Raw genomic sequence first — 45,035 nt, 5'->3', positions numbered from 1 at the left:
CACCGCCCGGTCGCCGTGCGCCGCGTCCGCCAGGCAAAAGACTCTCTTCATTATGTGGAGCTCCACATAAGGCCGATCACCAGCCACTCACCGATGTCGCACACAGCCGAAGGCTCCACGCTCGGCGATCCATGCGCAAATCGGTGGTCAGAGACCTACAAATCCACGCAAACGAAAACGCCCGGACGAGATGCCCGGGCGTTTTCAACTTTATTGCCAAGTTTTCGACTTTATTGCCACGTTTTCGACTTTAATGGCAAGGAACAAAATTGCAGGGAACAACCGCATCCCTACTCGACAGTGACCGACTTCGCCAGATTCCTCGGCTTATCCACATCCGTCCCCTTCACCAGCGCCGCGTGATACGACAGCAGCTGCAGCGGGATCACGTGCAGCACCGGCGACAACATGCCGTAGTGCTCGGGCATGTGCAGGATGTGCACGCCTTCGGACTCGGGGATCTCGCTGCCGGCGTCGGCGAACACGTACAGCTCGCCGCCGCGGGCGCGGACTTCCTGCAGGTTGGACTTGAGCTTTTCCAGCAGCTCGTCGGCGGGCGACACGGCGATCACCGGCATGTCCTTATCCACCAGCGCCAGCGGGCCATGCTTGAGCTCGCCGGCGGCGTAGGCTTCGGCGTGGATGTAGGAGATCTCCTTGAGCTTGAGCGCGCCTTCCATGGCGATCGGCCAGTGGCTGCCGCGGCCGAGGAACAGCGCGTGCTCCTTGCTGGCGAAGCGCTGCGCCCACTTCTCGATCTCGGGCTCGAGCTCGAGCACCTTCTGCACCGCCACCGGCAGGTGACGCAGCGCGGCGAGGCGGCGCTCCTCCTCCTCGGCGGAGAGGCGGCCGTTGAGCTTGGCCAGCGCCAGCGTCAGCAGCGCGAAGGCGGCGAGCTGGGTGGTGAAGGCCTTGGTGGAGGCGACGCCGATCTCGGGGCCGGCGCGGGTGATGAAACGCAGCGCCGTCTCGCGCACGATGGCCGATTCGGGCACGTTGCAGATGGCCAGCGTGCGCGCCATGCCGAGCGACTTGGCGTGCTTGAGCGCGGCCAGGGTGTCGGCGGTTTCACCCGATTGCGAGATGACCACGACCAGGGTGTCAGGGTCGGGCACGGATTCGCGGTAGCGGTATTCGCTGGCGATCTCGACGGTGACCGGCAGCTTGGCGATGGCCTCGATCCAGTAGCGCGCGACCAGGCCGGCGTGGTAGCTGGTGCCGCAGGCCAGGATCAGCACGCGGCGCACGCCGTCGAAGACCTCGGCCGCACGCGCACCGAAGTGCTGCGGGGTGATGCCGGCGCCGCCGCCGATCAGCTCGAGCGTCTGCGCCAGCGCCTGCGGCTGCTCGAAGATCTCCTTCTGCATGTAGTGGCGGAACTTGCCCAGTTCCACCGCATCGGCCGACAGGCTGGAGATATGCACCTCGCGCTCGACCGGTGTGCCGTCGGGGCGGATGATGAGGTAGCTGTCGCGGCGCAGTTCGGCGAGGTCGCCGTCTTCCAGATAGACGATCTTGCGCGTGACCTGCAGCAGCGCAGCGGTGTCGGAGGCGGCATACATGCCGTCCTCGCCAACGCCCAGCAGCAGCGGCGAGCCGCGGCGGGCAACGATGATGCGGAAGGGGTCGGCCTCGGCGACGACGCCGATGGCGTAGGCGCCGACCAGCTCATTGGTGGTCTGGCGCACCGCCTCGAACAGGTCGGGCGTGCCTTGCAGCTTGTGGTGCAGCAGGTGGGCGATGGCCTCGGTGTCGGTCTCGGACTCGAACACGTAGCCCTTGCCCTGCAGCTCGGTCTTGATCGCCTCGAAGTTCTCGATGATGCCGTTGTGCACCACCGCCAGGCCGGCGGAAATGTGCGGGTGGGCGTTGCGCTCGGAGGGCACGCCATGCGTGGCCCAGCGCGTGTGGGCAATGCCGACGTGGGCGGAGAGCTGGCGCGCATCGGCGAGCGCGGCAAGTTCGGCGACACGGCCGGCCGAGCGCAGGCGGGTGAGCTCGCCTGAGAGCACGGCGAGGCCGGCCGAGTCGTAGCCGCGGTATTCGAGCTTGCGCAGGCCCTCGAGCAGCACGGGGACGACGTTCTGGGTTGCGATTGCGGTGACGATGCCACACATGATCGGGGTTTCCTTGCTTGGTTGTCGGGGCCTGCCTGCAGCTCAGCGCGGCTGCTTCACCGGGCGCTTCCAGTGCGCCAGGCTCATCTGCTTGACCCGCGTCACCGTGAGCTGGTCGGGCGGCGCGTCCTTGGTCAGCGTGGTGCCGGCCCCCAGGGTCGCACCGCGGCCGACGCGCACCGGGGCGACGAGCTGGGTGTCGGAGCCGATGAAGACCTCGTCCTCGATGACGGTGCGGTGCTTGTTGGCGCCGTCGTAGTTGCAGGTGATGGTGCCGGCGCCGATGTTGACCTTGCTGCCGACGTCGGCGTCGCCCACGTAGGCCAGGTGGTTGGCCTTGGAGTGGTCGGCGATGACGCTGTTCTTGACCTCGACGAAGTTGCCCAGATGCACGTCGCTGCCAAGCACGGTGCCGGGACGGGTGCGGGCGTAGGGACCGATGACGCAGGCCTGGCCCATGGTGGTGCTGTCGACGTGGCTGAAGGGCTCGAGCCGGGTGCCGGCGCCGATGCGGGCGTTGCGGACGACGCAGTGGGCGCCGATACGCACGCCGTCGCCGAGCTCGACCTCGCCTTCGAACACGCAACTGACGTCGATCTCGACGTCGCGGCCGACGCTGAGCGTGCCGCGCACGTCGATGCGTGCCGGGTCGATCAGGGTGACGCCCTCTTCCATCAGGCGACGGGCGATGCTGCCCTGGTGGATGCGCTCGAGCTCGGCGAGCTGCAGCTTGTTGTTGACGCCCAGCGTCTCGGCGAAGGCGTCGGGCTGCACGCTGGCGACCTCGACGCCGTCGGCCACGGCCAGGCCGATGATGTCGGTCAGGTAGTACTCGCCCTGGGCGTTGTCGTTGCCGATGCGACCGAGCCAGTCGCGCAGCTTCGCCACCGGGGCGACCAGGATGCCGGTGTTGACCTCCTGCACGCGGCGCTCGTCGTCGGTGGCGTCCTTCTCCTCGACGATGCGGGTGACGGCCCCTGCGCCGTTGCGGAGGATGCGGCCGTAGCCGGTCGGGTTGTCCATCTCGACGGTGAGCAGCGCCAGGCGCTCCTTGCCGGCGGCGGCGACCAGGCGACGCAGCGTGGGCACGCCGATCAGCGGCACATCGCCGTACAGCACCAGCGCCATGTCGCCGTCGCTGAGGTGCGGCAGCGATTGCTGCACTGCATGACCGGTACCCAGTTGCGGCTGCTGCCGCGCCCAGGCCAGGTCGGGCGCGTCGAGGCGCTCGCGCACGACCTCACCGCCATGGCCGTAGACCACGCAGATGCGTTTTGCATCGAGGGTGCGGGCGGTGTCGAGCACGTGGGCGAGCATCGGCTTGCCGGCAATGGGCTGCAGGACCTTGGGCAGGACCGAACGCATGCGCTTGCCCTGGCCGGCAGCGAGAACGACGACTTCCATGAGGACTTCCACGGGTGGCAAATTGGCGCGGAGTTTAGCATGCGACCTGCAGTGCAACCTGTGAGCGAATGCATGGTCGTTGCCTCGATGGAACAGCTTCGGGAACAAATCCGCAGTTTGATTGCCGCATTGCACAATTTGATTGCAGTTTGTCTCATTGGCGGCGTAGACAGCGTCTAGAATTCGTTGCTGCATCGCACACGCATACTTACAAGAGACCCGTCATGGAAATTGCCGCTCAGTCGTTCATCCAGAACCGAACCTTCGACGAAATCCAGGTCGGCGATGTCGCCAGCCTCGTGCGCACCCTGCGCCCGGACGACATCCATCTGTTCGCAGCCATGTCGGGCGACGTCAACCCCACACACGTCGATCTCGAATATGCGCGCTCCAGCCAGTTCCGCGAGGTCGTCGGCCACAGCATGTGGGGCAGCACGCTGATCTCCACCATCCTCGGCACGGAGTTCCCCGGCCCGGGCACCGTGTACGTGTCGCAGGGGCTCAACTTCTGGCGCCCGATCACGATCGGCGACACGCTGACGATCACGGTCACCTGCAAGGAGAAGTTCGAGCACAACCACCACATCGTGTTCGACTGCCTGGCGCTGAACCAGGACGGCCTGAAGGTGATCGACGGCGTCGCCGAGGTGATGGCGCCGACCGAGAAGATCAAGCGCGAGCGCGTGGTGCTGCCGGCGGTCACGATCAACGACCGTGAGCTGCGCTACCGCCACCTGCTGTCGGTGTCGGCCGGCCTGTCGCCGATCCCGATCGCGGTGGCGCATCCGTGCGACAAGGAGTCGCTGTCCGGCCCGGTGCAGGCGGCCAAGGCCGGCCTCGTCGATCCGATCCTGGTCGGCCCGGAAGGCAGGATCCGCGCGGTCGCCGAAGAGCACGGCATCGACATCAAGGGTTTCCGCATCGTTGATACCGAGCACAGCCATGCCTCGGCCGAGGTCGCCGTCGCCCTGTGCCGCGACGGCGGTGCCGAGGCGCTGATGAAGGGCTCGCTGCACACCGACGAGATGATGAGCCAGGTGATCAAGCACCTGCGCACCGGCCGCCGAATCAGCCATGTCTTCCTGGCCGACGTGCCGACCTACCCGCACCCGCTGATGATTACCGACGCGGCGATCATCATCGAGCCGACGCTGGAAGATAAGGTCGACATCATCCAGAACGCGATCGAGCTCGCCCACATCCTCGGCCTGGCCGAGCCCAAGGTGGCGATCCTGTCGGCGGTCGAGACCGTGACCTCGAAGATCCGCTCCACCATCGATGCCGCCGCGCTGTGCAAGATGGCCGACCGCGGCCAGATCAAGGGCGGGCTCCTCGACGGCCCGCTCGCCTTCGACAACGCCGTGTCGCTGGTCGCAGCCAAGACCAAGGGCATCAAGTCGGCGGTCGCCGGCAATGCCGACATCCTGGTCGTGCCCGATCTGGAATCCGGCAACATGGTCGCCAAGCAGCTGGAATACCTGGCCAACGCCCTGATGGCGGGCGTGGTGCTGGGCGCGCGCGTGCCGATCGTGCTGACCAGCCGTGCCGACACCGCCGAGACCCGCGCCGCCTCGTGCGCAGTGGTCCAGCTCATGGCGCACAAGAAGCGTGAGGCGTTTGCGCGATGAAGGCCATCCTCGTCCTCAATGCAGGCTCCAGCAGCCTGAAGTTCGCCCTCTACCCCCTCAACGGCGACGTCGCCGCGGCGCCGGCGGTGTCCGGCCAGGTCGAAGGCATCGGTGCCTCGCCCGAGGTCACGCTCAAGACGGCCGAGGGCCAGCGCATCCAGCAACACGTGCCCACCCAGGGCAGCCAGGGCGAGCAGCACCGCGACGCGCTCAACCACGTCTTTGCGCTGCTCAGCGAGCACAGCCCGGCGCTCGACATCGTCGCCGCCGGCCACCGCATCGTGCATGGCGGCGAACGTTACAGCACGCCGGTGGTGCTCAATGCCGAGCTCATCGAGGAGCTCGAGGACTTCGTGCCGCTGGCGCCGCTGCATCAACCGCACAACCTGCGCGCCATTCACGCCGTCACCGCACTGATGCCGCGGATTCCGCAGGTCGGCTGCTTCGACACCGCCTTCCACCGCACCCAGCCGGCGATCGCGCAGGCCTTCGCCCTGCCGCGCCGATTCACCAAGGGCGGCATCAAGCGCTACGGCTTCCACGGCCTGTCCTACGACTACGTCGCGCGCCAGCTGCCCGAGATCATCGGCGAGCGCGCACAGGGGGCGGTGGTGATCGCCCACCTGGGCAATGGCGCCTCGATGTGCGCGTTGCGCGACGGCAAGAGCGTGGCCTCGACCATGGGCTTCACCGCGGTCGAGGGCCTGATGATGGGCACCCGCACCGGCAGCCTCGATCCCGGCGTCCTGCTCTACCTGATGGAAGAGAAGGGCATGGATGCGCGCGCGCTCTCCAGGCTGCTCTACAAGGAGTCGGGCCTGCTCGGCGTATCGGGCATCAGCCAGGACATGCGCACCCTGCTCGCCTCGGACGCGCCAGAGGCGAAGGAAGCCGTCGACCTGTTCTGCTACCGCATCGCGCGCGAGCTCGGCTCGCTGGCCGCGGCCGCGGGCGGGCTGGACGCGCTGGTGTTCACCGGCGGCATCGGCGAGCACGCCGCGCCGGTGCGCGCGCAGGTGGCTGCGCTGTCGGCCTGGCTCGGCGTCGCGATCGACGCGGCCGCCAACGACGCCCATGCGCGCCGCATCGACACGCCGGCGAGCCGCGTCGCGGTTGCCGTGGTGCCGACCAACGAAGAGCGCATGATCGCGCGCTACACGGCCCAGGTCCTCGGCCTGTAAGCCCGGCCGGCCGGGGTGCCACCCGTGGCACACCCGGCCGGCGCGGGTATTCCCGTCTTGGGCTGTTCGCCCGCACGGTGCTAACGTCATGGCCCCTGCATGACGGAGAGCACCATGAGAACACGCACGATTCTCGCCACCGCGGTCATGATGGCCGCCTTTGGCGCCTGGGCGAAGCAGCCGGTCGACACCGGACACGGCGGCGCGGTCGCCACCATCTCGCACGAAGCCAGCCTGGCGGCGATGCAGATCCTGAACGCCGGCGGCAACGCCGTCGACGCTGCGGTCGCCGCCGCGGCCACGCTCGGCGTCACCGATCCGTTCAGCTGCGGCATCGGCGGCGGCGGCTTCATGCTGATCTACTCGGCCAGGGACCGCCGGGTCATCGCCATCGACCACCGCGAGGTCGCCCCCGCCAGCTTCCACCCCGGCGTGTTCCTGAACGCCGACGGCAGCGAGATGGACTGGAAGGCGACCGTGCCCAACGGCCTGTCGGTGGGCGTGCCCGGCACCGTGCGCGGCTGGCACGAGGCGCTGACGCGCTACGGCACGATGGGCTTCGACAAGGTGCTGGCGCCGGCGATCCGCGTCGCCGAGGAAGGCTTCGAGGTCGGGCCCAACTTCCACCGCATCAACACCGCCAACGAAGCCAAGTTCGCGCGCTTCTCGACCGCCGCCGCGCTCTACCTGCAGGACGGCAAGGCGCTGCCGGTGGGCAGCCTGCATCGCAACCCCGAGCTGGCGCAGACCTACCGCGACATCGCCCGCGGGGGCGTGAAGGCCTTCTACGAGGGGCCGATCGCGGCCAGCATGGTGGCGGCGGTGAACCACCCGCCCGCCAATCCGGGCGTCGAGGTCATCCCCGGCAGTCTGACGATGGCCGACCTCAAGGATTACGAGGCGCGGCTACGCCAGCCGATCCGCTCGACCTACCGCGGCTACGAGATCCTCGGCATGCCTACGCCCTCGAGCGGCGGCATCGCCATCGCCCAGGCCCTGAACATCATGGAAAGCTTCGACCTCAGCGGCAAGTCGCGCGCCGAGATCGAGCACCTGTACCTGGAAGCCTCGCGCCTCGCCTTCGCCGACCGCAATGCCTATGTGGCCGACGAGGCCTTCACCGACGTGCCCTTCGAGGGCTTGTTGTCCAAGGACTACGCACGCGAGCGCGCCGGCCTGATCAGCGCCGCGGCCGCGCCCGGCAAGGTGGCGCAAGGGGACCCCTACGCCTTCCAGAACGACCTGTCGGTGCCGCTGCGCCCCACGCCGAGGCCGCTGGCGCAGGAGTCGATGCACACCACCCATCTGGCGGTGTCGGACCGCGAGGGCAACGTCGTCGCCTACACCTTCACCATCGAGGACTGGGGCGGCAGCGGCATCGTCGTGCCCGGGCGCGGCTTCCTGCTCAACAACGAGCTCACCGACTTCGACTTCAGCGGCCCCCACCCCAATCTGCCCGAAGCCTTCAAGCGCCCGCGCTCGAGCATGAGCCCGACCATCGTGTTGAAGGACGGCGCGCCCGCCTTCACCATCGGCTCGCCGGGCGGCTCCACCATCATCACCACCGCGCTGCAGACCATCGTCAACCACATCGACCTCGGCATGAGCCTGGCCGATGCGCTCGCCGCCCCGCGCATGAGCCAGCGCAATGGCGACACCACCCTGGTCGAGACGCTGCTGCAGTTCCCCGGCAGCGAACAGGCGCAGGCGCTCGAGGCGATGGGCCACCAATGGCGTGAAACCGACCAGATCGGCGCCGCCAACGGCATCCGCTTCAATGCCGATGGCACCGTCACCGCGGTCAGCGAACCGCTGCGCCACGGCGGCGGCAGCGCGATCGTGCAGAAGCAGTAGGCCTACAGCAGCGCACTCGCCTCGTCCGCGCCGATCCACAGCGCGGTCGCGGCGAGCAGCGCCGCCATCGTGTAGTTGAAGACCATCAGCGCGGCCGGCTGCTGCAGCCAGGTCCGCAGGCGCGCACCGGCGACGGCCCACACGGTGATGCAGGGCAGGTTGACCGACATGCACAACAGCGCCAGCCCGGCGGCCGTCATCCAGTCGGCGTCGCGCGGCAGGAACAGGATGGCGATGTTGAGCACCATCATCCACGCCTTCGGGTTCACCCACTGGAACAGCGCCGCGGCGACGAAGCCGAGCGGCTCGACCCGCCCGTCACGCCCTGGCTGGCCCGCGCGCGCCTGGCGCAGCGCCAGCCACAGCAGATAAGCGCAACCCACCACCACCAGCGGCAGGCGCAGGGCGTCGAGCCAGGCCATCACCCAGGCCAGGCCACTGGCGACGATCAGCACCTGCACGCTGTTGCCGACACTGACGCCGAGCAGGTGCGGCAGCGTGCGGCGGAAGCCGAAATTGACCCCGGATGCAGCGAGCATGATGTTGTTGGGCCCCGGCGTCACGGACATCGTGGCGACGTAGGTCATCAGCGGCAGGTCGATCATGGCGTTCTCCTCGAGGGGCTTCGGGAGATCACTATACGAAGCGCGGCACGAAGGTTACAGATCCAGATAAACAGGTTTATAGTGGATACAGTCCATTTAACCAAGCAGCTGTAACCCTCCAAGGACGCGCCCACTGTGCCCCCTGTTGCGACCCCGGCCCCCCAAAGCGCCCCGCTCTACCAGGCGCTCACCGAAGAACTGCGCGAAGCGATCCGCGACGGGCGGCTGGTCGCCGGCGCCCGCCTGCCCTCGGTGCGCGAGGCGGCAACCAGCCGCGGCATCAGCATCAACACGGTGCTGGCCGCCTACCGCCAGCTTGAGGCCCAGGGCCTGGTCGACGCGCGCCCGCAGTCCGGCTACTTCGTGCGCTCCCAGCTCGCCGTGCCGCCGGCCCCGCAGGCGGCCGACACCGAGCCGAGCTCGGCGATCGCCGCCGAGAGCACGGTGCTGAGCCGCATCACCAGCGTGCTCGCCGCTCAGTCCCGGCCCGACACCATCGACCTGTCGCTCGCCTGCCCCAAGGGCAGCGACTTCTATCCCGGCGAGAAGCTCGGCCGCATCGTCGCCGACCTCACCCGCCGCCACCCCGAGCTGCTCACCGACTATTCGCTGCCGCCCGGCCCGCTGCTGCTGCGCCGCGAGATCTGCCGCCACGCCACCGAGCTCGGCATGCAGCTGCAGCCCGACGCCATCCTGCTCACCAACGGCTGCATGGAGGCCCTGCAACTGGCGCTGCGCGCCACCACCCAGGCCGGCGACACGGTGGGCCTGGAGTCGCCGACCTATTTCAACCTGATCCCGCTGCTCGACCGCCTCGGCCTGAAGGCGATCGAGATCCCCACCCATCCCGAAGGCGGCCTGTCGCTCGATGCGCTGGAGCTGCTGCTGTCGGAAGGCCGGCTGCAGGTGGTGGTGACCATGCCCACCGTGCACAACCCGCTGGGCACCAGCATGAGCCCGGCCAACAAGCGCCGGCTGGCCAACCTGGCGCGCAGCTACAAGGTGCCGGTGATCGAGGATGTGCTCTACGCCGAGCTGCAGTTCAGCACGCCGCTGCAGCCGACGGCGAAGGCCTTCGACCGCGACGGCTGGATCATCGTGTGCGCGTCCTACACCAAGACGCTGGCGCCCGGCATGCGCGTGGGCTGGATGGAGGGCGGACGCTTCGGCCGCGAGCTGGCCGAGCTCAAGTTCTGCTCGTCGGTGGCCCAGCCCGCCCTGCTCGGCGAGGCCATCGGGCGCTTCCTCGAGAGCGGCGGCTACGCCCAGCACATCCGCCGCCTGCGCCGCACCTATGCCGCGCAGACCGAGCGCCTGCGCGGCCTGATCCACGACGCCTTCCCGCCCGGCACGCGCGCCACCCAGCCCAGCGGCGGCTTCCTGGTGTGGGTGGAGCTACCCGAGGGCTGCGACACCAACCGCCTGTTCGATCTTGCCCTGCGCCGGGGCATCGGCATGACGCCCGGCAAGCTGTACTCGCCCTCGGGCCGCTACACCCGCCACCTGCGCCTGTCGGGCTGCTACCCCTTCAGCGACCGCCATGTGCACGCGCTGATGACGCTGGGGGAGCTGGCGGGGGCGCAGCTGCGCTGAGCGCCCGTCATACCGTGTGACGTCACCCGGTCCGCGACGAAACCCCTTCCATCAAGAGCTCGAGGAAGGCGTTGGCCGCCGGCGAGAGGGTGGCGTTATGGCGCCGGATCAGTGCGACCTTGCGCTTCACCACCGGCCCGGTGAGCGGGATGCGGCAGACGCCCGGCCGCGCGCCCTCCTCCAGGGTGGACGCGGGAAGGATCGCGGTACCAACACCCGCCGCAACAAGGCTGACCGCCGTCGCATGATGCTGGACCTCATAGGCGCCATTCAGGCTGATTCCGCGCTTGGCGAGTTGGTAGTCCATGAAGATGCGCGTCGCCGTCATGCTGCTGACCACGATCAGCTCTGCCTCGCGCATGTCCGCCCAGGTGACCGCCGTCCGGCGGCTCAATGGATGTTCCTCGCGACAGAAGAACATGAGCGGCTCCTCGAACAAGAGCGCCTCAACCAGGTCCGGATGACGATCCGTCGGGATGCCGATACCGAGCTCGGCTTGACCATGAAGCACCGCATCGCGGACCTCGAATGCGCTCGTATCGATGAGCCGGATGCGGTTGCCCGGGTGCAGCCTCGCGTAACGCCGGATGGCCTCAGGCAACACGTGTGAGGCCATCGACGGCACGCAGGCGAGCGTGAAGCTGCCCCGGCCATGCTTGGACATGTCCTTGAGGCGTCCCACGGCAATGGTCATCTCCCCCACGATCGCCTTTGCCTGAGGCAGAAAATCCCGCCCCACCGGGGTCAGCTCGACGTAGCGCGTCGTGCGGTCGAGCAGCCGCAGGCCCAGGTACGACTCCAGCTTCTGCAGCCGGCGGGTAAGCGCGGTCTGGGTCACGTGCAGGTGCTCGGCCGCCTTGCTGAATCCGCCGAGCTCGGCAATCACGACAAAGGCCTGGATGCCGTCGAAGTCGATCTTCACGAACCACCTCCCTCATGCGCGCTTGCTCGATGAACTGAACCATTATGCCTGTACTGCAATAAACCGGTCATTTATTGCATTTCTTTCAGGCCACCAGGATGACTACCATTGCCTCAGACATCAAACACCCATGCAACAAGGAGACAGGTAGTGAATGACATTCCGTGCGTCCTGATGCGTGGCGGCTCCTCCAAGGGTCTGTTCTTCCTCGCCCAGGACCTCCCTACCGATGCGACCATGCGCGACCGGCTTCTGCTGGCGGCGATGGGTTCGCCCGACCTGCGTCAGATCGACGGCATGGGCGGCGGCAATGACCTCAGCAGCAAGGTCGTCATCGTCGCGCCGTCGCGCTCACCGCTGGCAGACGTCGAGTACCTTTTTGCCCAGGTATCGGTGGCGCGCGGCATGGTCGAGGCACTGTCGAACAGTGGCAACATGCTCGCGGCGGTCGGCCCCTTCGCCCTCGAGCATGGATTGGTCCGCGCTTCGCATCCGAGCACGACCGTTCGCATCCTCAACATCAACAGCAACAAGCTGGTCGAGGCGACGATCCAGACCCCCCACGGCCGGGTGAATTACAGCGGAGACTTCCAGCTCGACGGCGTTCCCGGCTCGAGCGCACCGATCCGGCTTCGATTCCTCGAGCCGGCCGGCGCCAAGACCGGGAAGCTGCTTCCAACCGGCAGGGCACGCGACCTCATCGACGGCGTGCAGGTGAGCTGCATCGACTTTGCCATTCCGATCGTGTTCGTGCCGGCTGCAGCGCTTGGCAGGACCGGGCGCGAGACGCCGCAGGAACTCGATCAGGACAAGGCACTGCTGGAGCGACTCGAGAGCATTCGATTGGCCGCGGCGCGCCTGATGGGACTGGACGACGCGCCCGACCAAGGCATCCCGAAGATCGCGCTGATCTCGAACCCGCGTCAGGGCGGCACGATCACCTCTCGCTACTTCGTTCCCGCCAGTTGCCATCCGGCACACGCGGCATCGGGCGCCCTCGCACTCGCCGCCGCTTGCCACACCACCGACACGGTCGCCGAGGAGCTCGCCGAGCTCGATGTCGACGACCCCTGCAGCGTGGTCATCGAGCACCCGAGTGGAACCATGCACTGCCGGCTCGAACTCGCCATCGACCCGATACGCGCCACGGCCCGGATCAGCGGTGGGGCGCTGGTGACCTCGGCCCGCCCCCTGCTGAGTGGCTCGGTATCCGTCGCGAATGCCCCTGACTCGAGCGCCCCCGGCCCGGCCTCGGCCGCCAGGTCCAATCCGGCACAACGCCGAACGTTCTGACAGCCCGATTTCATCTACAGCATAGGAGAAAGAACCGATGAGCCTGGCCCGCCCACCCACGGGGCCGCCGACCGGCCCGCGAGGATTAACGCCCCGCGCATTCAATGCAGCACGACACACCGGCACCAACTAACTTGGCATTACGAGGAGACATCATGACCATCAGAAAAATGCTCGGCCGCAGCAACTTCATCGGCCTCTCGGTTGCGCTCGCGACCGCCACGGTCGCGGCTTCCACCCCGGTTCGGGCGGAGACGGCAGACTTCAGCAAGAAGACCATCGAGTTCATCGTACCCTTCGGCGTCGGCGGAGGCTCCGACACCTGGGCGCGCTTCAACGCACCGTTTCTTGGAAAGTACCTGCCGGGCAATCCCACCGTGGTCGTCAAGAACCTCCCGGGTGGTGGCTCGATCACCGGCGCCAATCAGTTCGCGGCACGCGCCAAGGCAGACGGCCTGAGCCTGCTCGGCACCTCGGCGTCAACCCAGTTCCCCTATCTGCTCGGCGACCCGCGGGTGAGGTTCGAGTACAAGGACTGGCAGGTGGTCCTGGCTGCACCCACCGGCGGCGTGACCTACATCAACACCAACCTGGGCGTGAAGTCGCTCGCCGATCTCGGCCAGCTCAAGGGCCAACGCCTGGTGTACGGCAGCCAGGGCGCGACCACGCTGGACCTCGTCCCCCTCCTCGCCTTCCGCCTCCTCGGCCTTGACGTCCACCATGTCTTCGGCATGAAGAGCCGAGGCGAAGGCCGCCTCGCCTTCGAGCGCGGCGAGGCCAACATCGACTTCCAGACGACCTCTGCCTATTTGAAGAGCTCACTGGGCATGGTGCAGGAAGGCAAGGCGATCCCGCTCTTCACCATGGGCATGCTCGACGATGCCGGCAATCTTGTTCGCGACGCCAACTTTCCGGATCTGCCCCATGTGGGCGAAGCCATCGAGATCGTCACCGGAAAGCCGCCCGCCGGCATCGAGTGGGAGGCCTTCAGGGCACTGCTGATTGCCGGGTTCCCGGCACAGAAGCTGATGGTGCTGCCCAAGGCCACACCGCAGCCGATCGTCGAGGCCTACAGGGCCGCGGTGCGGCAGATGCGGCTGGACCCCGACTACCAGGCAAGCAAGGACGACGCCCTGGGCGGCTATGAGCAGGTCACCGACGGCGTCGCCGAGGCCTTGTTCGCTGCCGGCACGACGATCGCCCCTGAGGCAAGGGACTGGGTGAGGGCGGTCCTCGAGAAAGATTACAACACCCGCTTCTAAGCCAATTCCACACGGCATCGAGGGCCAGCGTTCGAGTTCTGCGCAACGCGAACGCCGCCCCTGGCTGGCTCACACCTGAGCCCGGCCGCTCGACGGCCAAACCAAATGGAGTCTCAAATGCTTGAAGCCATGCAAAGCGCCCTAGTGGGCCTGCTCGCCGTCGAGCACTTCGCGTTCATGCTGCTGGGCATCGTCGTCGGCCTGTGCGTCGGCATCCTGCCCGGCCTGGGCGGCATCGCCGGCATGTCACTACTGATGCCCTTCATCTACGGCATGGACCCGGTGTCGGCCCTGGCGATGCTGGTGGGGATGGTCGCCGTCATTCCGACCGGCGACACCTTCACCTCGGTCCTGATGGGCATTCCCGGCTCGAGCGCCAGCCAGGCGACCGTGCTTGACGGCTTTCCGCTCGCCAAGAAGGGCCAGGCGGCACGGGCCCTGAGCGCTGCCTTCTCCGCCTCGCTGCTGGGCGGGGTATTCGGCGCCGTCATGCTCACCGGCTTTGTCGTCGTCGCCAAGCCACTGATCCTGTCATTCACGACCGCCGAACTGTTCATGTTCGCCCTACTCGGACTGTCGGTGGTGGGCGTGCTGGCCGGGCAGAGCATCGTGCGCGGGGTCGTCGCCTGCGGCCTGGGCCTGATGGTCGGCGCCATCGGTGCAGCGCCCGCCACCGGCGAGAGCCGCTTCGACCTCGGCCTGGAGTACCTGCAGGACGGCATTCCGCTGGTCATCGTCGGCCTGGGCCTGTTCGCAATCCCCGAGATCGCCGAGTTGATCCGCCGCTCCCGCCCCATCGCTTCGGCCGGCGGACTCGGCTCCGGCTGGCTGCAGGGTGTCAGGGACACGTTCAGCAACTGGTTCCTCGCCCTGCGCTGCTCGGCCTTGGGCACCTTCATCGGCGCCATCCCCGGACTTGGCGGCGGTGTCGTGGACTGGATCGCCTATGGGCATGCGGCGCAGACGACCAAAGACCCCTCCGGCTTCGGCAAGGGCGAGATCCGCGGCGTTATCGCGCCGGAATCGGCCAACAACGCCCTCCAGGGCGGTGCGCTGATGCCGACGCTGCTGTTCGGCATCCCGGGCTCCGGGAGCATGGCTGTGTTCCTCGGCGGCATGGTGCTGCTGGGCATGCAGCCCGGTCCGTCGATGGTCACCGGCGACCTCAGCCTGACCTACACCATTGCGTGGACGCTGGCGTTCTCCAGCATCATCGGCGCTGTCATCTGCTTCTTCCTCGCGGTGCCCATCGCCCGTCTGACCTTCGTCCCGTTCAACCTGATCGCGCCCTTCATGATCATGGTGATCTGCTTCGCGGCCTTCCAGGCCCGGCGCGATCTGACCGATCTGCTGGTGCTCTTCGCGATCGGCATCGTCGGCATCTTCCTGCGTCGCTTCGGCTGGCCGCGGCCGGCCTTCCTGATCGGCTTCGTACTGTCCAGCCAGGTCGAGAACTATCTCTACCAGGCCCTTCAGTTCTACGGCTGGAGCTTCGTTCAGCGCCCCGGCGTGCTGATCATTGGCGCCCTCGCCATTGTGTCGACACTGCTGGCGCTGCGCAGCCGCGTCTCGGAAGAGGGCGCGGTGGAGAAGAACCCGCGCGGCGAGGAGCTCCAGCAGCCAGCGCTCGGTGGTGGGTCGGCAGCAGAGCGTCGTCCGCAGATCGTGTTTGCCGTGCTGCTGCTGGCGACCTTCATCTACGGCGTACTGAACAGTGCCCCATTGTCCTTCCTGGGCTCGGTATTCCCCTTCTACACGGCTGCGTTGATGGTCGGCTTCACCGCCTACATCGTGATGATGCTGGCAGTGGGACGGACAGGACACTCGGCTCACTTTGACCAGGAGCTGGCTGCGCGCGCGCAGGGAACTCACGACGGCACCAGCATCTGGCCCTCGGTCGGGTGGTTCGTGATGCTCTTCGGGATGACGGCACTGGTCGGTTTCATCATCGCGGTCAGCATCTTCATCACCACCTTCCTGCTTGCCCGCACACGGCTCGGCGTCCTGCGCAGCCTGATCTACACCGCGCTGTCGGTCGGCTTCATGAGCATTCTGGGCCACTTCCTGACGCTGGATTTTCCCGCCGGCCTGCTGCAGCACTACATCGAGCTACCGTGGCCGCTGAAGTAGCCCCCTGCCGCTACGGCTGAGACCCGCGCCCAAGCCCTTACCCACACGGCCCGCCTCCACCCGCCCCCTTCAGCGAAGGGGGACGGCGGAGCAAGTCGTCCGTCTTCCCCCAACGCACTTGCGAGGAAACAACACATGAATCTCAAGGACTGGATCGGCCGCTCGGAGGACGTCTCCGACATCGCCACCGCGACCCCCTATGCCGCCCTGTCGGCGACCTTCGATCGTCCCGCCGAACGCCCCCCTGTCGGCACGCCGCTGCCCGCCCTGTGGCACTGGCTGTACTTCCTGCCGCTGCATCGCCAGTCGGAGATCGGCGCCGACGGCCACGCCAAGCGCGGCGGCTTCCTGCCCCCGGTGCCGCTGCCGCGGCGGATGTGGGCCGGCAGCCAGTTCGAGTTCCACAAGCCGCTCGCGATCGGCGACGCGATGACGCGCACCTCGACCATCCACGACGTCACCGAGAAGACCGGCCGCAGCGGCCCGCTGGTATTCGTCAAGGTGCGCCACGAGGTCCGCCGCAGCGGCGAAGCCGACCTCGCGCTCACCGAGTTCCACGACATCGTCTACCGCGAGGCACCCAGGCCCGAGGACGTCGCGCCGCCACCCACGGCGGCCCCGGCCAGCGCGACCTGGGAGAAACGCTGGATACCGGACGACGTGCTGCTGTTCCGCTACTCGGCGCTGACCTTCAACGGCCACCGCATCCACTACGACCGCAAGTATGTGACCGAGGTCGAGGGCTATCCCGGCCTGGTGGTGCACGGGCCGATGATCGCGACCCTCCTGCTCGACCTGTTGCGCCACCAGATGCCGGAAGCCGAAGTCGTGCGCTACGCGTTCCGCGCCGTGCGCCCGGTGTTCGACATCAACCACTTCTTCGTCTGCGGCGAGCCGCAGGCCGACGGCAAGACCATCCGCCTGTGGGCGAAGGACCACGAGGGCTGGCTGACGATGGAAGCCACCGCGGTGATCAAGTGAGGAACATGCAATGAGACCCCTGGCAGGCATCACCGTCGTCACCCTCGAGCACGCCATCGCCGCGCCCTTCGCCACCCGCCAGCTGGCGGATCTCGGCGCCCGCGTGATCAAGGTCGAGCGCCCGGGCGTGGGCGACTTCGCCCGCGGCTACGACGAGCGCGTGCGCGGCCTGGCCTCGCACTTCGTGTGGACCAACCGCTCGAAGGAGAGCCTGACGCTCGACGTCAAGGACGCGGAAGCGCAGACCATCCTCAAGCGCCTGATCGTCGAGGAGGCCGACATCGTGGTGCAGAACCTCGCCCCCGGTGCCGCGGCCCGGCTCGGCCTGTCGTATGCGGCGCTGTCGGCGCTCAAGCCGGAGATCATCGTGTGCGACATCTCCGGCTACGGCAGCGATGGCCCTTACCGCGACAAGAAAGCCTACGACCTGCTGATCCAGAGCGAGTCCGGCTTCCTGTCGGTGACCGGCACCGAGGACGAGCCGTCGAAGGCGGGGCCGTCGATCGCCGACATCTCCGCCGGCATGTACGCCTACAGCAGCATCCTGGCGGCGCTGCTGCAGCGCCAGAAGACCGGCCGCGGCCAGCACCTCGACATCTCGATGCTCGAGAGCCTGGTCGAGTGGACCACCTATCCGCTCTACTACGCCTTCGACGGCGCACCCCCGCCACGCCGCACCGGCGCCAGCCACGCCACCATCTATCCCTACGGCCCGTTCCCGGCCGGAGACGGCAAGGTCGTGATGCTCGGCCTGCAGAACGAGCGCGAATGGGCTGCGTTCTGCGACAAGGTCCTGCTGCAGCCTGCGCTGGCGCGTGAGGAGCGTTTCTCCAGCAATTCGAAGCGTTCCGCAGCACGCGACGAGCTGCGCCGGATCATCGTCGAGGCCTTCGCCGAACTCACCGCCGAGCAGGTCATCGAGCGCCTCGAGAGCGCCCAGATCGCCAATGCCCACGTCAACGACATGCATGCAGTCTGGGCTCACCCCCAGCTCCAGGCGCGCAAGCGCTGGCGCGAAGTGGGTACGGCGGTGGGCCCGATCCCGGCCCTGCTGCCGCCGGGCTCGTGGGAGGAGTGCGAGCCGCGCATGGATCCGGTGCCGGCGCTGGGCGAGCACAGCGCCGCGATCCTCGCCAGCCTGGGCTATCCGGCCGACCGCATCGCCGAGCTCAAGCACGCCGGCGTCATCTGATCCGTCTGGAGATCCACCATGCAGATGCCAATCACCTATCTCTTCGTGCCGGGCAACCGGCCCGAACGCTTCGACAAGGCGCTTGCCGCCGGGGCGGATGCGATCGTCCTCGACCTCGAGGATGCGGTCAGCCCCGCCGACAAGGCCCGCGCCCGCGACGCGATCGCCGACTGGTTTGCACTTCATGCCGAGCAGGCGCAGCGGATCGTCGTGCGCATCAACGATGCGCAGTCGCCCTGGTTCGCCGACGATCTTGCCTTGCTCAAGTCCACCGCCATCAGCCAGGTCATGCTGCCGAAGACCGAGTGGCAGGCGCAGATCGATCAGGTGCGGGGCGCCGTGGATCGACGTGCGCGCGTCCTGCCGCTGATCGAGACCGCACGCGGGGTATGCAAGGTCGACGAGATCGCGGCCGCCGACGGCGTGCTGCGGCTGGTCTTCGGCACGCTCGACTACGGCGTCGACCTCGCGTTGTCGGGTGACGACGCCGGCCTGATCTACCCCGCCAGCCGGATCGCGATCGCCTCGCGCTGCGCGGAGCTGGCCAGCCCGGTCGCCGGCGTCACCCCAGCGATCGACGACGAGGCCCGCATCCGCGCCGACCTCGCCTTTGCACGCGCCTTCGGCTTCGGCGCCAAGCTGTGCATCCACCCGAAACAGGTGGCGGTGATCCACGCCGCACTCCGGCCGACGCCGGAAGAGCGAGCCTGGGCCGAGCGCGTGCTGGCGGTGGCCGCCAGCTCCGACGGTGCTGCCCAGGTCGACGGAAAGATGATCGACCGACCGGTGGTGCTCAGGGCCGAGGCCATCCTCGCGCGCTGCGCCGCCGGCACGGCGGACTGAACCCGCAACCACGACGAATACCACTCATCCAACTCAATCAGGAGCATCCATCATGGGCGCCAGCATCATCGACTCCAGCATCTTCGGCAACATCTTCAGCACCGACGCGATGCGCGCGGTGTGGTCCGACCGCAACCGCACCGAGAAGTACCTCGACATCGAGCGCGCGCTGGCCATCGTCCAGGGCCGGCTCGGCATCATCCCGCAGGAAGCGGCCGACGAGATCGTGCGCAATTGCGACATCGATAAGATCGACATGGACAAGCTGCGCGCGCAGACCGAGCGCATCGGCTACCCGGTGCTCGGCGTGGTGTCGCAGCTCAACGCGCTCTGCCGCGACAAGCTCGGCGAATACTGCCACTGGGGCGCGACCACCCAGGACATCACCGACACCGCCACCGTGATGCAGATCCGCGAGGGCCTGGAGATCATCGACGGCGAGCTGGCGGCGATCTCCGCAGCCCTGGCCGAGCTGTCGCGGCGCTACCGCGATACCCCGGTGATCGGGCGCAGCAACCTGCAACAGGCGATCCCGGTCACCTTCGGCTTCAAGACTGCAGCCATCCTCGCCGGCATCGAGCGTCACCGCGAGCGCCTCGCTCAACTTCGGCCGCGCGTGCTGATGGGCGAATTCGGCGGCGCTTGCGGCACCCTGGCCTCGATCGAGAAAGGTGCGATGGAAACCCAGGCCGGGCTGATGGCCGAACTCGGCCTGGCCCAGCCGGACATCGCCTGGCACACGGTGCGCGACACCATCGCCGAGGTCGGTGCCTTCCTCGGCCTGGTCGGCGGCTCGCTGGGCAAGATCGCGATGGACGTCAAGCTGATGATGCAGCACGAGGTGGCCGAGGTGTATGAGCCCTTCGCCCCCGGCCGCGGCTCCAGCAGCACGATGCCGCAGAAGCGCAATCCGATCTCGAGCTGCTACATCCACGCCGCCGTGTCGGTGGTGCGCCAGCATGCCGCCGCGTTGATGGACGCGATGATCGCCGATCACGAACGCTCCACCGGCCCGTGGGAGATCGAGTGGATCGCGTTGCCGGAGGCCTTCTGCCTGCTCGCCGGCGCGCTGAAGCAGACCCGCTTCGTGCTCGAAGGGCTGGAGGTCGATGCAGGCAACATGCGTCGCAACATCGAGCTGACCAAGGGTCTGGTGATGTCAGAGGCGGTGATGATGGGACTCGGACCCTATATCGGCCGCGAGTATGCGCACGATCTCGTCTATGACCTGTGCCGCGAGGCGATCAGCACCGACCGCCCGCTGCTCGACATCCTTGCCGAACACCCGGAGATCAACGTCCATCTCGATCGCGCTGCACTGGCACGGCTGTGTGACCCGGCCAACTACCTTGGCCAGGCCGGGGTGATGGTGGACAAGGTGTTGGCGCGTGCGCAGCGAGGCCGGCGATGACGGGCACAAACGGGATCGTCCCGCAGTGGATCGAGCACCTGCAGCTCGACTGCCCCGTCCCGTGCGGAGCGCTCACCGCCGAGCGCGACGCGGACCGGGCTGCACCTCGCGGAGCGCCGGCGCCGCGGTCGGCTGAGGCGACCGATGAGCTGGAGCAGGTGGCGGTTCTGAGCAGCAACTGAATCCGGGCATTGCCCAGGAACGACGAACCGGCGGCTTTGCCCGTGATCAGGACCGCTCTCGAAAGGAGCCGAGAAAGATGAAACATCAACAAACCGGCACGGTCGATGTGCTCGTGATCGGCGGCGGCAATGCCGCCCTGTGCGCCGCCCTGGTGGCACGTGAAGCGGGCGCCTCGGTGCTGATGCTCGAAGCCGCCCCACGCGAATGGCGCGGTGGCAACTCCAGCCACACGCGCAATCTGCGCTGCATGCACGATGCGCCGCAGGACGTCCTCACCGACGCCTACCCGGAGGAAGAGTTCTGGCAGGACCTGAAGAAGGTCACGGGCGGCATCACCGACGAGAAACTTGCCCGCCTCGCGATCCGCGAATCCGCCCGCTGTCGCGACTGGATGCGCCGGCACGGCGTCCATTTCCAGCCGTCCCTGTCGGGCACCCTGCATCTGTCGCGCACCAACGCCTTCTTCATGGGCGGCGGCAAGGCGCTGGTCAATGCCTATTACCGAAGCGCGGAAGCGCTCGGCGTGCGTATCCGCTACGACGCGCCGGTCGATCGGCTCGAACTCGCCGATGGCGAGTTTCTCGCCGCCTGGGTCGGCGGCGAGCGGATCGCCGCGCGCGCCTGCGTGCTGGCGGCAGGCGGCTTCGAGTCGAACCGCGAGTGGCTGCGCGAGGCATGGGGCCAGAACGCCGATGGCGAATGGCCGGCCGACAACTTCGCCATCCGCGGCACCCGTTTCAATCGGGGTGTGCTGCTCAAGTTCATGATGGAGGCCGGCGCCGACATGGTCGGCGATCCCTCCCAGTCGCACTGCGTCGCGGTCGATGCACGCGCCCCGCTCTACGATGGCGGCATCTGCACGCGGATCGACTGCGTGTCGCTGGGCATCGTGGTGAACAGGGATGCGCAACGCTTTTACGATGAAGGCGAGGATTTCTGGCCCAAGCGCTACGCGATATGGGGCCGACTGGTGGCGCAGCAGCCGGGCCAGGTCGGCTACTCGATCATCGATGCGAAGGCCAACGGCCGCTTCATGCCCCCGGTCTTCCCAGGGGCGCAGGCCGACAGCCTCGAGGGACTCGAACGCCAGCTCGGCCTCGACGAGACCGCCCTCGTGCGCACCGTGCGCGACTACAACGCTGCCTGCCGGGTCGGCAGTTTCGACCATACCGTGCTCGACGACTGCCATACCGAAGGTCTCGCACCGGCCAAGACCCACTGGGCCTTGCCGATCGACACCCCGCCCTTCCGCGGCTATGCGCTCAAGCCGGGCATCACCTTCACCTATCTCGGACTCAAGGTGAACGAACGGTCGGCGGTTCATTTCGCCGGTGAGCCGAGCCGCAACCTCTTCGTCGCCGGCGAGATGATGGCCGGCAATGTGCTCGGCAAGGGCTATACCGCCGGGGTCGGAATGACCATCGGCACCGCATTCGGCCGTATCGCCGGCGCCCACGCCGCAGCCGCAGCCTTGCAGCAGGGAGTTCGCCATGTCGCAGCTTGAGATCCTGGCCCGGGAGGCCGCCGACCTGGCCGAAGGGCGTGTGCGGCCGCTGGCGCCGAAGCCGACGGCCGACAGCGAGGCCGACGTCGACCGCATCATGACGATCTGCAACGCCTGCCGCTACTGCGAAGGCTTCTGTGCAGTGTTCCCGGCGATGACGAGACGGCTCGAGTTCGGCACCGCCGACATCCACTACCTGGCCAACCTGTGCCACAACTGCGGCGCCTGCCTGCATGCCTGTCAGTACGCACCGCCGCACGAGTTCGCGGTCAATGTGCCGCAGGCGATGGCGCGGGTGCGCGCGCAAACCTACTCGGACTATGCCTGGCCGTCCGGCTTCGGCGCGCTCTACCGTAACAACGGCCTGACCGTAGCACTGGCGCTCGCCAGTGGACTGGCGCTGTTCCTCGTGCTGGCGCTGGTGATGCAGGGCAGCCTGTTCCATGAGCCGGTCGCGGGCGACTTCTACTCGATCTTCCCGCACAACCTGCTGGTTTCGATGTTCGCGCCGGTGTTCGTGATCGCAGTGCTGGCGCTTGGCATCGGCGTGGCGCGCTTCTGGCGCGAAATCTCGCCTGGCGAGGCCGGCCTGGTGAGCAGCGCGGCAGTCGCCGAAACCACCAATGACGTGCTGCGGCTGAAATACCTCGACGGCGGTCACGGCGGCGGCTGCCCCAACGCGGACGACGCCAATACCTTGTTGCGCCGGCGCTTTCACCACCTGAGCTTCTACGGCTTCATGCTGTGCTTCGCCGCCACCAGCGTGGCCACGCTCTACCACTATGCATTTGGCTGGGAGGCACCGTACGCGATGACCAGCCTGCCGGTGGTGCTCGGCACCGTGGGCGGCATCGGTCTCCTGATCGGCCCTGCCGGGCTGTTCTGGCTCAACCTCAAGCGCCACCCGGCGCACGGCGACGCCGCGCAGAAGCAGATGGACCGCGGCTTCATCGCCTTGCTCTTTCTCACCAGCCTGAGCGGCCTCGCCCTGCTCGCCGGGCGCGATGGCAGCGCGATGGGGCTCTTGCTTGCGGTGCATCTCGGCGTGGTGATGGCGCTGTTCCTGACCATGCCCTACGGCAAGTTCGCTCACGGCTTCTATCGCAGTGCGGCGATGCTCAAGTGGGCGATCGAGAAGCGTCGCCCGAACCGCGTGGGCATAGGAAGCGAGTGATGGCACGCACGGACGACTCGTGCGTCAGGCACCGGGGATGGCGGCGGACGTACGCGCCAGTGCAGTCATGAAGATCACCGTGCTGGACGACGAGCACGGCGTGGTCTGCAATCTTGCGGCGCTGAACGTTCTGGAAGGCCTGCCGGTGACCCTGCAGGTGCATTCACAGCGCATCGCAGACGAGACAGAGCTGATCGCCGCGCTGCGCGGCAGCGCTTGCGCAATCCTGGTCCGCGAGCGTACCCGGATCACCGTGCGCACCCTCGACGCCGTGCCCGAGCTGAAGCTGATCGTCGTGATCGGACACCGGGCTAGCCAGATCGACGTCGATGCCTGCCGCCGTCGCGGCATTGAGGTTCAGATTGCACGCGGCGACCCTGTCGTCGCAAGCGAGCTCACCTGGACCCTCATTCTGGCCGCCTCTCGGCGCCTCGTTCCGTTCGCGGTACAACGGCCATGCGACCACGGGCGGCAAGGCAGCCCGGCTCCGAGGGGCGAGCGCCTGGGTCGCACACTGCATGGCCGCACGCTCGGCGTGTGGGCGCTGGGGCGCGTCGGCGCGCGCGTGGCGGCGATCGGCCACGCCTTTGGCATGCAGGTGCTGGTACATGGCGGCGAGCAGTCGCGGCGCGCAGCACGAGCAGCCGGCTATCGCTTCATCGGCAAGCGCCGCGCCTTCCTTGGTGCCGTCGACGTGCTGAGCCTGCACCTGCCGCCAAGACGCGAGACCCTTCATCTGATTGGCGAATCCGACCTGGCGGCGATGAGAGCGGACGCGCTGCTGGTCAACACCAGTCACCCTGAGCTTCTGGCCCCCGGGGCCCTGCTCGCGGCCCTCGGCCGCGGACGCCCGGGTGCGGCGGCGCTCGACGTGCATGAGGACGAACCTGCGACCGTCGCCGCCTACCGCGGCCACCCGGCGATCCTGTTCCCCCCGCAGTCAGAGCGAGTGAATGCGGACCACTATGAGGCCAGCTTCCGCGAGGCCTTCGGCCATGTGCGGCTGTTCATCGAGACTCAGTTGCAGGGCCGCAAGCGCCCCCTGATCAACCTCGCCAGTTTATTGCCTGTTGCGCACTAATCCGCCCCTTCTATTCATTTCCTGTCTCTGTCGCAAACTTCCAGAATGCCGCACAGACATTGAACTTGAAGGAAGTGGCCATGTTGAAGAGCATTCCCTGCACCCTGATGCGCGGCGGCACATCCAAGGGCCCCTATTTTCACGCCGCCGATCTTCCTGCGGACCCGGACGAACGCGACCGCGTCCTGCTGGCGGTGATGGGGTCGCCCCACGCACGCCAGATCGACGGCATCGGCGGCGGCGACACGCTGACCAGCAAGGTCGTCATTGTGAACACCTCGTCGCGGCCGGGCATCGATATCGAGTACCTGTTCGCCCAAGTGTCGGTGGAGACATCGACCGTGGACACCACGCCGAACTGCGGCAACATGCTCTCCGGCGTGGGCCCCTTCGCGCTCGAGAACGGACTGGTGCCGGCCGTCGATCCGGTGACGACGCTGCGCATCCTCAACCTCAACACCGCCAAGGTGGTCGAGGCGGTGATCCAGACGCCGGGCGGCAAGGTCCGCTACGAAGGCAATGCCCGCATCGACGGCGTGCCAGGAAGTGGCGCCCCCATCGTGCTGAATTTTCTCGATGCGGCTGGCGCAAAGACCGGCCGCCTGTTCCCGACCGGGCAACGATCGGACCTCATCGACGGCATCGAGGTGTCCTGTCTCGACTTCTCCACCCCGCTCGTCTTCGTCGCCGCGGCCGCACTTGGAAAGACCGGCTACGAAAGCAAGCGCGAACTCGATGCCGATGACGGACTGAAATCACGGCTGGAATCCATTCGCCTGCAGGTGGCGTTGATGGCGGGTCTCGGCGACGTTCGCGACAAGGTGCTTCCAAAGATCGCACTGGTTGCGCCGCCTCAGCACGACGGTGTCGTGGCGTCGCGCTACTTCACACCGTGGAATTGCCATTCGGCCTACGCGGTCACCGGTGCGTTGTGCCTTGCCGCCGCGGCGAGCATGCCCGGTACGGTCGTCCACCGGCTGGCACGTTTCAACCCCGGGGATCCCACCCTGGTGACCATCGAACAGCCCGCCGGGAAACTCGACATCCGCATGCAGGCGGCTGCAACCTCCACGGCCGCCGACCCGGTCTTCGTCTCGGCAGGACTCGTCCGAACCGCGAGGAGGCTTTTCCGCGGCGTCGTCCATGTTCCGCTCCTGGATCACGGCAGGGCGGCCTGAGCACGGCACACGAGATGACCGGATGACGTCGCCGGCAGGGTTTCGGACGGTGCCCCACGAACTCCATCTCGCGCATTAATCGCCTCCAGTTTTGCATTTCCCGCATTTCAACGCGATCACCATACTCGAATCCGCGACGCAGCACGCGACCGCGCAAGTGATCGCGAAGCCCGCGCGCGCAAACCCTTCCCCCCACCGCAAAGGGGCGGAACCCGTCCATCAAGGAGGAGCAATGAAAACGAAACCGACTGCCAAGGCGCTGGCCGCGCTCGTCGCAAGCGCACTGATGCCGGCGCTGGCCCAGGCGGGCGAAGAAAGCCCGCACAAACTCGAACTGAAGGTCCGCGGCGTCCACTTCGACCGCAGCTTCGAGACCTCATCCCGAGATCGAACCCAGTCCGCACTGGGCCTGCAGCTCAACTACGAGTCGCCCTATTTCGCCGACGCGATCGGTTTCGGCGTTTCCGGCTTCAGCGTGACCCGCCTGGCATCCTCCGGCCTGGTCACGACCGATGTCCTGTCCGTCGGCGGCGACGGAGAGTTTCACGACACTTTCGGGCAGATTGCGCAAGCCTTCGTCAAGCTCAAGCATCGGGACCTCCTCGAACTGAAGCTCGGCCGACAACTCCATGACTCGATGCTACTGACCAGTTCGAACAGCCGGGCCGTGCCCAATACCTATTCGGGCGGCAGCGCGGTCGTGACACCGATGAAGGGGCTGACGCTGCACGGCGCGATCTACGACCGCTGGTCGCGCCGCGCCCAATCGGACTTCGAGCGCTTCGCCACCGACCGATCCGCACAAGGGGCCATCGACCACGTCGCGGTGCTCGGCGCCGAGTACAAGAGTGGCCCGGTCGCCGTCGAGTTCGAGTACCTGAACTCAAAGGACTTCCTGACCAAGATGGGCTTGGTCGGGTCCTACACCTTCTCGCTGGCGGAGAAACAGAAGCTCAAGCTCACCGGCGGGGTGCACACCTCGCGCGACGCCGGGAGCCTCTTCATCAGCGGCTCGGAAAGTGCGGAACTGGACGACGAGGACAGGTTCCCGGCGGGAGCACGCAGCGACAACGACGGTCGCGGCGTGTATGTCGATGTCGACTGGTCGTTCGGCAACCTTGCCCTTGGCGCAGCGCTGGCAAAGTTCGATGGGGCCTGGATCGAGGACAACTTTGCCGGGGACCACGGCATGAACCCCTTCCCGACCGGTGGTGTGCTCGCAGACATGACGAACAACGACGAGACGGTCTGGATGGTGCGGGCCAGCTACAACTGGAAGGACTACATCAACGGGCTACGAACCACGGTGAAATACAAGAATGGAACGGGAGCCCGCAACAGCCACGTCGGCACGCTCGGGAGGGCCGACGAGAACGAGTTCGAGGTCGACGCGCGGTATCAGATCCCGCTGGTGAAAGGCCTCAACCTGCGCTACCGCTACCTGCGGTATACCTCGGACAAGGTTGGCAGGGTGGATGGCGTGCTCGAGGACAACACCGATCACCGTATCTATCTGGACTACAGCTACCGCTTCTTCTGAGCATCCCATTCGCGCGCAAGGGGTGGCACCGGCCAGCATGCGCCCCCCTTGCGGACTCTCCTTGCCCCAGGGCCGAACGGGCGCCTGTACAGGGCCGCGACTCGGCCAACACCGTTGCCGGCACCCGCTGTCTGCAACCCCTGAGCGGGAGGCAGGCGAGCGTTACACGTCCGGCGCTGCCTCTGCGGCCAGCGCATCGAATGCCGCCTCCACCGCCACCTCCTCGGCCTCCAACTCCACCGTCTGCAGCACCGGCCTGTCGGCCGGCGCCTGCAGCGCGTGCTGGGCACCACTGAAGAGGTCGCGCTTGAGCACATCGATGGCATCGACCCAGGCAGCCGACGGCTCGCAGCCCGCTGCCAGTTCGCCGTTGCGGCACACCGTCAGGCGCTTGCCCTCGAGGGCGAAATGCACGCCGGGCAAGGGGCGGACACGCACCGGGTCGTCGCTGCGCGCGGCAAAGCGCAGCATGGTGTCGCGCTCGTCACCGAGCAGGTCGAGGATCAGCGCCGGCAGCGCGTAGATCGGCAGGTCGCCGGTACGCAGCGGACCCCGCGTACCGTCGATCACCACCAGCGGCGTCGATACCAGGGTGCGGAACATCGGGTCGTCGAACTGCTCCCGGTTGGGCGCCAGCAGGCCGGACTCGGCATAGCCGCCGTGGTTCCAGCCGAGCGAAGGCAGGTGATCGCCGAACAGCACGATGATGGCCTGCGGGTCGCGCTCGCGCAGCGCGCCGAGGAAGGCCATCAGTTCGCGCGACTTGTAATACACGGTGTTGGCATAGGCCTTGACCAGCGCATTGTCGGTCTTCGTGTCGATGACCTGCGGGCGCTGCGCATTGAGCGGGTAATCGAGGTGGCCGAAGTAGGTCAGCACGTAGTTGAACACCGGCTGCGCGCCGTCGAGCGCGGGGCCGACGCGTTCGAGCACCTGGCGATAGAGCGAGGCGTCGCTGAGGAACTCGCGGTTCATGTCGTCGAGCGCGAAGTCGCGGTCGGACCAGTAGTGCTCGAAACCGATGCGGCGGTAAGCATTGATGCGGTTCCAGAACGGTGCGGCGTTCGGGTGCGAGGCGAAGCTGAGGTAGCCGGCTTCGCCGAGGTGGCGGGGCAGGCAGGGCACGTCGCGGCGCAGGCGGCCTTCGAAGAATACGGCGTCGGTCTTGACCGGGAAGCCGCACAGGGCCTCGAACTCGGCATTGGCGGTGTAGCCGCCGAACACCGGCGACAGCGCCCTGGCATTGCCGGCCGCCTTCCACAGCCTGCGGAAGGCCGGATCGAGCGGATCCGCCGACAGCCCGGCGGCCTTCAAGGCCATCGGATCCCAGAAGGATTCGAGCACGATCATGTGCACATTGCGTCCGCCGCGCCCCTGGCGGCCCGCAGCCGTCCTCAGGAAGGGGCTGGGCTGGGTCGCGCCGAGCAGGGTCAGCGCATCCTCGACCTCGTTCATCTGGGGGGCCGCGCCACGGCGGGCGAGGTTGCGCGCCGCCTCCTGCACCAGATGGATGGGCAGACCGCGCATCTCGTAGTTGCCGCGCTGATTCCACACCCAGTCGCCAAAGCGGGCGTCCATCCAGGCGGTGAGCGGCGCCGGCTGCGCCAGCACGGCGGCCACGCCAGCGATGACGGTGGCGAGCGCACCCCAGGCGCGCGGACGGCGCCAGGCGAACATCCACAGCAGCGCCACGAGCGGCAGCGCGAGCATGGCCACGCTGCCCCACAGCTGCCAGCCTTCCAGCAACAGAAAGAGATTTCTTGCGGCGACGAAGTCGTCGGGCATCACCGGCCCGCCCAGCACCGCAAGCTTGAGCGCATTGCCGACCGTGAAGGCGGAAAACAGCACGACCATCGCCACCCCGAAGCGCGCCACGCTGCGCGCCATCAGGAACAGCAGGCCGCCGATCAGCAGGTGCGCTGAGAGGTCACGCAGCCAGGCGTCCTGGCGCGGCGCCACGCCCAGGAAGTGGGCGATCGCCCATTGCGCGAGCGCATACCAGGCGGCCACCAGGCCGAGCGCACAGCCCCACTCGCGCACCTGGCGCAACCCTGCGCGCGCGCGCGTCGCACCCGCCGCAATGGGCAGCGACTCGGGCTGAGGCTCGGGCTTGGCGGGGGCACGGCTTGCGGACGCGGACACGGCGGCACTCCGGAGTGAAGTCTGGAGTGCGGATAATACGCGTGTAACAAACGCCTGTTAGCGCACCAGGGCGCATTTCCCCGCGATGCAACAAGGCAATTTGCGACAAGGTTTTGCGGCTCGCCGCCGGCACGCAGTCTCAGCAGCGGGACGCGATGAACTGCAGCGCGAGGCCATAGCCCTGGGTGCCGAAGCCGGCCATGACCGCCTCGGCGACGTCGGACAGGTAGGAGTGGTGGCGGAAGGATTCGCGCCGGTGCACGTTGGAGATGTGCACCTCGACGAAGGGAATCGCCACCCCCGCGAGCGCATCGCGGATCGCCACGCTGGTATGGGTGTAGGCGCCCGGGTTGATCAGGATCCAGCCGACACCCTCGCCGCGCGCGGCATGGATGCGGTCGACGATCGCGCCCTCATGGTTGCTCTGGAAGCACAGCACCTCGACGCCGAGCGCCTCGCCCTGCGCGCGCAAGCCGGCCTCGACATCGGCGAGCGTGGTGGCGCCATAGATCTCGGGCTCGCGCGTGCCGAGCAGGTTGAGATTGGGGCCATTGATGACCAGGACCTTGGGCATGCTGCCCTCCGCAATATTCAGTCATGAAAAAAGGGCGGTCCGCAGACCGCCCTTCGCGAATCGCTTCAGCGCAGAGGATATCAGCGCGGCAGCAGGCTCTCACCCATCAGGAACTCGTCGACCGCACGGGCGCACTGGCGGCCCTCACGAATCGCCCAGACCACCAACGACTGCCCGCGGCGCATGTCGCCGGCGGCGAACACCTTGGGCACGTTGGTGGCGTAGCAGCCCTCACCGTCGGTGCTGGCCTTGGCGTTACCACGCGTGTCCTTGTCGACGCCGAAGGCCTCGAGCACGCCACCCACCGGCTGGGTGAAGCCCATCGCGAACAGCACCAGGTCGGCCTTGATCTCGAACTCGGAGCCCGGGATCTCGCTCATCCTGCCGTCCTTCCACTCCAGGCGACAGGCCTTGAGCGCCTTGACCTTGCCGTTCTTGCCGATGAACTCCTTGGTGGCGACGGCGAAGTCGCGCTCGCAGCCTTCCTCGTGCGAGGACGAGGTGCGCAGCTTGGTCGGCCAGTACGGCCACACCAGCGGCTTGTTCTCCTGCTCGGGCGGCATCGGCATCAGCTCGAACTGGGTCACGCTCGCCGCGCCGTGACGGTTGGAGGTGCCCACGCAGTCAGAGCCGGTGTCGCCGCCGCCGATCACCACCACGTGCTTGCCCTTGGCCGAGATCGGATTCGGCTTGTCGCCGGCGACCTGCTTGTTCTGCGGGATCAGGAACTCGAGCGCGTAGTGCACCCCGCCGAGCTCGCGCCCCGGCACCGGCAGGTCGCGTGGCACCTCGGCGCCGCCCGCCAGCACCACGGCGTCGAAGTCCTGCTGCAGTTGCTCGGCGCTGACGACTTCCTTGGCGTCGTTGACGATGCCAGCCGGCATCTCCTTGGCCGCCACCACCACGCCGGTGCGGAAGCGCACGCCTTCGGCCTGCATCTGCTCGACACGGCGGTCGATCAGCCACTTCTCCATCTTGAAGTCGGGGATGCCGTAGCGCAGCAGGCCGCCGATGCGGTCGTTCTTCTCGAACACGGTGACGTCATGGCCGGCGCGTGCGAGCTGCTGCGCGGCGGCCAGGCCCGCCGGCCCGGAACCGACGACGGCGACCTTCTTGCCGGTCTTGAGCTCGGCCACCTGGGGCACCACCCAGCCTTCTTCCCACGCCTTGTCGATGATCGCGTGCTCGATCGACTTGATCCCCACCGCGTCGGTGTTGATGTTCAGCGTGCACGCCGCCTCGCAGGGCGCGGGGCAGATGCGGCCGGTGAACTCGGGAAAGTTGTTGGTCGAGTGCAGCACCTCGATCGCCTCGCGCCAGTGGCCGCGATACACGAGGTCGTTCCAGTCGGGAATGATGTTATTGACCGGGCAACCGTTGTTGCAGAACGGAATGCCGCAGTCCATGCAGCGCGCGCCCTGGATGGCGGCCTGCTCGTCGCTCAGGCGAACGACGAATTCCTTGTAGGTCTTCAGGCGCTTGTCGACCGGCTCGTAGGCCTCGGACAGACGCTGATGCTCCAGAAATCCAGTGGGCTTGCCCATTTATGCGGCCTCCTTCTCTGCTTCACGTGCCTCTGCCATCTCGGCCAGCGCACGACGGTACTCATGCGGGAACACCTTGACGAACTTCTTCCGCCAGACGCCCCAGTTGTTCAGGATCTCGCGGGCACGCACGCTGCCGGCGAAACGGACGTGGCGCTCGATCAGGCCCTTGAGGATGAGCTCGTCGCCCATCGTCAGATGGTCGATGTCGACGCGGCCATGGGATTCGAGCTCGTCGCCCGATTCCGACCCCTTGCGCGCGGCGATCTCGTCGGGCAGCGGCTCGAGCGCGACCTGCGCCATGTTGCAGCGCTGCTCGAACGTGCCGTCCTCGTCCAGCACGTAGGCCACGCCACCGGACATGCCGGCGGCGAAGTTGCGGCCCGTCTCGCCAAGCACGACCACGGTACCGCCGGTCATGTACTCGCAGCCATGGTCGCCGACGCCTTCCACCACCGCAGTGGCGCCGGAATTGCGCACCGCAAAGCGCTCGCCCGCGACACCGGCGAAGTACACCTCGCCTTCGGTCGCACCGTAGAGCACGGTGTTGCCGACGATGATGTTGTCAGGCGTGTCGCCACGGAACTCGGCCTTCGGACGCACGATGATGCGTCCGCCCGACAGGCCCTTGCCGACGTAGTCGTTGCCCTCGCCCACCAGCTCGAGCGTCACGCCACGCGCCAGGAAGGCACCGAAGCTCTGCCCCGCAGTGCCATTGAGGCGGATGTGGATGGTGTCCGACGGCAACCCGGAATGTCCGTAGCGCGCGGCGACCTCGCCCGACAGCATCGCGCCCACGGTGCGGTTGATGTTGCGCACCGGCAGGTCGATGTTGACCTTCTCCCCCTTCTCCAGCGCCGGCTTGGCGAGCGCGATGAGCTGGTTATCGAGCGCCTTGTCGAGGCCGTGGTCCTGCGTCTCGGTGTGCAGGCGCGGCACCTCGGCCGGCACGTTCGGCAGGTAGAAGATGCGCGAGTAATCCAGGCCCTGCGCCTTCCAGTGGGCGATGCCCTTCTTCATGTCGAGCAGGTCGGCGCGGCCGATCAGCTCGTCGAAGCTGCGGATGCCGAGCTGGGCCATCAGCTCGCGCACTTCCTCGGCGACGAAGAAGAAGTAATTGACCACGTGCTCGGGCTGACCCTGGAAGCGCGCGCGCAGCACCGGATCCTGGGTGGCGACGCCGACCGGGCAGGTGTTGAGGTGGCACTTGCGCATCATGATGCAGCCTTCGACGACCAGCGGCGCGGTGGCGAAGCCGAACTCGTCGGCGCCGAGCAGCGCACCGATGACGACGTCGCGGCCGGTCTTGATCTGGCCGTCGACCTGCAGGCGGATGCGCGAACGCAGGCGGTTGAGCACCAGGGTCTGCTGGGTCTCGGCCAGGCCGAGCTCCCACGGCGAACCGGCGTGCTTGATCGAGCTCCACGGGCTGGCGCCGGTGCCGCCGTCATGGCCGGCGACGACGATGTGGTCGGCCTTGGCCTTGGCCACGCCGGCCGCCACCGTGCCGATGCCGATCTCGGACACCAGCTTGACCGAGATGCTCGCTGCAGGGTTGGTGTTCTTGAGGTCGTGGATCAGCTGCGCGAGGTCTTCAATCGAATAGATGTCGTGGTGCGGCGGCGGCGAAATGAGGCCGACACCCGGCACCGAGTGGCGCAGGAAGCCGATGTATTCCGACACCTTGTGGCCGGGCAGCTGACCGCCCTCGCCGGGCTTGGCGCCCTGCGCCATCTTGATCTGGATCTGGTCGGCGTTGGCGAGGTATTCGGCGGTCACGCCGAAACGGCCCGAGGCCACCTGCTTGATCGCCGAACGCAGCGAGTCGCCGGCGTTCAGCTCGAGGTCGCGCGCGATGCGCTTCTCGCCGATCACCTGCGACAGCTTGATCGCCTGCGTGAGCGGCTTGAAGCGCATCGGATCCTCGCCGCCCTCGCCGGTGTTCGACTTGCCGCCGATGCGGTTCATCGCCACCGCCAGCGTGGTGTGCGCCTCGGTGGAGATGGAGCCGAGCGACATCGCGCCGGTGGCGAAGCGCTTGACGATCTCCACCGCCGGCTCGACCTCGTCGAGCGCCACCGGGGTTTCGGCGGCCCTGAGCTCGAACAGGCCGCGCAAGGTCATGTGGCGCTTGCTCTGGTCGTTGATGATGCGGGCGTACTCCTTGTAGGTGTCGTACTTGCCCGAGCGCGTGGCGTGCTGCAGCTTGGCGATCGCGTCCGGCGTCCACATGTGCTCTTCGCCGCGGATGCGGAAGGCGTACTCGCCACCGGCGTCGAGCATGTCGTGCAGCACCGGGTCGGGGCTGAACGCGGCCTTGTGCAGCTGGATCGCCTCTTCCATGACCTCGAACACGCCGATGCCCTCGACCTGGCTGGTGGTGCCGGTGAAGTACTTGTCGAGCAGCGCCTGCTTGAGGCCGACGGCCTCGAAGATCTGCGCCCCGGTGTAGGACATGTAGGTCGAGATGCCCATCTTCGACATGACCTTCATCAGGCCCTTGCCGATCGCCTTGACGAAGTGCTTGACGTACTTGGCGGCGGACTCCGCGTCACCGGCGAGGTGCTGCAGGGTCTCGAGCGCGAGGTAGGGATGCACGGCCTCGGCGCCATAGCCCGCGAGCACGGCGAAGTGATGCACTTCGCGCGCCGAGCCGGTCTCGACCACCAGGCCGGCGCGGGTACGCAGGCCCTTGGCCACCAGGTGCTGGTGAATGGCGGACAGCGCCAGCAGCGCGGGGATGGCGATGCGCTCGGCCGACAGCTTGCGGTCGGACACGATGAGGATGTTGTAGCCGCCCAGCACCGCGTTCTCGGCGTCGGCACACAGCGAGGCCAGGCGTGCTTCCACGCCTTCCTTACCCCACTCGGCCGGGTAGCAGATGTCGAGCTCGGCCGAGCGGAACTTGTTCTGCGTGTAGCGCGCGATGTTGCGGATCTTGGCCATGCCGGCGAAGTCGAGCACCGGCTGGCTCACCTCGAGGCGGAACGGCGGGTTGATCTCGTTGATTTCGAGCAGGTTGGGCTTGGGCCCGATGAAGGACACCAGCGACATCACCATCTGTTCGCGGATCGGGTCGATCGGCGGGTTGGTGACCTGGGCGAAGAGCTGACGGAAGTAGTTGTACAACGGCTTGCTGCGCGCCGACAGCACCGCCAGCGGCGAGTCGTTGCCCATCGAGCCGGTGCTCTCCTCGCCGCTCTTGCCCATCGGCTCGAGGATGAACTTGATGTCCTCCTGCGTGTAGCCGAAGGCCTGCTGGCGGTCGAGCAGCGGCGCGATGCGCTCGCCGCCGCCGTCAGCGGCGACACGGTCGGGCACGGCCGGCACCTCGAGGGTGTCGAGCTTGATGTTGATGCGGCGCAGCCAGTCGGCGTAGGGCTTGGCGTTGGCGAGCGACTCCTTGAGCTCCTTGTCGCCGATGATGCGGCCCTGCTCCATGTCGATCAGGAACATCTTGCCCGGCTGCAGGCGCCACTTCTTGACGATCTTGCTGTCGGGAATCGGCAGCACGCCGGATTCGGAGGCCATCACCACGAGGTCGTCGTCGGTGACCAGGTAACGCGCAGGACGCAGGCCGTTGCGGTCCAGCGTCGCGCCGATCTGGCGACCGTCGGTGAAGGCCACTGCGGCGGGGCCGTCCCACGGCTCCATCATCGCCGCGTGGTACTCGTAGAAGGCGCGACGCTTCTCGTCCATCTGCGTGTGCGACTCCCAGGCCTCGGGAATCATCATCATCATCGCGTGAGCGAGCGTGTAGCCGCTCATCACCAGCAGTTCGAGCGCATTGTCGAAGGAGGCCGAATCGGACTGGCCGGGGTAGATCAGCGGCCAGATCTTCTGCAGATCGTCGCCCAACAGCGGCGAATGCACGCCCTTCTCGCGCGCGCGCATCCAGTTGTAGTTGCCGCGCAGGGTGTTGATCTCGCCATTGTGGGCGATGTAGCGGAACGGATGGGCGAGATCCCACTTCGGGAAGGTGTTGGTCGAGAAGCGCTGGTGCACCAGCGACAGGGCCGACACCGCGCGCGGGTCGACCAGGTCGAGGTAATACTCGCCGACCTGGTTGGCGAGCAGCAGGCCCTTGTAGTTCACCGTGCGTGCCGACATCGACACCATGTAGAACTCCTTGCCGTGCTTGAGCTGCAGCGCGCCAATGGCGTTGGCGGCGCGGCGACGCACGACGTAGAGCTTGCGCTCGAGCGCTTCGGTGACCATCACATCCGGGCCGCGGCCGATGAAGATCTGGCGGATCACCGGCTCCTTGGCCTTCACCGTGGGCGACATCGGCATGGCGCGATTGACCGGCACGTCGCGCCAGCCGAGCACGGTCTGGCCTTCGGCCACGACCGCACGCTCGATCTCCTCTTCACAGGCCAGCCGCGAGGCCGCTTCCTTGGGCATGAACACCATGCCGACTCCGTACTCGCCGGACAGCGGCAGGATGACGCCCTGCCTGGCCATCTCCTCGCGGTAGAGCTGGTCGGGAATCTGGATCAGGATGCCGGCGCCGTCACCTTGCAGCGGGTCGGCACCGACCGCGCCGCGGTGATCGAGGTTCTTCAGGATTTCGAGGCCCTGCAGGATGATGTCATGACGTTTCTCGCCCTTGATGTGGGCGATGAAACCCACGCCGCAGGCATCATGTTCGTTGGCGGGGTCGTACAGACCCTGCTTTTGGGGCAGATCCATCTTCTTTTCCTCAAACGACACGCAAGATCACGCGCAGGAGCCGGGGGAGGCCAGTCGGACCGGGGGTCCGACTAAACCGAACGCGCACAAAAAAGCCGGGCGCGCGCGCACCGGCTTTATGATTTGCACCAAGTTGGTGCAAAAACAGCTTTCTGATGTCAAGGGAGCAGGACGAAAAGCCCGCATGCACCATTTTGGACACCGCCACCAGACGTGCTGTTGACGAAAAAAAACTATACGCCCGCAAAACGCCGGGTTCAAGAATTTTTTTGCACTGCGGCAGGCGTCTGGAAGAGGCTTTTTGCACTGCGTCTGCCGCCACGTCCACCGTCAATGGATCTCGCCGACCGCGAACAGGCGGCGATGCTCCTTCATTGCATAGCGGTCGGTCATGCCGGCGATGTAGTCGGCGATCGCCCGCGCCTTGTCCTCGCGCGCCATCGCCTGGTACTGCGGCGGCAGGATGTGCGGGTCGTCCATGAACGCGGCGAACAGCTCGCTGACGATGCGGCGCGCCTTGTTCGTCATGCGCAGCACCTGGTAGTGGCGGTAGAGCCGATCGCGCAGGAAGAGCTTCAGCTCGCGCAGGCGTGGCAGCAGCACGTCCGAATAGGCCACCAGGCGCGGCGCGGCGCGCACGTCGTCGAGCGAAGCCACGCCCGCGGCGGCGATGTTGGCGCGCGTCTGCTCGAGCAGGTCGATCACCATCAGGTGGATCATGCGGCGCACGGTCTCGTTGATCAGCTTGCGCCCGGTCAAGCCCGGCCAGCGCGCCTCGACCTCGCGACGCTGGGCCGCGAAAAGCGGGACGTCCTCGAGCTGCTCGAGGGTGATCAGGCCGGAGCGCAGGCCGTCGTCGACGTCGTGGTTGTTGTAGGCGATCTCGTCGGCGAGATTGGCGAGCTGGGCCTCGAGCGAAGGCTGGGTGCCGTCGAGAAAGCGTTGGCCGACGTCGCCGAGCGCCGCGGCGTGAGCGCGCGAGCAATGCTTGAGAATGCCTTCGCGGGTCTCGAACATCAGGTTCAGCCCCTCGAAGGCCGCATAGCGATCCTCGAGCAGATCCACCGTGCGCAGCGACTGCAGGTTGTGCTCGAAGCCGCCGAAATCCTTCATGCAGGCATTGAGCGCGTCCTGGCCGGCGTGCCCGAAGGGCGTGTGACCAAGGTCGTGCGCGAAGGCGATCGACTCGGCGAGATCCTCGTTGAGCGCGAGCTCGCGCGCGATGCCGCGCGTGATCTGGGCGACTTCGATGCTGTGGGTGAGCCGGGTACGGAACAGGTCGCCCTCGTGGTTGACGAAGACCTGCGTCTTGTATTCGAGGCGGCGAAAGGCAGTGGAGTGGACGATGCGGTCGCGGTCGCGCTGGAACTGCCCGCGCGCGACCGGCGCCGGTTCGTCATGCGTCCGGCCGCGCGAATTGGCCTCGGTGACTGCGTAAGGCGCGAGCTGCAGCATGGACCCCCTCCCCTCACCGTGCCTGCTCAAGGCAGGCAACAATCAACGACAGCGCGCCTCGATGGCAGCGACGAGCTCGGCTTGTGCGGCATCACCATGAATCACGGCGCGACCGAGTTTGCGCAGCAGCACCAGGCGCAGGCGGCCGGCCTCGACCTTCTTGTCGTGCGACATCAACTCGAGATAGCGCGCGGCACCCAGGCTCGGCCCCCACACCGGCAGTTTTGCGCGCACGAACAGGGCCTCGATGCGCCCGACGTCGGCGTCGCTCAACCAACCGAGACGACGTGAGAGCTCGGCCGCCATCATGGTGCCGGCGGCGACTGCCTCGCCGTGCAGCCATTCGCCGTAACCGAGCCCGGTCTCGATCGCATGACCGAAGGTATGGCCGAGGTTGAGCAGGGCGCGCTCGCCCTGCTCGGTCTCGTCCGCCGCCACCACCTCGGCCTTGTTGCGGCAGGAACGCTCGATCGCATACGCGAGCGCATCGGCGTCGCGCGCGACCAGGTGATCGAGATTGGTCTCGAGCCAGTCGAGAAAAACCGGATCACGGATCAGGCCGTACTTGATGACCTCGGCCAACCCGGCCGAAAGCTCGCGATCGGGCAAGGTGGCCAGGGTGTCGATGTCGGCCAGCACCAGCCTGGGCTGATAGAAGGCGCCGATCATGTTCTTGCCCAGTGGGTGGTTGATCGCCGTCTTGCCGCCAACCGAGGAGTCGACCTGGGCCAGCAGCGTGGTCGGGACCTGGATGAAGGGCATGCCGCGCTGGTAGCAGGCGGCCGCAAAGCCGCCCATGTCCCCCACCACCCCGCCGCCCAGCGCGACCAGCGTGGTCGAGCGCTCGCAGCGTTCGGCGAGCAGCATGTCGAAGATGCGGTTGAGGGTTTGCCAGTCCTTGAAGGCCTCGCCGTCCGGCAGGCTCACCGTCGACACCTTCACCCCTGCCTCCTCGAGCGCGCTGCGCAGCACCTCGAGGTAGAGCGGGCCGACGGTGTCGTTGGTGACGATCGCCACCCGTCGGGTCTTCAGATACGGCAGGATCAGCTCGGCGCGACCGAGCAGGCCGCGGCCGATGTGGATGGGATAGGCGCGATCGGCCAGGGCGACGGTCAGGGTCTGCATGTGCTGTGCTCGCGTTTCTTCAGGGCGTCCTCGATCAGGCGCACCATGGTCCCGGGGTTCGTGCGTCCGCCGTCGACCACGACGTGGGCCACCTCGCGGTAGAGCGGATCGCGCTGACGGTAGAGCTCCTCGATGCGCTGGCGCGGGTTCTCCACCTGCAGCAGCGGCCGGTTGCGGTCGTGGCGGGTGCGCTCGAAGAGGATCTGCGGCAGCACGTTGAGGTAGAACACGATGCCGCGTTCACGCATCAGCGCGCGGTTCTCGGGCGTGGTGACCACCCCGCCGCCGGTGGCGATGACGATGTCGGATTCGCGCGTCAGCTCGTCCATCATCTGCGTCTCGCGGCGGCGAAAGCCCGCCTCCCCTTCGATCTCGAAGATGGTCGGGATGCTCACCCCGGTGCGGGCGACGATCTCATGATCACAATCGGCAAAACGCAGCTTGCGCCGCCGCGCCAGCTCCTTGCCAACCGTGGTCTTGCCGGCGCCCATCATGCCGATCAGTATCAGACAGCTCACGCGCGACTCGCCGGAAGTCCAGATGAAAAAGGGGCGGGCACCCTTTCGGGATGCCCGCCCCGGCATTGTAACAGCAGAGTGCGAAGGCTTAACGCAGGGTCAGCGCGTCCGAGACGATGCGCGGGGTGATGAAGACGAGCAACTCCTTGCGGTTGGAGACCGTGCTGCGCGTCTTGAACAGATTGCCGAGCACCGGGATGTCGCCAAGCACCGGCACCTGATCCACGCCGGTCGACTCCTCTTCCTCATAGATGCCGCCGATCACGACGGTGCCGCCGTTCTCGATCAGCACCTCGCTCTTCACGTTCTTCGTCTCGATCGGCGGCACGTTGAGCAGCGCGTTCTCGTACAGGGGGCGATCCTTGTTCACCTCGATCGACAGCTGGAGCCGGCCATCAGGGGTGATCTGCGGCTTGACCTTGAGCGACAGCACCGCCTTCTTGAACGACACGCTGGTCGCGCCCGAGCTCGTCGCCTCCTGATAGGGGATCTCGGTACCCTGCTCGATCGACGCCTCGACCTGGTTGGCAGTCAGGACACGCGGACTGGACACCACTCGACCACGACCGTCGCTTTCGAGCGCCTGCAGCTCGAGGTTCAGGAAGCGCGTGGCCCTGCTGTTGAAAAGGCTCAGTCCGAACGAGCCGTAGCCTGCAGGCTGGAAACCCGTACCCGACTGGGCCAAGGTCGGCGTGAAGTTGTTGGGCACGCTGCTATCGCCGGGCGTCAATGAGGACGAGCCGAAGCCGATGCGGGCGCCATCGAGCGAGGCGGTTCCCTTGCTGCCAAAGGTCATGCGCACGCCGAGGTCCCGCGCAAAAGTCTTGTTCGCCTCGACGATCCGGGCCTCGATCAACACCTGGCGCGGTGCCACGTCGATCTCCTGGATCAGCCTGCGCAAGGCCTCCAGGCGCGAACCGACGTCGGTCACGAACACCTTGTTGCTGCGCTCATCGACGACCACGCTGCCACGTTGCGAGAGCATGGTCTGGTCCTTGCTCTTGAGGAAATCGAAGATCTCCTTGGCCTTGTGATAGTTGATCTGGAAGCTTTCCGTCTGCAGCGGCTCCAGGTCCTTGATCTGCGCCTGCGCCTCGAGTTGCAGCTTCTCGCGCGCAGCCAGCTCGTCACCCGGCGCAATCCAGATGACGTTGCCGTTCTTGCGCATGTCCAGGCCCTTGGACTGGAGGATGATGTCGAGCGCCTGGTCCCAGGGCACGTCCTTGAGGCGCAGCGTCAGGTTGCCCTGGACCGAGTCGGACGTGATGATGTTGAAGTCGGTGAAATCAGCGATGACCTGCAGCACCGAGCGCACATCGACGTTCTGGAAGTTCAGGGACAGCTTCTCACCCTGGAAATCAGCCCGTCCGCGGCCCAGCTTGGTCGGATCCTCCACCACGCGCTTGACCTCAAGCACGAAGCGGTTGTCGCTCTGGTAGGCGTTGTGCTCCCACAGGCCATTGGGCGTGACCGTCAGGCGCACCCGATCGCCCACTTGCTGAGCCGTCATCGACGTCACCGGGGTGGCGAAGTCGGTGACGTCGGAGCGGCGGCGCAGATGCTCGGGCAGCGCAGTCTTGAGGAAGTCCACCACCAGATTGCCGCCCTGCTGGCGGATGTCGATACCCGTCTCGGCACTCGACAGATCGACCACCACCCGCCCCTCACCTTCGGTGCCGCGACGGAAGTTGATGTCACGCACCGCCAGGCCGGAGGCGACGGCGACGCGCGAGTCGGCGAAGTTGCCGTGGGATTCGGCCACCGCCGCGGTCTGCGCCACCTGGCCGCTGACCGGCGTGATCGCGACGATGAGGTCACGGCCTTCGATGCGCGTCTCGTAGGGGCTCATCTTCACCAGGTTCAGCACCAGGCGCGTGCGGTCTCCCGCCTGCACGATGTTGGCGCTGCGCAGGTCGCCCTGCTCGATGTTCTGCACACTGCGGCCGAGCGCGTTGGCGGTGCCGGCGAAGTCGAAGGCGATGCGCGCCGGATTGGCCACGCTGAAGCTCGGCGGCGGGCTTGTCAGCGGCTCCTTGAGGGTGAGCCGCAGATACACCGTCCCCCCTTGCTCGGCCACCTCCAGCCCTTCGATCTGGTTGGCAAAAACCTGTGTCTGTTCCGACTCCTGCGCCAGGGCGCCGGGCGCCGGCGCGAGGCCTGCGACAACGGCCGCAAGCAGCAGCACTCCGATACGGTGTCTCATCTTCCGGTCTCCTGCCGCTCCTGCAATATCAGCTTACTGGTGCGTTCAACCCAGTCGCCGTACACGTCCTCGACGAGCTCGCGCAGCGTCACCTCGCTCTCGGTGATCGCGGTGACGACGCCGAAGTCCTGTCCCATGTAGTTACCAACCTTGACCTGATACAAGTTGTTGCTGACCCGCACCAGGGCATGCGTGCTCTTCCCCTGCATCAGCACGCCGACCATCTGCAGGGACTCGAGCGGATAGGCTTCCAGCGGCTCGCGGCGACGATCGAGGTCCGGCCGCAGGGCGCTGCCGGAAGCACGCCGTTCGGGCTCCATGCGCGCGCTGCGGAAGGGGTCGTCCCCCTGAACGCCTGCGTAATTCACCACCGGGAAGGGCAGCAGCTCGGGCAGCGGTCGCACCGCGCCGCGCATCGTCCTGCCCTGCTCATCCATCCACACCTGCAGGTTGTCCTCGTTGCCACCGGCACAGCCGGCCAGCAACACGCAGGCGACAAGCCACACACCCTTGTTCATCGTCTGGCCCCTTGCGCGGCCTGCGCCGCCTGCCGTTGCTGGGCGAGTTCTTCCTCGTCGAGATAGCGGTAGGTCGTGGCCCTGGCCTCGAGCTTGAGCTTGCCGTCCTTGTCGGCGTCCAGCCCGATGTTGTTCAGGGTGACGATCCGCGGCATGCGCGCGACGTCGCTGACAAATTCGCCAAGGTCGTGATACACGCCCAGCACGCGAATCTCGATGGGCATCTCGGCGTAGAACTCCTTGACCACGTCCGCACCCGGCTTGAACAGCTCGAACTGCAGGCCGCGTCCCAGGCCCGCCTGGTTGATGTCGGACAGCAGCGAATCCATCTCCGCCCGGTTCGGCAACTGCTTGAGCAGCGCGCCGAACTGGCGGTCGATCTCGGCGAGCTGGCGGCGGTGCTCCTCCAGGTTCACCGCCTGGCGCTTCTTCGCCACCCAGCTGTCGCGCAGCTGCATCTCTTCGGCCTGAACCCGCTCGAGCGTCTCGATCTGATCCCGCCAGTCGAACCACCAGAATGCGGCGATGGTCGCTGCAAGAAGCGCGATGAACACCGCCACGCGCGGCGCGACCGGCCACAGCCCGGGGTCGTTCGGGTCCAGCCCCTTGAAATCCTGCGCCAGGCGGTTGAAGTCGATGCCAGCGCGGCCCTTTGCGCTCGTGCTCATTGGCCCGCTCCCTTGGCCTCGGCGGCGGCCGCCTCGTTGTCGTCGGTCTTGGGCTGCCGGATGCCGATCCCGAGCGTGAACTCGCTCACGCGACGGTTGTCGATGTTCGCTGCCTTGGCCTCGACCAGGACCGGCTGCTCGAGGAAGGGCGAGGATTCGAGGTTGCGCATGAGATGCGAAACCCGCGCGTTGGACTGCGCATAGCCGACCAGGGTGACACGGCGATCGGTCTGCTTGATCGACTTCAGATAGACCCCCTCGGGCATCTGCTGCGCAAGTTCGTTGAACAGATGCACCGTCTCTGCGCGCGTGCTCTGCAAGGATTCGATGACCTGCTTGCGTGCCAGCATGGCGTCGATCTGTTCGCGCAGGCGCCGGATCTCGGCGATATCGCGATCGAGCTTGGCAATCTCGGTCTTCAGGAAGTCGTTACGTCCCTGCTGGCGCTCGATGTGGCCGGAGTAGACCATATGCACGGCAAGACCGATCAGCGCACCGAGCACGATCATCGCAACCGATAGCGCATAGAACTGCTGCCGGCGCTGACGGCGCTTCTCGATCCGGTGCGGGAGGAGGTTGATGCGGATCATGCGTCGAACCTCCGCAGGGCAAGGCCACAGGCGACCATCAGCGAGGGCGCGTCGGACAGCAGGTTCTTGGGTCGCAGCTTGCTGTCGAGCGTCATGCCGGCGAACGGGTTGGCGATCAGGGTATCGACCTGGGTGCGCGCGCCCACCACATCCCCGAGCCCGGGCATGACCGCGCAGCCGCCGGCGAGCACGACATGATCGACCTGGTTGAACTGGGTGGACGTGAAGAAGAACTGCAGTGCCCGCGAGACCTCGAGCGCCAGGCTGTCCATGAAGGGGCGGAGCAGGTCGCGGGGGTAGCTGTCGGGCAGCGAGCCGGCGCGCTTGGCGGTTTCCGCCTCCTCGTAGCTCATGCCGTACTGGCGGGCTATGTCCTGCGTGAGCTGACTGCCGCCGAAGGCCTGCTCACGGGAATACACCGACTGGCCATTGCGGAACATCGTGACGTTCATGACGCTGGCCCCGATGTCGACGAGGGCGATGACCTGGTCGGCACCGCCGCGGGGCAACTGCCTGCACACGAGCTCGAGCGCGGACTCGGTGGCGAGCGATTCGACGTCGACGATCACCGCCTTCAAGCCCGCCGCCTGGGCGACCGCGACCCGATCCTCGACCTTGTCCTTGCGCGACGCGGCGATCAGGACTTCGACGTCTCCCGGGCTGCCGGGCGCGGGACCGATTTCCTGGAAGTCGAGATTGACCTCGTCGAGCGCGAAGGGAATGTACTGGTTGGCCTCGGCCTCGACCGCGAACTCCATGTCGGTTTCGCGCAGCCCTTCGGGGAGAATGATCTTCTTCGTGATGACCGAGGACGAGGGCAGCGCCACGGCCACATTCTTGACACCGCCGCCGAAGCGGCGCAGCGCCCGCCTCAGCGCCTCGCTGACCGCCTCGAGGTTGGCGATGTTGCCATCGACGACGGCATCGCGCGGCAAGGGCTCGATCGCGTAGCGCTCGACTTTGTAAGCGTCCTTGTCACCCCCGGACAACTCGACCAGCTTGACCGATGAGGACGAGATATCGAGCCCCGCAAGCTGGCGCGTCGCTGATCTAAAAAGGGGGATGTCAATCACAAAGAAAGTCCTTACATTTCTTTATGTTACGCGCAAGAGCTAAGCAGGGCTCTAGAATGCTAGCAACAAGGTCTGGGGGTGTAAAGGCAACTGCATCACACTTAACGGCTGCTAACAGGAAGTATTGAGGGCAGCGGGAAGGCTTCCTTTATAATCAATTCCCATTGACACAACCCTGGATTGCCCATGCGCTGGGTCCTGTATCCGATCGCAGCGCTGCTGGCGCTGATTGTTCTCGGCGTCGCCACGCTCGCGGCGATGGCCTTCTTTGCCTGGCCGAACCTGCCTTCGCTCGACACGCTGACGGATTACCGTCCGCGCGTGCCGTTGCGAGTATATACGGCCGACGGCCACCTCATCGGCGAGTTCGGTGAAGAGCGCCGTGATGTAGTTCGCATTGCCGATGTTCCATCCACGCTCAAGCACGCCATCCTCGCCGCCGAGGACGAGCGATTCTATGAGCATCCGGGCATCGACCCGGTCGGACTGGTGCGCGCGGCCCTTGCCAACCTGTCGACCGGGGGTCGCGGCCAGGGCGCATCCACCATCACCATGCAGGTGGCGCGCAACTTCTTCCTGTCGCGCGAGAAGACCTACAACCGCAAGCTCTATGAGATCCTGCTTGCGCTCAAGATCGAGCAGAACCTGAGCAAGGACCAGATCCTCGAGCTCTACGTCAATCAGATCTTCCTCGGCCAGCGCGCCTACGGCTTCGCCGTGGCCGCACGCGCCTACTACGGCAAGACTCTCGATGAGCTCACGCTGCCCGAGGCGGCGATGCTGGCCGGACTGCCCAAGGCGCCGTCGGCGTTCAATCCCATCGTCAACCCGGCGCGCGCCGCCGTGCGCCAGCAGTA

33 protein-coding genes (1 of these 33 only partly in view) are annotated in these 45,035 nt (G+C 66.8%); 17 read left to right on the top strand and 16 right to left on the bottom strand.

Annotation, left to right across the window (positions count from 1 at the left end; genetic code table 11):
* Positions 1 to 290: 290 nt before the first annotated feature.
* A complete protein-coding gene (gene glmS / locus PLC66_RS01195; RefSeq protein ID WP_324537071.1) occupies positions 291 to 2,117 on the bottom strand; it encodes a glutamine--fructose-6-phosphate transaminase (isomerizing) in 1,827 nt (608 codons plus the stop codon).
* 42 nt (positions 2,118 to 2,159) lie between these two features.
* Entirely contained in the window at positions 2,160 to 3,521 is a 1,362-nt protein-coding gene (glmU, locus tag PLC66_RS01190; RefSeq protein WP_324537069.1) for a bifunctional UDP-N-acetylglucosamine diphosphorylase/glucosamine-1-phosphate N-acetyltransferase GlmU, read from the bottom strand.
* Positions 3,522 to 3,745: 224 nt separating this feature from the next.
* On the opposite strand from glmU, the gene PLC66_RS01185 reads away from it, so the two are divergent.
* The 3 genes from PLC66_RS01185 (at position 3,746) to ggt (ending at position 8,184) form a co-directional block, all read left to right on the top strand.
* On the top strand, positions 3,746 to 5,149 hold the full coding sequence (locus tag PLC66_RS01185) for a bifunctional enoyl-CoA hydratase/phosphate acetyltransferase (protein WP_324537067.1): 1,404 nt from the start codon (positions 3,746 to 3,748) through the stop codon (positions 5,147 to 5,149).
* Positions 5,146 to 6,330, top strand: coding sequence for an acetate/propionate family kinase (locus PLC66_RS01180; RefSeq protein WP_324537065.1), 1,185 nt, complete (start codon positions 5,146 to 5,148; stop codon positions 6,328 to 6,330). Before PLC66_RS01185 ends, PLC66_RS01180 begins: the two co-directional genes overlap by 4 nt.
* A gap of 114 nt (positions 6,331 to 6,444) precedes the next feature.
* On the top strand, positions 6,445 to 8,184 hold the full coding sequence (gene ggt / locus PLC66_RS01175; protein WP_324537063.1) for a gamma-glutamyltransferase: 1,740 nt from the start codon (positions 6,445 to 6,447) through the stop codon (positions 8,182 to 8,184).
* 2 nt (positions 8,185 to 8,186) lie between these two features.
* Here the strand turns inward: ggt and PLC66_RS01170 are convergent, their stop codons facing one another.
* The gene (locus PLC66_RS01170) at positions 8,187 to 8,789 is read right to left on the bottom strand and encodes a LysE family translocator (protein ID WP_324537061.1); all 603 of its coding nucleotides are present in this window, start codon (positions 8,787 to 8,789) and stop codon (positions 8,187 to 8,189) included.
* A gap of 135 nt (positions 8,790 to 8,924) precedes the next feature.
* On the opposite strand from PLC66_RS01170, the gene PLC66_RS01165 reads away from it, so the two are divergent.
* Positions 8,925 to 10,382 (top strand): aminotransferase-like domain-containing protein, encoded by a 1,458-nt coding sequence (locus PLC66_RS01165; RefSeq protein ID WP_324537060.1) that lies wholly within the window; start codon positions 8,925 to 8,927, stop codon positions 10,380 to 10,382.
* Between the two features lie 22 nt (positions 10,383 to 10,404).
* Here the strand turns inward: PLC66_RS01165 and PLC66_RS01160 are convergent, their stop codons facing one another.
* Positions 10,405 to 11,304, bottom strand: coding sequence for a LysR family transcriptional regulator (locus PLC66_RS01160; RefSeq protein ID WP_324537058.1), 900 nt, complete (start codon positions 11,302 to 11,304; stop codon positions 10,405 to 10,407).
* 150 nt (positions 11,305 to 11,454) lie between these two features.
* On the opposite strand from PLC66_RS01160, the gene PLC66_RS01155 reads away from it, so the two are divergent.
* The 12 genes from PLC66_RS01155 (at position 11,455) to PLC66_RS01100 (ending at position 27,076) form a co-directional block, all read left to right on the top strand.
* Positions 11,455 to 12,597: a 4-oxalomesaconate tautomerase gene (locus tag PLC66_RS01155; RefSeq protein ID WP_324537056.1), complete on the top strand. Its 1,143-nt coding sequence runs from the start codon at positions 11,455 to 11,457 to the stop codon at positions 12,595 to 12,597.
* A 155-nt stretch (positions 12,598 to 12,752) separates the two neighbouring features.
* On the top strand, positions 12,753 to 13,859 hold the full coding sequence (locus tag PLC66_RS01150) for a Bug family tripartite tricarboxylate transporter substrate binding protein (protein ID WP_324537054.1): 1,107 nt from the start codon (positions 12,753 to 12,755) through the stop codon (positions 13,857 to 13,859).
* 117 nt (positions 13,860 to 13,976) lie between these two features.
* Positions 13,977 to 15,989 (top strand): tripartite tricarboxylate transporter permease, encoded by a 2,013-nt coding sequence (locus PLC66_RS01145; RefSeq protein ID WP_324537052.1) that lies wholly within the window; start codon positions 13,977 to 13,979, stop codon positions 15,987 to 15,989.
* 135 nt (positions 15,990 to 16,124) lie between these two features.
* On the top strand, positions 16,125 to 16,970 hold the full coding sequence (locus PLC66_RS01140) for an HTD2 family dehydratase (protein WP_324537050.1): 846 nt from the start codon (positions 16,125 to 16,127) through the stop codon (positions 16,968 to 16,970).
* 10 nt (positions 16,971 to 16,980) lie between these two features.
* Complete coding sequence (locus PLC66_RS01135) at positions 16,981 to 18,162, top strand: CaiB/BaiF CoA transferase family protein (RefSeq protein WP_324537048.1); 1,182 nt, start codon at positions 16,981 to 16,983, stop codon at positions 18,160 to 18,162.
* Between the two features lie 18 nt (positions 18,163 to 18,180).
* Positions 18,181 to 19,005 (top strand): HpcH/HpaI aldolase/citrate lyase family protein, encoded by an 825-nt coding sequence (locus PLC66_RS01130; protein WP_324537046.1) that lies wholly within the window; start codon positions 18,181 to 18,183, stop codon positions 19,003 to 19,005.
* 52 nt (positions 19,006 to 19,057) lie between these two features.
* Entirely contained in the window at positions 19,058 to 20,416 is a 1,359-nt protein-coding gene (locus PLC66_RS01125) for a class-II fumarase/aspartase family protein (protein WP_324537044.1), read from the top strand.
* A 259-nt stretch (positions 20,417 to 20,675) separates the two neighbouring features.
* Positions 20,676 to 22,103 (top strand): FAD-dependent tricarballylate dehydrogenase TcuA, encoded by a 1,428-nt coding sequence (gene tcuA / locus PLC66_RS01120; RefSeq protein WP_324537041.1) that lies wholly within the window; start codon positions 20,676 to 20,678, stop codon positions 22,101 to 22,103.
* Positions 22,090 to 23,277, top strand: coding sequence for a tricarballylate utilization 4Fe-4S protein TcuB (gene tcuB, locus PLC66_RS01115; RefSeq protein WP_324537040.1), 1,188 nt, complete (start codon positions 22,090 to 22,092; stop codon positions 23,275 to 23,277). The genes tcuA and tcuB overlap by 14 nt, the downstream gene beginning before the upstream one ends.
* 67 nt (positions 23,278 to 23,344) lie before the next feature.
* A complete protein-coding gene (locus PLC66_RS01110) occupies positions 23,345 to 24,358 on the top strand; it encodes an NAD(P)-dependent oxidoreductase (RefSeq protein ID WP_324537038.1) in 1,014 nt (337 codons plus the stop codon).
* 80 nt (positions 24,359 to 24,438) lie between these two features.
* Positions 24,439 to 25,536 carry a 4-oxalomesaconate tautomerase gene (locus PLC66_RS01105; protein WP_324537036.1) on the top strand — a complete coding sequence of 366 codons (1,098 nt, stop codon included), beginning with the start codon at positions 24,439 to 24,441 and terminating at the stop codon, positions 25,534 to 25,536.
* A 232-nt stretch (positions 25,537 to 25,768) separates the two neighbouring features.
* Positions 25,769 to 27,076 carry an OprD family outer membrane porin gene (locus PLC66_RS01100; RefSeq protein WP_324537034.1) on the top strand — a complete coding sequence of 436 codons (1,308 nt, stop codon included), beginning with the start codon at positions 25,769 to 25,771 and terminating at the stop codon, positions 27,074 to 27,076.
* Positions 27,077 to 27,238: 162 nt separating this feature from the next.
* Here PLC66_RS01100 and PLC66_RS01095 read toward each other — a convergent pair whose 3' ends face one another.
* The 12 genes from PLC66_RS01095 to PLC66_RS01040 all read right to left on the bottom strand — a co-directional run bounded on the left by PLC66_RS01095 (position 27,239) and on the right by PLC66_RS01040 (position 44,178).
* Positions 27,239 to 29,218, bottom strand: a complete 1,980-nt coding sequence (locus PLC66_RS01095; protein WP_324537032.1) for an LTA synthase family protein — start codon at positions 29,216 to 29,218, stop codon at positions 27,239 to 27,241.
* 139 nt (positions 29,219 to 29,357) lie between these two features.
* Positions 29,358 to 29,792, bottom strand: a complete 435-nt coding sequence (gene aroQ, locus PLC66_RS01090) for a type II 3-dehydroquinate dehydratase (protein WP_324537030.1) — start codon at positions 29,790 to 29,792, stop codon at positions 29,358 to 29,360.
* Positions 29,793 to 29,872: 80 nt separating this feature from the next.
* The gene (locus PLC66_RS01085) at positions 29,873 to 31,336 is read right to left on the bottom strand and encodes a glutamate synthase subunit beta (protein WP_324537029.1); all 1,464 of its coding nucleotides are present in this window, start codon (positions 31,334 to 31,336) and stop codon (positions 29,873 to 29,875) included.
* Positions 31,337 to 36,028 carry a glutamate synthase-related protein gene (locus PLC66_RS01080; protein ID WP_324537027.1) on the bottom strand — a complete coding sequence of 1,564 codons (4,692 nt, stop codon included), beginning with the start codon at positions 36,026 to 36,028 and terminating at the stop codon, positions 31,337 to 31,339.
* 330 nt (positions 36,029 to 36,358) lie between these two features.
* The gene (locus PLC66_RS01075) at positions 36,359 to 37,483 is read right to left on the bottom strand and encodes a deoxyguanosinetriphosphate triphosphohydrolase (protein WP_324537025.1); all 1,125 of its coding nucleotides are present in this window, start codon (positions 37,481 to 37,483) and stop codon (positions 36,359 to 36,361) included.
* Positions 37,484 to 37,525: 42 nt separating this feature from the next.
* Entirely contained in the window at positions 37,526 to 38,608 is a 1,083-nt protein-coding gene (gene aroB / locus PLC66_RS01070) for a 3-dehydroquinate synthase (RefSeq protein ID WP_324537023.1), read from the bottom strand.
* The gene (locus PLC66_RS01065) at positions 38,596 to 39,126 is read right to left on the bottom strand and encodes a shikimate kinase (protein WP_324537021.1); all 531 of its coding nucleotides are present in this window, start codon (positions 39,124 to 39,126) and stop codon (positions 38,596 to 38,598) included. Before PLC66_RS01065 ends, aroB begins: the two co-directional genes overlap by 13 nt.
* An 88-nt stretch (positions 39,127 to 39,214) precedes the next feature.
* Positions 39,215 to 41,329, bottom strand: a complete 2,115-nt coding sequence (locus tag PLC66_RS01060; protein WP_324537019.1) for a type IV pilus secretin PilQ — start codon at positions 41,327 to 41,329, stop codon at positions 39,215 to 39,217.
* Entirely contained in the window at positions 41,326 to 41,847 is a 522-nt protein-coding gene (locus tag PLC66_RS01055) for a pilus assembly protein PilP (RefSeq protein WP_324537017.1), read from the bottom strand. Before PLC66_RS01055 ends, PLC66_RS01060 begins: the two co-directional genes overlap by 4 nt.
* A complete protein-coding gene (locus PLC66_RS01050; protein WP_324537015.1) occupies positions 41,844 to 42,515 on the bottom strand; it encodes a type IV pilus inner membrane component PilO in 672 nt (223 codons plus the stop codon). The genes PLC66_RS01055 and PLC66_RS01050 overlap by 4 nt, the downstream gene beginning before the upstream one ends.
* Positions 42,512 to 43,105, bottom strand: coding sequence for a PilN domain-containing protein (locus PLC66_RS01045; protein ID WP_324537013.1), 594 nt, complete (start codon positions 43,103 to 43,105; stop codon positions 42,512 to 42,514). Before PLC66_RS01045 ends, PLC66_RS01050 begins: the two co-directional genes overlap by 4 nt.
* A complete protein-coding gene (locus tag PLC66_RS01040) occupies positions 43,102 to 44,178 on the bottom strand; it encodes a pilus assembly protein PilM (protein WP_324537011.1) in 1,077 nt (358 codons plus the stop codon). Before PLC66_RS01040 ends, PLC66_RS01045 begins: the two co-directional genes overlap by 4 nt.
* Before the next feature lie 186 nt (positions 44,179 to 44,364).
* On the opposite strand from PLC66_RS01040, the gene PLC66_RS01035 reads away from it, so the two are divergent.
* Positions 44,365 to 45,035: the start of a penicillin-binding protein 1A gene (locus PLC66_RS01035; protein ID WP_324537009.1), read on the top strand. Its footprint extends 1,753 nt past the window's final position; 671 of the gene's 2,424 nt are visible here — the first part of the coding sequence; it begins with the start codon at positions 44,365 to 44,367; its stop codon lies off the right edge, out of view.

Source organism: Thauera sp., assembly GCF_035444905.1.
Lineage (GTDB): Bacteria > Pseudomonadota > Gammaproteobacteria > Burkholderiales > Rhodocyclaceae > Thauera.
The sequence above is the reverse complement of the archived record's forward strand: the minus strand, read 5'-3'. Positions and strand labels throughout refer to the sequence as shown.

Excerpts from the sequence above, each read along its gene's own strand:
- glmS (WP_324537071.1), bottom strand. The coding sequence starts at position 2,117 with ATGTGTGGCATCGTCACCGCAATCGCAACCCAGAACGTCGTCCCCGTG.
- glmU (WP_324537069.1), bottom strand. The coding sequence starts at position 3,521 with ATGGAAGTCGTCGTTCTCGCTGCCGGCCAGGGCAAGCGCATGCGTTCG.
- PLC66_RS01185 (WP_324537067.1), top strand. The coding sequence starts at position 3,746 with ATGGAAATTGCCGCTCAGTCGTTCATCCAGAACCGAACCTTCGACGAA.
- PLC66_RS01180 (WP_324537065.1), top strand. The coding sequence starts at position 5,146 with ATGAAGGCCATCCTCGTCCTCAATGCAGGCTCCAGCAGCCTGAAGTTC.
- ggt (WP_324537063.1), top strand. The coding sequence starts at position 6,445 with ATGAGAACACGCACGATTCTCGCCACCGCGGTCATGATGGCCGCCTTT.
- PLC66_RS01170 (WP_324537061.1), bottom strand. The coding sequence starts at position 8,789 with ATGATCGACCTGCCGCTGATGACCTACGTCGCCACGATGTCCGTGACG.
- PLC66_RS01150 (WP_324537054.1), top strand. The coding sequence starts at position 12,753 with ATGACCATCAGAAAAATGCTCGGCCGCAGCAACTTCATCGGCCTCTCG.
- PLC66_RS01145 (WP_324537052.1), top strand. The coding sequence starts at position 13,977 with ATGCTTGAAGCCATGCAAAGCGCCCTAGTGGGCCTGCTCGCCGTCGAG.
- PLC66_RS01140 (WP_324537050.1), top strand. The coding sequence starts at position 16,125 with ATGAATCTCAAGGACTGGATCGGCCGCTCGGAGGACGTCTCCGACATC.
- PLC66_RS01135 (WP_324537048.1), top strand. The coding sequence starts at position 16,981 with ATGAGACCCCTGGCAGGCATCACCGTCGTCACCCTCGAGCACGCCATC.
- PLC66_RS01130 (WP_324537046.1), top strand. The coding sequence starts at position 18,181 with ATGCAGATGCCAATCACCTATCTCTTCGTGCCGGGCAACCGGCCCGAA.
- PLC66_RS01125 (WP_324537044.1), top strand. The coding sequence starts at position 19,058 with ATGGGCGCCAGCATCATCGACTCCAGCATCTTCGGCAACATCTTCAGC.
- tcuA (WP_324537041.1), top strand. The coding sequence starts at position 20,676 with ATGAAACATCAACAAACCGGCACGGTCGATGTGCTCGTGATCGGCGGC.
- tcuB (WP_324537040.1), top strand. The coding sequence starts at position 22,090 with ATGTCGCAGCTTGAGATCCTGGCCCGGGAGGCCGCCGACCTGGCCGAA.
- PLC66_RS01110 (WP_324537038.1), top strand. The coding sequence starts at position 23,345 with ATGAAGATCACCGTGCTGGACGACGAGCACGGCGTGGTCTGCAATCTT.
- PLC66_RS01105 (WP_324537036.1), top strand. The coding sequence starts at position 24,439 with ATGTTGAAGAGCATTCCCTGCACCCTGATGCGCGGCGGCACATCCAAG.
- PLC66_RS01100 (WP_324537034.1), top strand. The coding sequence starts at position 25,769 with ATGAAAACGAAACCGACTGCCAAGGCGCTGGCCGCGCTCGTCGCAAGC.
- aroQ (WP_324537030.1), bottom strand. The coding sequence starts at position 29,792 with ATGCCCAAGGTCCTGGTCATCAATGGCCCCAATCTCAACCTGCTCGGC.
- PLC66_RS01085 (WP_324537029.1), bottom strand. The coding sequence starts at position 31,336 with ATGGGCAAGCCCACTGGATTTCTGGAGCATCAGCGTCTGTCCGAGGCC.
- PLC66_RS01080 (WP_324537027.1), bottom strand. The coding sequence starts at position 36,028 with ATGGATCTGCCCCAAAAGCAGGGTCTGTACGACCCCGCCAACGAACAT.
- PLC66_RS01075 (WP_324537025.1), bottom strand. The coding sequence starts at position 37,483 with ATGCTGCAGCTCGCGCCTTACGCAGTCACCGAGGCCAATTCGCGCGGC.
- aroB (WP_324537023.1), bottom strand. The coding sequence starts at position 38,608 with ATGCAGACCCTGACCGTCGCCCTGGCCGATCGCGCCTATCCCATCCAC.
- PLC66_RS01060 (WP_324537019.1), bottom strand. The coding sequence starts at position 41,329 with ATGAGACACCGTATCGGAGTGCTGCTGCTTGCGGCCGTTGTCGCAGGC.
- PLC66_RS01055 (WP_324537017.1), bottom strand. The coding sequence starts at position 41,847 with ATGAACAAGGGTGTGTGGCTTGTCGCCTGCGTGTTGCTGGCCGGCTGT.
- PLC66_RS01050 (WP_324537015.1), bottom strand. The coding sequence starts at position 42,515 with ATGAGCACGAGCGCAAAGGGCCGCGCTGGCATCGACTTCAACCGCCTG.
- PLC66_RS01045 (WP_324537013.1), bottom strand. The coding sequence starts at position 43,105 with ATGATCCGCATCAACCTCCTCCCGCACCGGATCGAGAAGCGCCGTCAG.